The sequence below is a fragment of the Streptomyces sp. NPDC020875 genome (assembly GCF_040641415.1).
Lineage (GTDB): Bacteria > Actinomycetota > Actinomycetes > Streptomycetales > Streptomycetaceae > Streptomyces.
In genome coordinates this window covers 1-56,294 of sequence record NZ_JBFADP010000016.1, presented here as the reverse complement: position 1 = coordinate 56,294, position 56,294 = coordinate 1, and the positions used below count along the sequence as shown (strand labels likewise).

Genomic DNA, 56,294 nt, shown 5'->3' with positions numbered 1-56,294 from the left:
CATCACCCACGGGGAGGTGCACGAACTCGCCGCCAAAGCCGCCCGGGTACTCGCCGAGCACGGCGTGGAGCCCGGCCGCCGGGTCCTGATCGCCCTCCCCGACGGCATCGCCTGGGTCGTCGCCTTCCTGGCCACCGCCCGGCTCGGCGCCGTGGCGGTCCTCGTCAACCCCCGGCTCACCGCCGACCGCCACCGCTACATCGCCGAGGACAGCGCCGTCTCCCTCGTCGTCGCCGACGCCGAGTTCGCCGCTCTGCTGCCGGACCATCCCCGGATCGGCGGCGCCGAACTCCTCCGGAGCGCCGCGACCCGGCTCCCCGCCCCGTCCGCCCCGGTCGACGGCGACCACCCCCTCTATCTCCAGTACACCTCGGGCACCACCGGCCTGCCCAAGGGAGTCGTCCACCGCCACGCCGACCTGGCGCGCTACCACACGGGCGCCGGGGCGCAGATCCTGGAGATCGGCCCGGACGACGTCATCCACTCGGTCTCGAAGCTGTTCTTCGCCTACGGCCTCGGCAACTCCCTGGCGTTCCCCCTGTGGTCCGGCGCCCGCGCGGTACTGGAGCCGGGACCGCCGAAGCCCGCCCGGATCGCGGCCATCGCCGCCGGACACCGGGTCAGCTATCTCTTCGCCGTCCCCTCCGCCTACGCCAATCTCGTCGCCGAGACCGACCCGGCCGCCTTCGCCACCGTCCGCGCCGCCGTCTCCGCAGGTGAGCGGCTGACCGGCGAACTCCGCGAACGCGCGACCGCCTTCCTCGGCGCCCCCGTCTACGACCAGCTCGGCTCCACCGAAGCCGGGCACGCCATCACCACCAACGGCCCCGGGCACCACGTCCCGGGCACCATCGGCCGCCCGGTCCCCGGCTTCGCCGTCGAGCTACGCGACCGGGACGGCCGGCCCGTCCCCGACGGCACCCCCGGCGAACTGTGGATCAAAGGCCCCACGGTCACCACCGGCTACCACAACCTGCCCCGGGAGACCGCCCGGAACCTGGTCGACGGCTGGCTCAACACCCACGACCGGGTCGTCCGGACCGCCGACGGCGACCTCGTCCACGAGGGACGCACCGACGACCTCGAAATGGTCGGCGGCGTCACCTTCTCACCGGTGGAGGTCGAACAAGTACTGGCCCGGCACCCGGCGGTCCACGACGTCGCCGTCGCCTGTCTGCCCGACGAACGGGGCGCGTCGAAGCTCCGCGCCTTCGTCGTCCCGGCGCGTACCGGACCCGTACCCGCGAACCTCGAACCGGAGCTGGTCGCCCTCGCCCGCGCCCATCTGGAGCCGTACAAGGTCCCGCGCGGTGTCGCGGTCGTCGACTCCCTGCCGCGTACCGCCACCGGAAAGCTCCAGCGCTTCGCCGTCCGGCAGGGCACCTGGTGAACCGGCCCGCCCGCCACCGCCGCCCGCCGGATCCCGGCCCGCCCCGCCCCTCCTCCGCCGTTCCCCGCAGAGAAAGCAGCCGCGCCATGTTCACCTTCCCCCGGCTCGCCAAGCGCGCCAACCCCTCGCCGGAACGGGCCTTCTACCTGGGCCTGCTGTGGGAGAGGGCCGCCGCGAAGCACCCCGGCACCCCGGTCACCCTCGACCAGCCGCTGGCCACCCTCCCGGCCCTCGGCACCGACTTCGACTACGCCTCACTCGCCGATGTGGTGGCCGACCTCGCCGCCCGCCTCTGGGAGCTGGGCGTCCGGCCGAGCGAGCGGATCGCCGTCCACAAGACCGACAACTTCGACATCGCCCTGCTGGCCTGCGCGGCGGCCCGGATCGGCGCGGTCCCGGTGATGATCTCCTCCGCGCTCTCCGGGGAGATCGTGGGCCAGTTGCTGACCCGGCTGGACGGACCGTGGCTGATCACCGATGTCGCCAAGCTGACCGGCCCGCTGGACGGACTCCCCGTCCGGGACCTGACCCGGGGCACACTGCTCGCGGGCACCGAGGGCCACGGTGAACTGCCGCTGATCGCCGAGGTCGAAGGGGCGCCCCGACGGCCCGCCGTACGGATGCACTCCTCCGAGCCCGCCCTCATCACCCACACCTCGGGCACCACCGGTGTCTCCAAGCTGATGGTCCACAACGCCCGGGCACTCTTCCACCGGCTGCTGCCCCAGCAGATCATCGCCTGGCCGATCCGCGGGTCGGAGACCGTGGCGCTCTGCATGTCGTTCGTGCACTCCCGCTTCTTCCACTCCCTCGGCGTCTTCCTGAACTACGGCAACCCGCTGGTCGTCCTCAGCGACCCCGACCCCGACAAGATCGCGCCGATCTTCGTCCGGCACCGCCCGGGACTGGTCGAGACCCATCCGAACAACTTCATCCAGTGGGAGGACCTGGTCGACGCGCCCGGCGCGCCGCTCTCCAGCGTCCGCTACTACAGCAGCACCTTCGACGCCATCCACCCCCGCACCATCCAGCGGCTGCTCGCCGCGTCCCGGCGCCCCCGCCCGCTGCTGATCCAGCTCTACGGGCAGAGCGAGACCGGCCCCATCTCCGGCGCCTGGTACACGGAGAAGAGCGCCGGGCGGAACGACGGGCGCGACGTCGGCTACGTCCTGCCGGGCTTCATCAGGCTCCGGGTCGTCGACGACAACGGCCGGGTCCTGCCGCGGAACCAGCCGGGCCATCTCGAACTGCGCGGCCGGGGAACCATCATGACCTACCTGGGCGAGCACGAACGCTACCGGCGGAACATCACCGACGGCTGGTGGCGGCTGGGCGACATGGGCTACCTGGGGAGGTTCGGCAAGCTGCATCTGATCGACCGCGAGGTCGACCGGATCGACCACATCGACAGCAATCTCGAACTGGAGGACACCCTGATGTCCCGGCTGGAGGAGCTGCTGGAGGCGATCATCGTGATCGGCCCCGGCGGCGAGCCCGTACCGGTGATCTGCACCCGCCGCGACGAGCCCCTCGACCCCGGACGGTGGGCCCGCGCCACCGCCGATCTGCCGCCCCTGGCCGCCCCGCTGCACTGGCCGTTCAACGACGTGCCGCGGACCTCGACCTGGAAGGTCCGCCGGGTCGAGATCACCCGGATGCTCCGCGAACAGACGGCACCGGCGCCCGCGCCCGGTGCGGCCGACCGGCCCGGGGCGTGACCTGTGGACCCCGCCGACCGTCCCAGCCCCGCCGAAACCGCCCCGGGAGACGTACCCCATGCCCGATGAGCACCCCAGCCCGCCGTCCCGGCGGATACCGGTCCTGGTCGTCGGAGCCGGACCGGTCGGACTCACCGCCGCACTCGCCCTCCGCGCCCGCGGCCTGCCCGTCGTCCTGCTGGAGGCCGATCCGAGCGACCGCGTACGGCCCGGCAGCCGCGCCCTGTTCGTCCACCGCGAGTCACTGAACCTGCTCGGCCGGATGCGCCCCGGTCTCGACCGGACCCTGGTGGACAACGGCGTCATCTGGCCCACCCGGCGCACCGTCTACCGCGACAAGGAGGTCTTCGCCCGCAGCTACCCGCCGCGCCCGGAACGGCCCGGGCGGACCGAACGGCCCGAACAGGCCGGGGCCAACCCGCCGTTCACCAGCCTGCGGCAGGTCGAGACCGAGCGCCATCTGCTGGCCGCCTGCCTCGACGCGGGCGTCGACATCCGCTGGGGAGCGGCGGTGACCGAGGTGGAGACCTCCCCCGACGGGGTCCTGGTCCGTACCGGCGACGGCACCGTCCACGAGGCCCAGTACGTGATCGGGGCGGACGGCGCCCGCTCCCGGGTCCGCCGCTCCCTGGGTATCGCCATGCGGGGGGAGCGCTCGGAAGCCTTCCATGTGGTGGTCGACGTCGAGGAGGACCCGGCCGATCCGCTGCCGCTGGAGCGGGTGTTCGTCTACGAGCATCCGGCGCTCGGCGGCCGGAGCGTGATGCGGGTGCCGTTCGCGGGCGGCTTCCAGCTCGACCTCCAGTGCAAGGACGACGACACCCCCGAGGAGTGGGCCGACGAGCGGCGGGCCGCCCGCTGGACGGCCGCGGTCGTCGGCGAGAAGTACGCCGACCGGTTGCTGTGGGTCTCCCGCTACCACTTCCTGCATGTGGTCGCCGAGACCTTCACCGACGCCCGGAGCCGGGTCCTCCTGGTCGGCGAGGCGTCCCATCTCTTCCCGCCCTTCGGCGCCCGCGGCATGAACAGCGGGATCGCCGACTCCGCCGCCGCCGCGGACGCCGTCGCCGACGCCCTGGCCCGGCCGGGGGAACGGCTGCGGGCCATCGGCGACTTCGGTACGAAGCGCAAGGAGGCGGCCGAGTTCAACAACGAGGCCGCCCGGACGGCCCTGGCCCATCTGCGCCCGCGGACCCGGCTGGCCCGGCTGCGGCAGGCGGCGGGCGCGGCGCTCTCCCCGCTCGTGCCGTCCTGCGGCGAGTGGCTGGAGCGGGCCCCGTACGGTCCGCGCCACGGCGTGGCGGGTACCACCAAGGGACGATATTGAGATGGGACACACCCCGCACACCCCACCCGCCCCGCAGACCCCGCACGCCCCGCCCGCCGGGCGGCGGCTCGGCTGGACGCCCGGCCGGGGTTTCGCCCCGGCGGACACCGCCCCGCCGGGCGGGCTCGCCGCGGCCGACTCCTGGCTGGTGGCGGAGGGCCGGGTCCGGGGCATCGGCCACCACCGGGACAGATTCCTCGGCGCCTGCCGCCAGGAGGGTCTGGCGGACGAGGACCTGGAGCGCTTCTGGCGGGACCTGGTCGCCGAACTCCCGCGTACCGGCTCCTGGTTCCCCCGCGCGGAGCTGGCCCCGGACGGCGGCCTCGCCCTGTTGCTGCGTACGGCACCGGAGCTGGGTACGGGCATCCGCGTACTGCCGTGGCCCCACCCCGATCCCCGCCTGTCGCCCCGCCGCAAGGGGCCCGACCTGGAACTGCTGGCCGAGGTGCGGGCCCGGGCCGTGGCCGCCGGAGCGGACGACGCCCTGTTCACCACCGCCGACGGCCGGGTCACCGAGTCCACCACGGCGGGCCTGCTCTGGTGGGACGGGCCCGAACTGGTCCGGCCGGACGCCACCGACCACGTACTGCCCAGCGTCACCAGCGCCCTGATCGAGCGGGCGGCCCACCGGCTCGGGATCACCGTACGACCCGGCCGGGCCACCCCAGCCGAGCTGTACGACCGCGAGGTCTGGCTGGTCAACGCCCTGCACGGGATCCGGCCCGTGACCTACTGGGCCGGTGCCGGCCGGCCCGCCGCCCCCGCCCCCCGGGCCGGGCACTGGCGGCGCGTACTCGGGGAGACGGCGGAGCCGCTGCCCGCGCCGCCGCCCCGCGACGACCGATGTACCGACACCCCCGAACCGACTCGAAAGGGCATCCCCACATGATCGACCGCAGGACCTTACTCGCCGCCGGTACCGGCCTCAGCGCCACCGCCGGAGCGCTCGCCACCGGCGGCCCCGCCGGAGCCCTGCCCCGGCGGCGGCACACCCGCACCCGGTGGAGCCTGCTGCGCGACATGCTCACCGGCGACGTGGTCCTGCCGGGCGACGCCGACTACGACCGGGCCCGGCAACTGGCCAGCGCCCAGTTCGACAGCGTCACACCACAGGCGGTGGTCTACGCCGAGAACGAGTGGGACGTCCGGACGGCCCTGCTCTTCGCCCGGCACCACGGAATACATACCGCGATCCGCAGCGGCGGCCACAACGGCGCGGGCTGGTCGACCACCGAGGGCCTGGTGATCAATCTGACCCGGATCGACCATGTCAGGGCCGAGGCCGGACCGGGCCCGGTCGCGCTCGGCTCGGGCGTCCAGGCCGTGGACGTGGTGTCCCGGCTCACCCCGCACGGCATCACCGTCCCCGGCGGGTTCTGCGCGACGGTCAGCCCGGGCGGGTTCGTCACCGGCGGCGGGACGGGCTGGCAGTACCGGAAGTACGGTCCGGCCTCCGACCGGCTGGTATCGGCCCGGGTGGTACTCGCCGACGGCCGGATCGTCACCGCCTCCGAGCACCAGCACGCCGATCTGCTGTGGGCGCTGCGCGGCGGTGGCGGCGGGAACTTCGGTGTGGTGACCGAGTTCCGGCTGGCGCCCACCACGATCCCTAGGGTCGGCCACTATGTGCTGACCTGGGGCTGGGACCAGGCGCAGCGGGCCGTGCCCGGTTTCCTGAACTGGTCGGCCCAGGCGTCCGCCGATCTGGCCTGCGGTGCGGTCGTCTCCCTGCGGGACGCCCGGCCCGGCAACCAGCCGGTGATCATCGTCTCCGGTGTCCACTTCGGGACGGCGGCGGAGCTGGAGACCGAACTGGCCGCCCTGGTCTCACTGGTCGGCGCCCCGCCCGCGACCCGGGCCGTCTCGGAGGTCCCGTACGACCGGGCGATGATGCGGGTCTTCGGCTGCGAGGACCGGACGGTCGACGCGTGTCATACGACGGGCAGCAGCCCGGAGGCCACCCTGCCCCGGCAGAGCTGGGCGAAGAACCGGGGCCGCATGTTCGAGCGGATCCTGCCCCAGAGCGGCGTGGACGGGTTTCTGACCGCCTTCGACGCGGACCGGCGGGCCGGTCAGGGGCGGGTCGTCAGCCTCCTCGGCCTGGGCAAGAACGCCAATCTGCCGTCGGTCGGCTCGACCGCGTGGCCGCACCGGAACACGCTGTACAGCGGGACGATCACGGTCAGCCTCGGCTCGCCGACGCCCGCCGCCGAGGACGCGGCGGCCGCCCAGAGCTGGCTGAACGGCGTCTTCGGCGCGATCGACCCGTACTCCAACGGGCATTCGTACGTGAACTTCCCCGACCCGGTCCTGCCCGACTGGGCGCGGGCCTACTACGGCGCCAATCTGCCGAGGCTGAGCTCGATCAAGCGGCAGTACGACCCGGACGGCTTCTTCACCTTCCCGCAGTCGATACCCGTCCAGTGACCTGACCTGACCTGACCTGGCCTGCCCCGGTCCGGGCGGGACCGGCTCCCGGTCCGGGCGCGGCACGGTCCGGGCGGGCGGTGGTACGGGGTGCGATCACGGGCGCACCCCGGAGCCACCGGCCCGCCGACGGGCCGCGCCGCCGCCCGCTATCCCAGTCCGGCCAGCCACTGGTCGAACGTGGTGGGCGCGATCCGGGCGCCCTCGGCGGGCAGCAGCACGTCACCGGCCATCGCGGGGCCGAACAGCCCGGACCAGGTCGGTACGAGCCGTACCTCGCGGCCCCGGGCCAGGTGGGTACGGCGGGCCATGTCCACCAGGTCCTGGGGCTCGGGTCCGGCGACGTCGACGTAGTGCCCCTTGGGGTCGCCGACGGCGATCTCGGCCAGGACGTCCGCCACGTCGGCGGGCGCGATCGGCTGGACGAGCAGCGGGGCGACGGTGGCCACCCCGTCCTGCTCCGTCCAGCTCGTCACCATCTCGGCGAAGTCGTGGAACTGGGTGGCGGGCACGATCGTCCAGGGCACCTGCCCCTCGGCGACCAGCCGCTCCTGCTCCCGCTTGCCCGCGTAGTGCGCGTTGCCCTCGACCCGGGAGACCCCCGCGATCGACAGCAGCACATGGTGGCGGACGCCCGCCCGCTGTCCGGCGTCGAGCAGCTTCCGGGTGGTGGTGCCGAAGTACCGCACCGTCTCCTCCGGGTCGGAGGCCGTGCAGTTGGTCGCGTCGATGACGGCGTCGACTCCGGCCAGGGCCTCGTCCAGGCCCTCGCCCGTCAGCAGATCCACCTTCAGCGAGCGGCTGATCCGTACGACCTGATGTCCGTCGCGCTCCAGGGCGGCCACGGTCAGGGCACCGATGTTCCCGGTCGCACCGGCAACGGCGATCCGCATGCTGATCTCCTTCTCTCGACGACGGCGCGACGCTATCACGGACATGAGAGGTCCATATTGTCTGCGATAGGATTTGCTTGTGAAGCTGCCCGGAAGTACCGAATGGATGCTGCACTGCGCGACGACGCTGGCGCAGCTCGACGCGGGGGACACGGCCTCGGCCGCGCAACTCGCGCGGTACTACGACCTGCCCGCCCCCTATCTCGCCAAGCAGCTCAAGATGCTGGTCCGGGCGGAGGTGCTGACGGCGACCACCGGCCCGCGCGGCGGATTCCGGCTGGCCCGGGACGCGGCCGAGATCACCCTGCTCCACATCGTCGAGGCCGTCGACGGCACGTCCGCGCCCTACGAGTGCCGGGAGATCCGGCAGCGGGGGCTGGGCGCCCTGCCGCCCGAGGACTGCCGGCGGACCTGTGTGCTCGCCGAGAAGATGGCGGACGCGCACCGGGCCTGGCGGGACAGTCTTTCCGGCGTCACGCTGGCCGATATCGTCGCCGGACTTCCCGCCACCGCGCCGCCCCGCACCCGGCGGCGGATCACCGGCGCGGCATGACTCCGTAACGCCCCGGCGGGGCGCGGCGGCCGGACACCGGGCGGGCGGGCGGAACCGCCACGTCACCCCGCCTGCCGGGGCGAACCCGCCGGAACCGCCGGGCGGGCGCTCCCACCGGACGGACGGCCCCCGAGGCAGTCCGCTTATGCCGCGACACCATGGCGACCCCGGATTCGAGCGGGGCATTCCGGCCTTTCTTTTTTTCGGCAAAATCTATACGTCTGGCTTGAAATGTGCAGTCATCACGAGGGGGATATGGTTCCCTCTGATGTGTCGAAGGCGGGGGCTCGTACGACCTGCCCGAGGGACAGGGTTTATGCCCGGCGGTAGCGGCGCATGCCGTTTCGTCCTGGCGTGAACGGGGGAGCATCGTGCGTCACGCCCGCGATCGCTGAAAAGGGCACGCCGGGATCCGGCTAACGCATGATGCCTGACGCTGGTACCGAGAGGCGATACGTGCAATGGCCGTTGCGATCGAGGTCTGGTTCGATTTCGGGTGCCCTTTCAGTTATCTGCTCCGGCGCGCGCTGCCGGATGAGCTGGCGGGCACCGGTGCCCGGGTCTCCTGGCACGCGTGCACGATCGACCGCGGGGTTCTGAGCGATCCGGTCTGGGCGGCCCGGGTGTGGCGGCACAGCGTGCGGCCGCTGGCCGGGCGGCTGGAGGTGGCAGTGGACCGAAAACCCCCGTGCGCGGTCGCCACCCGGGCCGCCGCGCTGGGCCACCGGTACGCCGTCGACCACGGTCGCGGCGACGAGTACACCGAGCGGGTCTTCACCGCGTTCTTCACCCGGTCCCAGGACATCGGCGATCCGGGGGTGCTGGCCCGGGCCGCCGCGGAAGCGGGGCTCGACCGGGACGACTTCACCGCGGCGGTCGGCTCACGGCTCCACGCCCACCGGCGGCCCGGAGCACCGGCACCGGCACCGGCGCGACGGCCGCCCGTCCGGCTGACGCCCACCATCGACATCGGCGGCTACCGGCTGGAGGGCTTCCCGACGGAGGGGCAGCTCGTCCGCCTGGTCGCGGCAGCCGAACGGGACCGCTCCGCCGCTGCGGGAACCCGGCTACCGGGCGGTTCGGTCCCCCAGGTGCGCCAGGGCGGTGTCGAGAAGTTCGTCGAGCTGGTCGGCGACTCCGGACGGCAGGCGTTCTAGCAGCACGGCGTGGTCCCGCGCCGCCGACTCCAGTACGGCCCCGGCGAGCGCCCGGCCCTCCCGGGTGAGCCGTACCCAGGAGCTGCGGCCGTCCTCCGGGTGCGCCTCCCGGTTGACGTATCCGGCCTGGGCCAGCCGCAGCACGACATTGCTGGTACCGCCCGAGGACAGCCCGCAGGCGGTCGCGATACAGGTCGGCCGCAGCTGCTGCCGGGGAGCCGCGTTCAGGGCCGTCAGCACATCCGCGTCGGCCTTGGTCAGACCGGCTTCGGAAGCGGCGGCACGGGCCCCGGTATTCACCAGCCGGGCCAGCAGGGCGGCCTTCGCGGCCAGCCCCTCCAATGACACCGGAGACCTGCCCGATGCGGGTTTCTTCACGTCTCTCCTCTTTCGCGGCATTTTCCCGCACAGTCGCGCGCTTTCCGCGCCGTGGGGGGTCGAACCCGCGCTCCCCGTATCCTACTCGGGATTGTTTTCTTCATAAATTATCGGCAAGTGGAGAGTATGGGAGGATCGGCCGGGGCTATGATTCATGTTTTTCACAGCCGTTCACAGCGGCGCTGAACACCGGCGGCGGGCATTGCACCGGAGTCGGTTACCCCGGGGGCCCTCGGCGGCCAAAGTCTAGGCGACTCGTCCTGAACCGGACAGACATCGCGCTCTCCCCTGGCGGGATCCGTCGCATCACCGCGGACGACCCGATCCGATCCGGCCCGACCGGTCGGCGCCGGTCCGCTCCGGTCCGACCGGTCCGAGCCGGTCAGCTCCGAACCGGGCCCCCGGCCCGCCCCGAGCCGGCTCACTCCGCCGACTTGGCGAGCGTCGCCGCCAGGACCCGGGACGCCGCGCGGTACGCCCGTGGTCCCGTGCCCGTGAGCCGCGTGAAGTGGTGGCGCAGGTTCGCGCCGGAGCCGAAGCCGGTCCGGCGGGCGATGCCCTCGATCGGTACGGCGGTGTTCTCCAGCAGGAGCTGGGCCTCGTGGAGCCGGGCCCGTAACAAGTACTGGAGCGGGGAGTGCCCGGTCTGGGCCCGGAAGCGGCGGTTGAGGGTACTGACGCTGATCCGCGCGTGGTCGGCGATCTCGGTGAGGGTCACCGGCCGGTGGAACTGGGTCGCCAGCCACTCCAGGGTCGGCCCGAGCGTCGTCGGCTCGGCGCGCGCCCGCTCCAGTCCGGCCGCGTCCGCCACCGTCTGGTCGTGCAGCGGCATCACGATCCGCCGCGCGACGGACGCCGCTATCAGCACCCCGTGGTCCCGTTCGACCAGGTCGACGGCGAGGTCGACCCCGCCGAAGATCCCGGCCGAGGTGTGGAAAGGGCCGTCGACGGTGGCCGGGTCGCCGGACGGGACCGCGGTCACCCGGGGGTGGAGCCGGGCGAGTTCCCGGGTATGCGGCCAGGACGTGGTGGCCCGGCGCCCGTCGAGCAGGCCGAGGGCGGCGAGGGTGAAGGTGCCCGTACCGACCGCCGCCATCCGGCAGCCCCGCTCGGCGCAGTCGCGCAGCGCCGCCGCCGCCGCGGGCGGCGGGGGTTCCCGGTAGCGCTCGTGCCCGGCGAGGAAGACGGTGTCGGCGGGGCCGAGGCCGTCGAGCGCGTCGAGCCGCCAGGGGGTGGAGAGGCCGAGCGGTGGATCCCCGGTGATGACCGTCCCGGTGGCGGAGGCGACCCGTACGTCGTACGCGGCGGTCCGGACGGTGCGCGCGGCCGTGGTGAACACCATGGGGGCGATGCCCAGGTGATGGCCGGGGACTCCGTCCGCGAAGAGGAACGCGATCACTGCCATGGCATCGAACGTACCCAGTGGCGCGTCAGGAGGCCGTATCCCTGACAGTGGGCCGTAAGGACCGGGTACGGCGGGGGTACGGATCAGGCCGCCGGGCGGGCGTTCGGACGTGGGCGCGGCCCGCCGCCGGCCCGGAAAGACGCCGCCGCGTAAAGACGGCGACTCGAAGACCCGCCGAACTGAGCGAATTCCTGCGGTGGTCGGCATCGCCGCCTCCTCTCCGGCGGTACGACGGCCCTGCGGGGCGGAGGCCAGGGGCGAGGCCGGGCCGGGAGCAATTCATGGCGTACCACCGCAAAACACCCCTCCTGCCACCGAAAGGATGGCGCCTCAAGCGGAAGTACTAGATCCGCGGGGGCTACCGATCCCGGTCGCGCCCGCGTTATCCCTGGTTACGGCGGCCCCCGCGTCGCCGCACCCGGGGGGAACCGCCCCCGGCCGCCGCCCCCTTCCGGAAGGAGCCCGCCGTGACCGGCTGGTACGTGGACGACCGCTGTACGAACTGCGATGTGGCCAGGCAACTCGCGCCCGGTCTGATCACCGAGGCGGACGGGGCCTCCCGGATCGTCCGCGCGCCGGACGGCGAGACCGAGGTCCGGCTGCTGCACACGGCCGCCTACGCCTGCCCCACCCGCTCCATCCACCCCGGCCCCGGACTCCGGCTCGATCCGGCGCTCGACCCCTTCCCGATGGGCATCGACGACACCGGCGCCGTGCTGCTCTGCGGCCACAACTCCACACACACCGCGGGCGCCAACTCCTATCTGTTACGGCGCCCTTCCGGCACCGCGATGATGATCGACACACCGCGGTGGAACCGGGAACTCGCCGACCGGTACGCCGCCGTCGCGGGCCCCGTCACCGACGTACTGCTGACCCATCGCGACCACGCCGCGCACGGCCGCCGATACGCCGACCACTACGGCGCCCGGCTCTGGATCCACGAGGGCGATCTCGACGCGGCCCCGGACGCGGACCGGGTCGTCAGCGGGACCGAGCCCCGGGAGATCGCCCCCGGGGTCACCGTCCATCCGCTGCCCGGCCACACCCGGGGCAGCGTGCTCTATCTCGCGGACGACCGTTACTGCTTCAGCGGCGACAGCTTCTACTGGTCCCGTACGACCGGTGACTTCGAGATCGCGGAGAGCGTGACCTGGTACTCCGTAGAGGAGTTGGCAGTATCGCTGGCCCGTACCGCCGGGCTGCTGCGCTGCGAGTGGGTCCTGCCGGGGCACGGCGAGCGACGGCGGCTACCGGCCGCCGAGACCCGGAGCCGTCTCCTGGCCCTGGCGGACCGGGCGGCGCTGATGCGGCCCCGGCCGATCGATTTCACGGCGGTGCGCTGGTGACGGCCCGATGCGCCGTGGAATCCATGGGAGCCATGGGCGGCCAACCGCGCCGCGGCGGGGAATGATTGATTCCCCATCCGGGGCGCGGCTATGCGATCACCTGCCGCGATACCCCCTCCACCCCCTTTGTCCTGCGGTGATTCGGAACCGGTGGTAGCTTCCGGGCGATCGTGCGGGGGAGGTCGACAAGTCGACCGTCGTCGGCCGGGACTTCGCGGGTCCCGGCCCGTTCCCCCGTGCCCGCCCGCAGCAACAGCAGCAGCAGCGACGCCACGGAGGCTTCCTTGAGACAGCAGGTCCAGCCGCAGGCACCCGGCAACGCGACCGCCGCCACCGACATCACCGCCACTACGGGCGCGGTCGCCCGGCGCCGGTGGACCGCGCGTACCGCGCTCGTCGGAGCCCTGCTCGCCCCCGCCCTGCTCGCCGGGGGCCCGGCGAGCGCCGGGGTCACCGGACCGTGGTCCACCCCCACCAGCCTGTCGGCGACCGCCACGGACGGGGTCAGCGTCGTCGACGTACGGACCACCGGGAGCGGGGACGTCGTCGCGGTCTCGTACCGCGAGACCCCCGGGTCCGGGCAGATGGACCTCCAGATCGCGATCCGGCCCGCGAACAGCGCCGCCTGGGGCACTCCGGTCGTCGTGGACACCCTGCCGACCGGTCTGGAGAGCGTCGAGCTGGTACCGGGCCCGGACGGCTCCCTCACCCTCACCTGGATCAAGCGGGCGGCCACGAACACGGTCCGGACGGCCGTCCTCGCCCCCGGCGGTACGGCCTTCTCGGCGCCCGTCGACATCGCCGCCGGTGTCAACTACATCGACGCGTCGACCGCCGTGGGCCCGGGCGGCAAGGCGATCGTCTCCTGGTCCCGGTACGAGAACCGGGCCACCGCGGTCTACGTCGCCGAGCGCGCGAGCACCGGCGCCGCCTGGTCGGCCCCGGTCCAGCTCGACAACACGCCCGCCGAGACCCTGGAGGGCGGCCCGGACACCCTGCTCGGGCCGGACGGCACCGCCACCGTCGTCTGGACCGAGAACCGGGCCGACGGCAGGACCGTGCGAGCGGTGGACCGGACCGCCGGGGCCACGTCCTGGACCGTGCCGCGCGCGCTCTCCGCCGCGACGGTCGACGCGGGCGGCGCCAACGCGACCCTCGCCGCCGACGGCTCGGCCGTCATCTCCTGGCTCAGCAGCCCCACGGGCACCTGGACGAACGAGACCATCGACATCGCCGTCCGCCCGGCGGGCAGCACTCAGTGGGGACCGGTGGAGCAGGCGACCCCGGTCGCGTCCACGGGTGTGGGCGAGATCAGCCCGCTGGTCGCCCCGAACGGCGAGATCACCCTGGTCTGGCACGGGGCGGGCGCCAGCTCCTTCGATCTCCAGGCCGTCACCCGCTCCCCCGCCACGGGCACCTGGTCCGCGCCGCACCGGCTGTCGACCGGCTATCCGCGTGAGGAGTACGACGCGGAGATCGGCCCCGACGGCACGGTCCACGTGCTGTGGTCGCAGCAGGCGCCGTCGGGCTCCCCGCAGACCGTGCACTACGCGGGGCGGACCGCCGCAGGGAGCTGGACCACGGCCCACACCCTGAGCACCGGGCCGTCCGAGGTCGCCCAGGGCCAGGTCGTCGGCGGCCCGGAGAGCCGTACCACCGCCGTCTGGCAGGAGACGACGGCCGTCGGCGGGATCGGCAGGCTGTGGAGCGCCGGTACGGGGCTCACGCCCTGACGCGCGGCGCGCCGTAAGGCCGGGGCCGGATCAGGGGCGGTACGCGGACTGCCCCGGATCCGGCCCCACCCGTCCCCCGGGACCGGCCCTACTCGCCCTCCGGGGCCGGAACCGGGCGGTCCGGTTCCGGTGCGGTGGGCGGTACCGTAGGGGGCGGAAACGGTCATTCGGCCCAGCGTGTGCCCGACCGGGCCCGCCCCCGACCCCGTACCGCCAGAGGACCCGCCGTGACCACCGCTCCCCGCCGCCCGACGGCCCCGGCGGCCACCACACGCGACGGCGACAGCGGCACCGGCCCCTCCGGCGAACCCAACGGATCCGGCACGACCGGCACGGAACTCCGCCGCGCCCTCGGACGGCGCCAGATGGCCCTGCTCGGCCTGGGCTCCGCCCTCGGTACCGGTCTCTTCCTCGGCGCGGGCGCCGCGATCTCGGTCGCCGGTCCCGCCGTACTGATCAGCTACGCCGCCGGAGCCCTGATCGCCCTCGTCGTCGCCTACGCGCTCGGCGAGATGGTCAGCGCCTACCCCGTACGCGGCTCCTTCGGTGCCATCGCCGGACGCTTCCTCGGCCCGTTCGCCGGGTTCTCCGTCCGCTGGATCTACTGGATCGCCCTGATCGTCGGGATCGGCTCGGAGGTCGTGGCCGCCGCGATCTACCTGCGGTTCTGGTGGCCCGAGGTCCCCCTGTGGGCGGCCGTCCTGGTCTTCGCCGCCGCCGTCACGGCCGTCAACACGTCCGGGGTACGGAGCTTCGGCACCACCGAGTCCGTCCTCAGCGCCGTCAAGGCGTTCGCGGTCGTCGCGTTCATCGCCATCGGCACCGTACTGATCGTCTTCGGGCTCCCCGAACGCCCCGCGACGGGGGTCTCGAACTGGACCGCGCACGGCGGCTTCGTCCCGGAGGGCCCGGTGGCGATCTGGCTCGTGATGGCGATCGTGCTGTTCAGCTTCGCGGGCATCGAACTCGTCGCGGTCTCCGCGCCCGAGGCGAAGGAGCCGGGCCCGGCGCTCCGGACGGCCCTGCGCACCCTCGTCCTGCGGCTCTCCCTCTTCTACCTGGGCGCGATCGCCGTAATGCTGGCGGTCCTGCCGTGGACCGAGGTCACCGCCGGGCACGGCACCGAGGCCAGCCCCTTCGTGACCATGTTCGCCGCGGCCGGGATCCCGGCGGCGGCGACCGTCACCAACTTCGTGGTCCTGGTGACGGCGCTCTCCGCCGCCAACGCCAATCTCTACGCCGCCGGACGCATGCTCCACTCCCTCGGCGACGACCGGCTGGCGCCCCGCGCCCTCGGCACCACCACCCGGCATGGCGTCCCGCGCCGGGCGATCCTCTTCTCGGCCTGCGGTTTCCTGGTGGTCGCCGGGGTCACGGCCGTCTTCGACGACCGGGTCTTCGGGGTGCTGCTGGCCCTCGGCACCTTCGGGATCGTCGCGGTCTGGATCGTGATCCTGCTGACCCTGCTCGCCTTCCGCCGCACCCCGGACCCGGACCGCCCGCCGTCCACGCTCCGGCTGCGCGGCGGCCGGATCACCCCGCTGCTGGGCATCGCGGCCCTGCTGTCGGTGTACGCGACCGGGTTCGCGGTCCCCGAGATGCGGCTGGCCTGCGCGGTCGGCGTACCGGCGCTGCTGGTGCTGGCGGGTTCGTACGTACTGCTGGTCCGGCGGCGGGACCTTCGAAACACGCCCTAGCGCTGTGAGCCGGGCCGGGGGCCGAGGCCGCCCGTGATCAGCCCGGTCAGCGCCGTGACCGCCGCGTCGGCGGACGCCCGTCCCCGGTTCAGCTCGGCGGCCAGCACCTCGGCCGCGCCCAGCAGGCCGACGCACCGCAGCCGGAGTGCTTCCGGCGCGAGGCCGGAGTACGGCGCCAGCGCGGCGGCCATCAGGTCCGTATAGCCGTCGAGCATCTCGCGCCCGACCTGCTCCAGCTCCGGGTCCCCCTTCAGCGCGGCGGAAACCGCGCCGAGTTCCGGCATCTCCTCGGCGCAGGCGAAGTACGCGGCGCCGATGACCCGGGCGACCTCGCCGACGGTGGGCGCGGCCTCCCGCACCGCCCGCGTGATCGCGGCCCGGTGCCGTTCGTCGAGGCGCCGGTGGAGCGCCAGCAGCAGGCCGGGGCGGGTGCCGAAGTGGTCGTAGACGATCGGCCGGCTCACTCCGGCCGCCTCCGCGAGGGTGACCAGGGTCAGGCCGTCAGTGCCCCGGCGGCGCACGATCGTCACGGCGGTGTCGAGCAGTTGCTCCCGCCTGGCCTGCTTGGACAGCCGGGTCGATGTGGTGGCCATGGTCCTCCGCGGTCCTCCGTTGTGTCGCCGCCCCAGACTATGTTACAAAACGTAGGCTACAAAATGTAGCTTCACGAAAATGGGGGTCCATAATGTCTGCAATGTTCGCGATATCCGCAATGAAACTGTCGAAACCAGTACTGATCCTGGGTGGCTCGGGGCAGGCGGGCTCGGACACCGCAGCCCTGCTGCGCCGGTGGCACCCGGAACTGCCGCTGACGATCGCGGGCCGCGACCTCGACCGCGCCCGGCGGGTCGCCGACACACTCGGCGCCGCGACGGCCGTCACCGTCGACCTGCGGCGCGACGATCTCGGCCGCCCGGCCGGGGACGGCTACTCGGCGGTGGTCGCCGCGTTGTGGGACGACCGCCTCAACGGGCTGCACTACGCACAGCGGCACGGCCTGCCCTATCTCAGCCTCTCCAGCGGCCTGGTGGACATCGCGCCGGAGGTGATCGCGGGCGCGCAGCGGGGGAACGCCTCGTCGATCCTGGTGGCGAGCCACTTCTGCGCGGGCACCGTCGTCCTCGCGACCCTGGAGACGGCCCGGGCCCGGGAGTTCCACCGGATCGACACCATCCGGATCGGCGCCGTACTGGACGAATCGGACACCGGCGGGCCCGCGGGCACGGCCGACCTGGAACGGTGGGCCACCGCCACCACGGCGGGGACGGTCCGCCGCGACGGCGTCTTCACCTGGATCGACGGCCCCGACGCCGAGGCGGACTTGCCCCGCACCGACGGCGTCGCCCTGCCCGGCCAAAGCATCGCCGTCCTCGACGTACCGAGCCTCGCCCTCGCGACCGGCGCGCCGAACGTCCGCTTCGACCTGGCCGTCGGCGAGTCCGCGGCCCGGCACCGCGGCGGCCCCGCCGCCTGCGAGATCCGGATCGACCTCGAAGGGGTGGGCCCGACGGGCACGCCGCTCGCCGTCAGCCGGTACCTCGTCCACCCGGCGGGCCAGCGGCCCCTGACCGCGGTCGGCATCGCGCTCGGGGTCGAACGGCAGCTCGGCCTGCGCGGCGAAGCCGTCCCGCCGGGCATCCACACCCCGGAGACCGTGCTCGACCCGGCGTACGCGGCCCAGCGACTGGCGGAGAGCGGCGCCGCGTTCGTCGAGCCCGGTGCCGCCGGGGGCGATACGGGGGCAGTACGGCCCGCCGCCGGGCGGGACGGAGGCGCCGACCGCTCAGTGCCGACGGCTCAGGGCTGACCGTCGCCCCGCCACCGGGCGAGCAGTCCGCGTACTTTCACGGTGTCGGGGTGGTCGGGCCCCAGCACGCGTTCGAAGCTGGCCAGCAGTTCGGTGAGCGCCGCCGTCGCGCCGACGGCGTGCCCGGCCAGGCCGTACAGCACGGTGATGTCCTCACGGCCCTCCAGAAAGTCGGAGTGGTCCGGTCCGAGGGTCCGCCGCCAGTCGGCCAGAATCCGGTGGAAGACCGAGGCCGTCTCCCCGTCCGCCGCCCGCTGCCGGACCAGGTGGCTGCGCGCGACCAGGGTGTAGGTGTGCCGTGGCCCCAGGACACGTTCGAAGTCGGCCAGTACGCGTTCGAACATCGCGATATCGCCGCCGGGGCTACCGGCGATCGACCGCCACTGCGCGAGATGGCTGTAAGTGATCAGGCTGAGGACGTGGTCCGGCCCCAGCACCCGGCGGCAGTCGGCCAGCAGCTCGGTCAGTGTGACCGCCGCGCCGACCGCGTCCCCGGCCAGCCCCTGCCACTGGGCGAGGATCTTCCGGGAGTGAAGAGTGTGCAGGTGATCGGGCCCCAGGAGCCGTCGGCAGTCGGCCAGCAATTCGGTGAACGCAAGTAAGGCACCGGTCGTGTCACCCAACTCTCCTTGCCAGTAGGCGAGATGGATTCGCGCCTCCAGAGTGTCGGGGTGGCCGGGCCCCAACACCCACTCGGAGTCGGCCAGTACGCGCCGGAACACCGCGACGGCACCGCGCGGCCCGCCGGAGATCGCCTGCCAGTGGGCGAGGTGGCGGCGGGCGCCGACGGTGCCGGGGTGGTCGGGGCCCAGCCGCCGGACAGTGGTGCCGACCAGCCGGTCGAAGTGGTCGCGGGCGGCGTTGACCTGCCCGCTCGCGCCGAGGCTGTCACCGGCGTGGAGGAGCAGCGGGTGCGGGGCGGGCCGGTACAGACCGTCTTCGGTGGTGCGGGTCAGGGCGGCCGTATTGGCTCTGAGGGCCTGGACGAGATCGGTATCGCGTTCGACCTCGGGCCAGGCCGCCATCAGGGCGTCGGCGGCGGCACGTACCGCTTGGTCGTGCCGGTCGGGGGTGAGGGTGTCGCGGGTGGCGCGCTGGACGAGCTGATGGACCCGGACGGCCTGGTGCGGGGTGCCGGGCTGGTGGTTGATGAGGCTGAGCCGGTCCAGGGCGCGCAGGGCGCCGAACGCCTCCTCGGCGGTGACCGGCGGGACGGAGCGCCGTCGCCCGCCCAGCCGCCCGCCCCGCCAGCGGGTCCACCACCGGGTCCGCCGCTTCGCCCGGCCGGGACGGGCTTCGGAGACGTATGCCCGCGCGTGCTCCCCGGTGAGGACGGACTGGGGGATTCCGTTGGCGTCGAGCAGGGAGGCCAGTTCGAGCATCGGCCGGGCCAGCCCGACGGGCCGTAGCGAGTCGGCGCGCTCGACGGAGAGGGACCAGACGGCGGCGAGGGCGGCGGCCTGTTCGTCGGGCAGGGCGTCGGGGGTGAGATCGGTGAGCCTGGTGGCGCGGTCGGCCAGCAGTCGGCGGTAGGCGGCCGTGGTCGTACCGGAGTCGACGAGATGGGCGGCGGCCTGGGCGAGCGCCAGCGGCAGCCGGCCGAGGTCGGTGGCCAGCGCGGCAAGCTGTTCGGCGGGTTCGGTACGGCCCTGGGCGGCCAGGGCCGAGGCCAGGTAGGCGGTCGACTCGGCGGGCGTGAACAGCCCCACTTCGACCCGGCGCCGCCCCTCGCCGAACAGGGCGGCGTCCCGGCGGCGGGTGGTGACGAGGGTACGGCCGTACGGGCTGGCGGGCGGCCACAGTCCGTACCGGCCGCCGGTGTCTCCGGGGTCGCCGGGGTGGACGATCAGATCGCCGGGGTCGGCGACGTCGTCCAGGACGATCAGCCAACGGCACGGCCGCTGTCCGGGTTTGGGCGCCAGCCAGGCCAGGAACTTCTTCGCGGCCTGCTCGGGGGCGTCGGGGTCGGCCCGGCACAGTTCGGCACCGGCCTGCGCGTACGCCGACACGACCGGGGACCGGGCGCTGGCGGTGACCCAGACCAGGACGTCCAGGCCGCCGTCCGCCCAGGCGGTACGGGCGTAGTCGGCGGCGAGCTGGGTCTTGCCGACGCCGCCCATCCCGGTGAGGACCTGCGAGGGCACGGCCGTACCGCCGTCCTCGACGGCCGCCCGCAGCCGGTCCGCCTCGGCCCGGTGCTGGAAGGACCGCGCGGGTGCCGGGACGACCCCGATCTGATGCGGCCAGGGCACCGGCTCGGCCGGGACGCGGGGGTGGACGTTGAGGGTGTGCACGACCCCGCTGACGGCCGCCGCGCCACCGGAGGCGTACGCGTTGCCGGTGCCGGTCGCGCTCGCCGACACCTCCGGCTTCCCCGTCGTGCGCTTCGTCGCCTTGACCATGAGTACGGGGCTCTACTCGGTGTGGCCGGAGTCGGTGTAATCGATACCGGACACGGAGTTCGGCCCCCGGGCCTCCCCGGTCCGCTCGGCGGTGGCGGCCCCGCGCCCCCGCCCGCCGGGCCGCCTGATGCCGCTGACCCCGCCGTCCGTGGCGGCCCCCGTCCGGTCGGCCCGGTCCGTGGGCCCGGCCGGTGACGGCTGCTGGAGTACGGCCCAGACCAGGGCGACCACGGCGACGGCGGCCTGCACGGACGCCCCGGCCAACTGCCCGGCGCCGGGCCCGTCGAGCAGCCAGATCACCGGGGTGGAGACGATCCCCAGCCCGGCCGCGACGACGACCGCGATCTTCCATCCCCGTGACACCGGCGGCACTCCCTCATCCGGACACACCGTCGCCGGACAGCTGACGGCCCGTTGTCCCGATTGTCCCGTTGCCCGGCGTGAGTTATCGCCCGAACCGGGAAAAGCGTGCGGCTGTGCGGCCGTGGGGTGTATGGGGCGCGAGAGACGGCAGCAACGGCGGATCACCGGGGTACGGGGCCGGGCCCCGGCCCCGTACCCATATCGTTCCCGTCCAGGACTTTCCAACGTACGACCGCGCACTCACGGCGACAACACCCGTCCCGGGCACACCACGCCATTTCGGCCACCCCAGGCGGAACTCGCTCCCCAGTCGCGGGCCGGGGTGATGGCGCGGAGTTCGGCATTCGCCGGTTCACTGCTCTACCGATGGCACCTGGCCATCGAAATCCAGGAGCCGTTCGGTGCCGTTCCGGGCAGGATTGCTCTGTGAACCATGTTCTGTGCGGGCTCGCCGACAACCTAAGCCTGCCGTCCGAGCTGGTCGACCGGCTGATCGCGGTCGCGGACTCCGAGATCGCAGTGAATCTCGCGCATCGCGCCGACCTCAGCCACGAGCAAGCGGTGGCGCTGGTTTCTCGTACCGGGGAAGTCGCTGACTCCCTCGCGTACACAGGTCGGCTGACCGCCGCAGACGTTGATCCCGCGACGCAACCGGATGTCGCGCTCGCATTGCTGGCCGCGTGCGCGGCACCCCCGGAGTGGGCGCGTCTCCTTGTGGAGGATCCAGTCGTCGAGCGCCGGGAGAAACTGGCCGCCTGCTCCAACCTTCCTCTCGATGTGATGGAGATGCTGGCCACCGACCCGGACGTACAGGTCGTCGCGGAGCTGGCTTTGTGGTCGACACCGGAGATCACCACCGGGCTTGCGGCGCATCCGTATGCCGAGGTCCGTCGCGCCGTGGCGGCCAACGAGGCCACGCCACCGCCCGTACTGGCGGCGCTGCTCACCGGCGAGGGCCTGCCACCCGCACAGCGGTGCCTGGTCTGCGACCGTGAAACGGCTCCGTTCGCGCACGATCCGCAATGCTCGCGACTCGACTGCGATCTGCCGCCCGGCGCCTCCTGCGACGGCTCCCACGAGTCCGCCCGGCACGAGATGCGGCAGATGGCGATCCGGAACCCGGCCACGCCCACGGAATCCGTCGTCGGCTTCGTCGACCACCCTTCGCTGTTGCTCCGCTGGGCGCTCGCCGGCCGTTCCGACCTGCCGTCGGAGGTCTGCGCTCGGCTCGCCGTGGATTCGAATCCCGGTGTTCGAGCCGACCTCGCCGGGAATCCGGCGATCGGCGAGGCTCTGATCCGCGTGCTGGCCACCGACCGTGACCCCGAAGTGCGACGCAGGGTCGCCCACAACCCACTCGTACCGCTCGACGTGCTGACGCACCTGGTGGGCGCTACCAGAGTCGGCGACACTCTGCTGCCGCGGATCGCCTCGGCTTCCCCTGACGAGGTCGGGAAACTGGCGGAATCACCGAACCCGGCGGCACGGATGCTCATAGCCCGACGCCGCGATCTGCCACCCGCTGTACGCGACGGTCTGGCCGCCGACGCCGACGCGAAAGTGGTCAAGTCCATCGCCCCGCACCCGGGCCTCTCGGAAGGCCAACTGCGTGGCATGCTCGACCGGCACGGAGTCCGGGTCGTCGCGAAGGTGGCCGTGAACCCGGACGCGACTCCGGCACTTCTGGAAGACCTCGCCCGGCACGAACCATCCGTGCGCACGGCGTTTCGCGAGATCGCCCGCCATCGCAATGCGTCGGCACCGGCGCTGCTCGCCTGCCTGGCAGACGCACGGGCGAGACCTGTAGCCGCCAGTCACGCGGCACTTCCGCCACCGGTCATCGAAGAGCTGCTCACCGACCCCGACTGGCAGGTGGTGGAGGCGGCAGCCGCAAACCCCGCACTGCCCGTGACTGTCATGGCGGATCTGATATCGCGGCAGCGGTGAGATCGCCGACAGTCGAAGACGGTGACTCCGGCGTCAGGGCGGGGGCACCATACGGACGACCGTGATCTTCACGATCTTCTCGGCGACGTAGTACCGGACGAAGACGCCCGCGACGGTCGCCTCCCGTCGGTCGCGTTCCCCGCCGACCGTCGTGGATCCATGCCCGTACGGGTCCCTGCCCAGAGTCGACGCCATCGCGGCCCGGAATCCGGCGGCCCCGGAATACTGCTTGAGCACCGACTCCGCGACCGGCGCGTACGCGATGGCATACCTGCTCACGCCACCCCCCGGTTCTCCGCCTCCAGCCGTGCGAACTCCTCGTCATCCTCCGGATCGGAGGCGAGTTCGAGGATCCAGTGCCGTAGGACATCGGCGACCGTCTCCACCGTTGCCCGGCCCAACTCTTCTTCGAAGAGCCGCTTCCTCGAATCGGGCAGCGCGGCGCGGACGGCATCGACCGTGGTCGGCACCTCCACCCGCTCCTCATTACGGACCGTCCATCGCGACGGGCCTGGTTCGGACATCCTCGATCCTCCTTGATCCTTTGACACAGCACCTGGCGTCAGTCGGGACGCGGTCAGCGTAGGTCGAGAGGACCGCTCCGGTGGCGCATGGAGAAGGGGCGCGCGCGGCAGTTCAGGGGCGCGTAGGCATATGCCCGAGAAGAAGAGTCTCTCCTCCCGGCCGGCCACCGAAGCTAGCCTCTCGGCCATGAGCTGAGGACGAGGAACGGCGACTGGCCTTGGAGATCGTCACGGACTACCCTCCGCCCTGCCCCGGTTCGCGACTCACCTGGAGATGCACCGGGGTCTCGTACTCGCCCGAGCCGGAGACGTAACGGGCGGTGTCTCCCACGCCCGCGCCGCACTCGCCGCGCTCCCACCGGAGAAGCGCTCCCTGACCCTGCGGCTACTGATGACGGAGATCGAACGGACCGAGCGCAGAATCCCCCTCCGGCACCCCTAGCGGAGAGCTGCGGTCAGTGCAGAGCAGTCGTGTCCGTCGCCCGGCAGACCCATGACGTTCAGTACGGGTTCCTCACCTTCGGGGATCTCGAAGGCGAAGGTCGCTCCTGACGCGATCGCCTTGAGCGTGCACTGACTTCCGAAGGTCAGCGGAGCGTACGGCTCCCAGGAACAGCCGGCCCGGTCCAAGGCCGCGACGACGTCCGCGTACTTGAGTCCTGCCGGAAAGGTGCCCGTCCCTCCGACGATCGGCGGAGGGAGTTCGACAGCGTCACGCCAGGTCTGGACACAGATGAGGGACACCTTGCGGCAGCGGCAGACACTCAGCTCAAGGTCTCCGTACGCGAAGAGCCTCGGCCACTTCCTGTTCCGGCTCGCTGTTCCCATGTCCCACGGCTCGCCGCATGCCGCCTTCACATCGCTCCAGTCGGCGCCGCTGAACACCGGACCCAGCCGTCCGGTCTTCGCCATGCTGGTCAGGACATCGAGAATTCCCACAAGGCGGACCCTGACAGTCGCCCTGCCCGGCAGTCCACTGGTTTCACAAGCAGCCCACCTGTGGGGTGTTGGGCTCGCTACCGCGCGCCGAAACCAGTCCTTCGAACCGCCGGTCAGGCCCTAGCCTCTCGGCCATGAACTGGGACGAGGAACGGCTGCTGGCCCTGGAGATCGACGCGAACTACGGGCTCGTCCCGGACCCGGTGCCGGGTAGGGCGACCCTGAGAGACCCGTCCGTGCTCGCGGTGTGCGCCTGGTCCCCCCGTGTACGGATCCTGGCCCTCGCGCCCGGACTCCCGCGCCCCGCCTCACTCGACGGCATCAAGCAGGAGTACGGCCCCGACCGGGTGCCCGACGCCCTTCAGCGGCTGGCCGCGCCGCTCGGCGGCCGGTCCGTGTCCGTCGAAGGCGGGCCGTGTTTCGTCTTCCCGGACCGGCTCACCGTCCCGGAACCGGCCCCGCTGCCCGTCATCACCTCCACCGCCGAAGGCCGGGACGCCGCCCGGGATCTCGTACGGCCGGACAACTGGCAGCCCGACGAGTGGGACGAGCTGATCGGCGGGCGGATGGGGGAGTGGGCGATGGCCGTCCACGACCGCGAGCCGGTGTCGATCTGCTTCACCCCGGCGTCCAACGCGACCGCCGCCGAGGCCGGTGTCTGGACCCGTCCCGACTTCCGTGGCAAGCGCCTCGCACCGGCGGTCGTGGCCGCCTGGTCGGAGCGGGTGCGCCGGACAAAGCCCGTGCTCTTCTACAGCACCGAGGCGGACAACCACGCCTCCCGGTCCGTCGCCCGCGCGCTCGGCCTCACGCCGCTGGGCGCGATCTGGACCGCCCGCCGCTGACATCCTCGTCAGGGGTGGGTCCGGCGGTGTGGGCGAGTACGCAGCGGGGGCAGGCGTGCAGCACGACGGGCGGGCCGCTGGTGCGGTCTATGACCCCGACTTCGACGGGTGCGCAGGTTCGTTGCCCGCATTGGACGCAGATGGCGTCGACGGGCTCGGGCGCCTGGGATAGCAGGGCGTCGCGGGTCATGGCGGGTGTTCTCCATGGTTCCCCCGGCGGAGGGTCGGCGGGTCCGCCGGGGGAGTCCTTCGTGCGGGGTGGTTCAGTCCTCGGCCGTGCGGGGCCGGTGGTGTTCGACGTCCCGGTGCCGTTGCAGGAGTACGCGGCAGTCGACGGCCAGCGACTGATCACCGGCAGCCTTCGCCGCCCGCTCGTCCTCGATGAGTTCCCGGCAATGGGGGCACCCGGTGGGCTGGTCGGTCATCCCAGATCCCCCTTTCCCGACCGCTTGTTGGCCTCGGCCACGGCTTCGGCGAGGAGTTCGGCGGTGGTGACGGGACGCAGATCCGTGACGGGCACGTCCCACTCGATCCCACCCCCGATGGGGCGGAGCCAGTACCGGCCACGCGTACGGTCCATCACCCGCCCCACCTTGTTCCGCGCCGCGTCCCGCGCGTTCCCACCGATCTCCGGCCGCCAGTCGGGAGCATGCTCGTCAGTACGCACAGGTCCGCCTCCTCCGCAGCCGCGCCGTCTCGTTCTGCACCAACCGCCGCAGGGCGGCCAGAGCCCTGATGAGGGTGTCCCGGTCCCGGACGTACCCGGCACGCGGCACCCAGTCCGGCGCGAGCCCCCAGTAACCACCGGCCGCGATCAGAGCGTCCAACTGGGACTCACGGGCCGGACTGTCGACAACAGGCATGACCATTCCTCTCCGTAGCGTTTCCACTACACGGAGCTTCAGAGTTGCCTAGAGTTGAAGCCTCTTCAACGCACTCATCCGAGGAGGACACATTGGTGAACCGTAAAGAGCTGAACCCTCAGGGCAGCCCGCGAGAGGCGTTCGGAGCGCGTTTACGCAGCGCGCGCGAGAAGCGGGGCTGGACACAGGACGAGCTGGCCGAACGAATGGGCTATTCCGGCCGCCATATCTCGGCCGTCGAAACCGGCCGTAAACCGCCAACTCGCCGGTTTGCGCAGGGCGCCGACAGCATGTTCGGCCTCGAAGGATCCGTAGACACGTTCGAACGGCAGTGGCGGGAGATCCGGCACGGAGCCCTCTTGGAAGGCTTTCCGGAGTACGTCGGCTACGAGGGCCGGGCGGCGGAGATCCGACTGTTCGACGTCGGCGTCATTCCTGGGCCGCTTCAGACTCGCGAGTACTCAACAGCCATTGAGGCCGGGCATGTCAAGCGGGGCACTCTTACCGGAGATCAGGCAGCCGAGCGGGTCGACTTCTTGATAGAGCGCCAGACCGCCCTGGCTCGTCGGCCGCTGCCACCCTTGCTGATCGCGGTCCTGGACGAGAGCTGTATTCGGCGAGAGATCGGCGGACCCCAAGCCATGAAGGCACAGTTGGAGCATCTGATCGAGTTCGCCGAGCAGCCGAACACATCGCTCCAGATCGTGCCGTTCAGTATGGGCGAGCGACGGCCGCTGAACCGACTAGTTCACTTGCTGACCCTCACCGACCGCTCCGTACTCGCCTATGTCGAGTCGCAGACGCAGGGCTACTTGGAGCGTGAGATCACCGCCGTCCTGCCGTTGGTGAGGGCCTACCATCAGCTACAGACAGAGGCGCCCTCGCAAGCGGAATCTGTGGCCATGATCAATCAGGTACGAAAGGGCACGTTGTGACGACCGACCCCCTGAACTGGATCAAGTCTTCCTACAGCGGCAGCGGCGGCTCCTGCGTCGAGTGGGCCCCCGACCACATCGCGATAACCGGCCTCGTCCCGGTCCGCGACTCCAAGAACCCGACGGGCCCATCGCTCGCCGTCCGCGAGCAGGCGTTTTCGGCCTTCGTCACAGGCGTCAAGACCGGCGACTTCAAGGCTATTTGAAACCGCCGTACCCTGAGCCGGGTTGACCCCTGCGAAAGGCGTCATCGTGACCGCGCCCGAGTTCTTCACGTCCTCGTACAGCAGCAACGGCGGCGCCTGCGTCCAAGTCGCCGCCAACCTGGCCGACACGTACGGCATCGTGCCCGTCCGGGACTCCAAACTCCCGGACGGGCCCACCCTCACCATCCCCGCACCCGCCTTCACGGTCTTCGTCGCGGGCATCCGGTCCGGCGAGTTGGTCGCGCCGTGACGGCCTCGCCGGACACCCCGATCTGGTGCACGTCCTCCTACAGCAGCAACGGCGGCGACTGCGTCGAGGTCGCCACCAACCTCGCCATACCCCACGGCACGGTCCCGGTCCGCGACTCCAAGAACCCCACAGGACCGGCTCTCGCCGTCACTGCCACCGCCTTCGCCGCGTTCGTCGACGGCGTCAAGACCCACGGTTTTCGCGGCGCCTGAGCAAGGCACCGCGCGTCGGCGGCCCCGTCACTCCGGCAGGCCCGGCGCGGCGGGGCCGTCCCGCGCCCGCCCCGATCAACCGTCGCTGCCGCCGTCGCCGTCGCCGTCTACGAGCCCCCGCAGAAGTTCCAGCCCCTCCGCCCACTCCCCCAGGCCGCTGTCCGAGTTGATGTGACCCCGGCCCTCAAGAAGGAGGGCCCGCGTCTGCCAGCCCTTCGCGAGGGACAGGGATGTCTCCGCGTCGCAGTACGGATCGTCGTCGCTGGCCACCAGCAGGCTCGGGCCCGGCAGGGGAAGCGCGTCCAGGTTCACGAAGGTCGGGGCCGCGTCGCGCGGGAAGCGGGGGTCGTGGGTGTCGGGCGGCGCGACGAGGAAGGTCGTCACCGCGTCGGGGCGGGTCTCCCGCAGCCAGTGCGCGACCGCCCAGCAGCCGAGGCTGTGCGCCACCAGCGCCACCCGGTGGTCGCGCCCGGCGGCGATCTCGTAGGCGGACTGGATCGCGGCGACCCAGTCCGGCAGATCGGGCTCGCTCCACGAGGCCGGGGCGGTCCGGACCGCCGAGGGGCCCCAGCGCCGTTCCCACCGGCTCTGCCAGTGGCGCTCGTCCGAACCGTAGATCCCGGGGATGATGACGTACGCGACCATCGTCTGCCGCCCTTTCCGTCTAGGGCCCCGCCGATACGGGGGCGCCTCGGGGCGATTCTCGACGGAACGGCGACGGAATCGGGCCCCGGCAAGCGATCTCAAAGAAAGTGGGGGCGACGGCGATGGAATCACTCGACCCGATCGACCGGGCCGTCCTGGAACTCCTCCAGAACGACGGGCGCCTCACCGGCGCCGAGGTCGGCCGCCGGGTCGGGCTCTCCCAGCCGGCCGCAGCCGCCCGGATCCAGCGCCTGGAGAAACTCGGGATCATCACCGGCTACCGGGCCGTCGTCGCCCCGGCCGAGGTCGGTCTGAACATCCACGCGGTCATCCGGCTCCGCACCACGCCCGTCCGGCTCGCCCCGGCGCTCGCCCTGGCCACCGAGACCCCCGAGATCGTCTCGACGCTCCGGATCACCGGCGAGGACTGCCTGCTGCTCGACGTCCACTGCTCGCACGCCGAACGCCTGGAACAGATCGTGGACTCCCTGGCCCGCTACGGACAGGTCGCCACATCGCTCGTCCTGCGCAGCTACCCGCCGAAGCCGCTGCCGACGACACCACCGGCCGCCCGGCGACCGGGCCCGTGCCCCTGAACCAACGTACGAGTCACGGTTGTTGAAGGAAACACGCCGGTCGTAGGTTGGGTTCCCATGACGACCGGGCCCGAGGGCTTCCCACCGCGCACCCACCCGATGCCGCCCTACCCCGGCCCGCCGCCGCCCCGGCCGCAGCAGCCGCGTTGGGCGTGGTGGCTGGTCGGCATCGTCATACCGGTCACCGGAATCATCGTGACGCTACTGGTCAGCGGCCGGGGATCGTCCTCGGACAAGGAGCCGTCGGGCGCGGGCGGTACGGGCAAGGGCGCGGCGGCCACCGCGACGGCGGCCCCGGAGAAGGGGACTCCGCCGAAGGTCCGGTTCTCCGGGGAGGTGCGGATCGAACTCACCCACGGCGGCGAGGAGATCGACCTCGACTCCGCGCCCCCGATCGTCGGCCAGAGCTTCAAGGGTGCGGACATCAATATCGGCGCCACCTCGGGCGACCCGACGATCGGTACCGAGGACAGCGCTCTGGTCCTGGCGCCCCTGCCTCCCGGCTCCGGCCCGGTCCCCGGCGAGGCCGAGTGCGCCGAGCGGATCGAGAAGAACGGCGGCTACCACGCCGAGCTGACCCGGGGCGCCCGGTTCTGCGTACAGACCCAGGACGGACGCACCGCCTACGTACGAACCGTGGCCGCCCCGACCAACGGCCCCGTCCGGCTCTCCGTGACCGTCTGGGAGCAGCCGAACTAGCCCGGCACAGGGACCCTGACAGGGGAACTACCCACGCGGCGGACTGCTACGAGGCAAACTTGGTCAGCGCGCGGGTTAGTTCGGCGTCGTACTGATCGGCGTCGAAGTGAAAACCCGGAGGCTGCGCCTCGTCAACGGGTACCTGCCAGTCGGACCACTCCACGATCCCACCGTGACGCTGCACGAACACAGACAAATAGCCACAGCATCCGCCCGTGCACTCGGGCTCACCCAGTACTACACGACGCCCCTCGCCGATCGCCCAGAGTGGCCCCTGACCCTGGGCCGGCAACGCCTCCTCGACAAACGGGCCGCGGCCTCCCTCTCCGATCACCGCAGCTACCACTTCCTCGCCATCGATCCGGAAAGACAACTGGGCAGCCCATCGGGGTCCCGGTGGCAACACGCTGACCTCAAGCCGATTGAACATCCGGGCACCCTACGTGAGTACTAGCCGACGCAGTTACGTTCCGACGACTGGATGCGGACGTCTGGCCGACTGTCAATCGACGCCCGAAGAGGTGAACGTTGCCTGATGCGGCACTAGAGCCCGAGATGCAAACGGAGCGCCGCATCCAGTTGAACGAGTTGTTCGCCCGTGACCGCGCCGATCCGGTGAGACAATCGCTCGACCGCGACAGCGCGTACCTGCTCGGCCTGAGCCTTCGAGTCTCGGTCCAGCCCACCGGAACCGGCCGTCAGAAGTCGTTCAGGTAGACGTCACCGCGTCGCATCGGAGAGACCGTCTCCTGTCACGAGATCCCAGTCCGCCACGGTTTCGTCCTGTTCCCAGTCCTGCCACGCCTGTGCGTAGTCACGCTCCAGCTCGGAGGCGCGCAGCAGCTCGATCGCGGTGTGGATCACCGCCGACCGGGAGTCGGCGGCCGTGGCGGCCGCGTATTCGTCGAGGAAGGCGACATCCCCCTCGGGAAGACTCACGCTGATCTTCATACCGGCACTACTACCCGAGGTGATACCTCGCGTGGCACCGCAATGCCGACCGGGTGACACCTACATCGAGGGCGGTACGCCGACCGCCGACGCCCCCTCCTTCCCGCCCCCCGTCCGGCTCGCCGTGACCGTCTGGGAGCAGCCGAACTAGCGCGTCCCGGGGGACTGTCAGTGGGCCGTGTCAGGATCGGGGCACGGTGGTCGTGGGGACGGCCGCCGACCGGTGCGGCCAGGGGGCCGGGGGCAGCCGGGGCGTGAGGGGCGGGGCGTATGACGGTCGACGGCGTCGGTGAACGGGTGGCCGCGGCCTGGCGGCCGGGGACGCCGCCGGAGCGGTTGCGGGAGCTGGCGGAGCCGGATCCCCGGATCGCCCGGATCGTCGCCTCCAGGATCGGGCTGCCGCCGGAGCTGGCCGAGGAGTTGGCCGGATGGGCGGCGGACCGGGGCGAGGCGTGGTGGGGGGTGACCCGCGCGCTGGCGGCCGAACCCGCCGCCCCCGCCGCCCGGCTGGCCGGGTACGCGACACACCCCGACGCCTCGGTGCGCCGGGTGGCGGCGGTGCACCGGAACACTCCGCGCCGGGCGCTGAAGAAGCTGGCCGGGGACGGGGCGACGGCGGTCCGCCGCGCCCTGGCGGGCCGGGAGGAACTGCCCGAGGGCCTCGTCAGGCGGCTGGCGGGCGACGCGGCGGGGGACGTCCGGCTGACCGTGGCCCGCAGGGCGGACACGGACCCGGCGGTGCTGCGGTCGCTGGCCGCCGACGAGGACCCGAGGGTCAGACGGGTGGTGGCCGCCCTCGGGCACGGGGGCGGCGCGGAGTTCACCGACGAGGACCCCGTGGTACGGCGGAACGCGGTGCGGCGGGCCGGGCCCGAGGTGATCGCGCCCCTGGTGGCCGCCCTCGCCCGCGACCTGGACCCGGAGGTACGCGCGCTGGCGGCCGAGGAGTGCCGCAACCGGGACCCGCTCGCCCTCTCGGTCTTCGCCGGCGACCTGAACGCCGGGGTCAGACGGCGCGCGGCGGCCAACCGGTTCACCCCGGTGATATCGCTGATCTCACTCGCGGACGACGACGACCCCGAGGTACGGAACGCCCTCGCCGAGAACGCCGACGCGCCGCCCGAGGCGCTGGCCCGGCTGGCGGACGGCCTGCTGGAGAGATGGCACCCCGACGACCCCGACACCGGTTCCTTCGGCCTCGGCAAGCGCCCGCTCGTGTTCGCCCTGCTGGACCACCCCGCGACACCGCCCGGGACGCTGCGCCGTCTGTACGAACGCGGGCCGTCCGGCTTCCACCCGGGCAACGCCGTCAGCGGACCCAACTGGCCGCCGGAGCTGATGGCCCGCTTCGCGCTCGACTACTGCGCGGGCCTGCTCGACGGCGAGGAGGAACGCGCCAGTCATACGGCGATCGGCCGCGCCCTGGGCACGGCACCGGTCGAGGAGGTGCTGACCGCGATGGTCCACAGCCCCGTCTACTGGCTGCGGGGCGCGGTCGCCAACCGTCATGTGCCGCCCCGGGTGCTCGCCGACTGCGCCGGGGAGGTCGACCGGGGCGAGCGCACCGACCACGTCGAAGCCCTGGCGGCCAACCCCGCCCTGCCGCCCGAGGTCCAGGTCCGCTGGGCCCGCGCGGGCATTCGGGTCTACAACCTGCTGCGCAACCCCGAGCTGTGCGAGGCCGCGCTCCTGGCCCTGGCGGACGGGCCCGACCGGTACTGGGCCGAGGAGGCCCGGCTGGCACTGGAGGTCCGGGAGCACCGGACCGGAACGGATGAGACGTGCTGACCCTGTCCACCTGGCGGGCCCGGTTCGATCCGCTGTCCGACGCCCCGGCGCTCGCCCGGCGGACCGGCGGACAGATCGCCGGTCACCTCGCCCAGAACTACGGCTGGTACCGCCACGAAGGCGACCTGGTCCTTCCGGAGGACACCGATCTGGACGTCTCGTTGGTCGTGGACGGCGACCTGGTGGTGCACGGCTTCCTCGACGACCGGATCTCCGGCACGGGCATGCTGGTCGTGCTCGGCGATCTGGTGCTGCGGGACCTGGTGTCCTGGGGCTCCGTCCACGTCACCGGTGACCTGCGGGCCCACGGCATCGTCCACTCCGTCTACAACGACCACGTCTTCGAGGTCGGCGGCGCCGTGCACGCGCGGGCGCTGGTACTGAGCGACAAGAGCGCCGACTACCGCACCGGGGAGGTGGAGGCCGAGATCGACCCGTACTACCCGACGCGGGCGCAGTTGCGGGCGGCGCGCGGCATCCTGGTGCCCCAGGTGTACGACGGCTGGCGCCGCCGCGCCGCCGAGGGCAGACCGCCGAAGCTCCGCCGCCCCTCCTACGACCGCGTACGATCCCGGCTGCACCGCGACAAGCCACTGTTCCGGGAGCAACCGCCGACGACCACCGGAAGCCGCCCCCCGCACTGACGGCCGCCGCCCGCGCGGGCCCGGACGCGTCCCGCCCGCCCGGTGTACGACACCACCGCACGCACCGAGCCGGGCCGGGGTCCGCGCCCTGGTCAGTCGTCCCCGACGGTGATACCGAGTTCGTTCACGAGGGCCCGGGCCAGATCCGGCTCCTGGCCTGGGGCGATACGTACCCCCGCCAGGTTGGCGACACCCCGGATCCGCGCGAGGTCGTTGCCCCGCAGATCGGTGCCCCGGTACCGCCCGCCACCGAACTCGGTCAGACCGAGTCCGCACTCCGAGAACACGGCGCCGGACATGTCGCAGCCGGTGAACACGGCCTCGGTGAAGGCGCAGCCGACGAAGGCGACCGGACCGGCGGCCCGGACCTTCTCGAAGACGGAGTAGTCGAAGCGGCACTTCTCGAAGAGCACGTCGTCCAGCACGATGCCGTCCAGCACGGCGCCCAGGATCTTGCAGTCGCGGACGTGGACCCGGGTGAGCCTGCTTTGGCGCCAGCGGACGGCACCGAGGTCGCTGCCGGTGATCTCGACCCCGTGGAGGTCGACGGAGTCGAACTCGACGCGTTCCGCGCGGACGTCGCTGATCCTGCCGGTGACGAGCCGCACGCCGTCGAGGGCGAGCGCGCGCAGGCCGATGTCCCCGTACGCGAAGTCCCGTACGTCGCCGCGGGGGCTGTCCAGCGAATCGACCCTGGCCAGATACAGGCCGGGCTCGTCCAGGACGGGGGTCGTCACGGTGATGCCGCCAAAGGTACGGCCGGCCATGGTGCTCCGTTCCCGGTCGTCGGATCGGGGGCCGTGCCCAACCTATCCATCGGGCGGGAATACCCGCGTGACGCGCCGAGTTGTTACCGGGGAGCTTCTTGTGGCGCGGCGCGACTGGGTGAGTGGGCGGACGGGGGGAGTGCTGTGATCGAGCTGGGGGCCATCGCGGGGATCGGTCTGGTGGCGTTGGGCATGGTGCTGACGCCGGGGCCGAACATGATCTATCTGGTGTCCCGTTCCGTCCTCCAGGGGCGTACCGCCGGGATGATCTCGCTGGCCGGGGTCGCGGTCGGGTTCGTGGTCTATCTCGTCGCCGTGGCCGCCGGGATCGCCGCCGTGTTCGCGTTGGTGCCGGAGATCTATCTGGCGATCAAGCTGGCGGGGGCCGGGTATCTGCTCTGGCTGGCCTGGAAGATGATCCGCTCGGGCGGGCGGTCGGCGGTCGCGAACCAGGAGCTGACCCCGGACCGGCCGCTGAAGCTGTTTCTGATGGGGCTGCTGACCTGTCTGCTCAACCCCAAGATCGCCATCCTCTACATATCCCTGCTGCCGCAGTTCGTCGATCCGGAACGGGGGCATGTCGCTCTTCAGGGTCTGGTGTTGGGGCTGACGCAGATCGCGGTCGGTGTCGCGGGGAACGCGTTCTTCATCGTGACCGCCGGTTCCGTCGCCGGGTTCTTCGCCCGGAACCCCGTCTGGCAGCGGGTGTACGGCTATGCGATGGGGACCGCGTTGGCCGGGTTCGCGGTACGGATCGTCACCGACCGGTCGAGTGCCGCGGTCGCCCTGCGCTGACGGCGGGTCAGCCCTCGCCGGCCGCCCGCCGACGAGGGGGAGCGGGCCTCCCGGCCGGGAGGAGGACGTGGCGTACCCTCGCCGTCCTGGCTTCCCGGGGTACTCCGGCCTTGCCGTCGGGCCTACGATCGTGATGTGAAAGCCCTGCCGGGCCGCAGTCCGGCAGCGTAGCTTTTACTGTCGAACCTCCCCCGCCCGTGCCCGACAACGCCCGCCCCGTCCCGTTCACAGCAGCAATCACCGCCAGCCAGCCACCGCAGAACCGTCGAGGGGTCCCGTGACCGTCCATCCCAGCCTCCAGACCTACGCCGATGCCTGGACCCACGCCGTCGAGTCGATAGCGGAGCTGGTGACGCCGCTCGTCGAGGGCGAGTGGAACCGGCCCACGCCGTGCCCCGCCTGGTCGGTCCGGGACGTGGTCTCGCATGTCATAGGGCTGGAGACCGAGTTCCTCGGCGACCCCCGGCCGATTCACACCCTGCCGCGCGATCTGTACCACGTGAAGAGCGACTTCGCGCGGTACATGGAGATGCAGGTCGACGTCCGGCGGCACCACACGTCCCCGGAGATGGTCGCCGAGCTGGAGTACGTCCTGATCCGCCGCGCCCGTCAGCTGCGGAACGAGAACCGGGCGCCCGACGCGTTGGTTCGGGCGCCGCTGGGGGCCGAGCAGACGCTGGAGCTGGCGATGCGGATGCGCGCCTTCGACAGCTGGGTGCACGAGCAGGATCTGCGGACGGCCCTGGGGCAGCCGGGGAATCTGGACTCGCCGGGCGCGCTGATCACCCGTGACGTGCTGCTGGAGGCGCTGCCGAAGGTGGTCGCCAAGGACGCGGGCGCCCCGCCGCTCTCGGCCGTGGTGATCGATGTCCACGGTCCGGTGGAGTTCCTGCGGACGGTCCGGGTCAATGCCGACGGGCGCGGCTCGATCGACGGTTCGCCGTCGCTGGGTCCCGTGGTGAGCCTGGCCACCGACTGGGAGACGTACTACCGCCTGGCGTGCGGCCGGGTGCGGTACGGCGCGGTCGCGGACCGGGTGAAGATCGACGGGGACCAGGAGCTGGGCGCGGCGATCCTGGGCGCCTTCGCCGTCACCCCGTGAGGCGTCGGCCGCACCGGGACGGCCGGTGAGCCGACGAGTCCGGTGAGCCGGCACTTCGGCGATCCGGTGCCGCCGGTCGTCCGGCCGGTGCCGCCGGGGGCCACCAGCCCTTCGCCGCTCGCGCGCGCCCGCGTCCTCCTCGCGGGGCACCCTCCCGCGCGAGCCCGTGAGCCCCGATGCCCGTACGGGGAGCGGCGCCTTCGATCCCGTACCAGGAGAAGCGTTACGCCTTCGCCGGTACGTGGACCGCCTCCACCCTGCTCGCCACCAGCCGTTCCCGTTCGCGACGGGCCGTCCGGACCCGGAGCCGCAGGATCTGCGCGACGCCCAGCGCCTGGAGGACGAAGACACTGGCGAACGCGGTCCGGTAGTCGCCGCCGCTCGCGTCCAGCAGCAGTCCGACCGCCAGCAGTGTCGTCATCGACGCGGTGAAGCCGCCGACGTTGACGATGCCCGACGCCGTGCCCTGCCGCTCCGGCGGGTTCGCCGGGCGGGCGAAGTCGAAGCCGATCATCGAGGCCGGTCCGCAGGCACCGAGGACTGTACCGAGAGTGATCAGCAGCCAGAGCGGGGCGCGTTCCCCGGGCCAGCCGAGGACCGCGGCCCAGACTGCGGCCGTACCGATCACGGTGCCCAGCGCCAGCGGCAGCCGGGCCTTGTGGTGCCGGGCGATGATCTGGCCGAAGACCAGTCCGATCACCATGCTCACCAGCACGATCAGGGTCAGCAGCGCCCCCGCCGTGTCCCGGGTCAGGCCCTCGGACTCCACCAGGAACGGCAGGCCCCAGAGCAGCATGAAGACCATCGCCGGGAACTGGGTCGTGAAGTGGACCCACATCCCGAGCCGGGTACCGGGCTCGCGCCAGGAGTCGGCGATCTGGCGGCGGACGAACGCCGCGCCCCGGTGGCGCGCGGGCGCCGGTTCGTACCCCTCGGGGTGGTCCTTGAGGAAGCAGAGCACCAGGACCAGGACGACCGCCCCGGCGACCGAGCTGCCGCCGAAGGTCGCACCCCAGCCGAAGTCGGTCAGGAACCGGGAGAGCAGCACCGTGGAAACCAGGTTCCCGGTCATGCCGAAGAGCGCCGCGACCTGCCCGATCAGCGGTGCGCGCCGGGCCGGGAACCAGCGGGTCCCGAGCCGCAGCACACTGATGAAGGTCATCGCGTCGCCGCAGCCCAGCAGGGCGCGGGCGGCGAGCGCCGTGCCGTAGGAGGGGGAGAGGGCGAAGGCGAGCTGTCCGGCGGTGAACAGGGCCGCGCCCATCGCCAGCACCTTCTTCGTGCCGAGCCGGTCGACCAGCAGGCCCACCGGGATCTGCATCCCCGCGTAGACCAGCAGCTGGAGGATGGAGAAGGCGGAGAGCGCGGAGGCGTTGACGTCGAAGCGTTCGGCGGCGTCGAGTCCGGCGACCCCGAGGGACGTACGGAAGATCACCGCGACGAAGTAGACGGCGACCCCGATGCCCCACATCACGGCGGCGCGGCGGCCACCGGGCGGGTCACCGGGGAGAGATATCGGCCCCGAAGCACCGGAAGCACCGGAGACGCCGGACGAGCCGGACGAGCCCGAGGGGCCCGAGGATCCGGACGGGCGGGGGGAGCCGGGGGAACCCGAGGGGCCCGATGGTCCGGAGGGGTCGGAGGCGCCGCCCGGTGGGCCGGGGGTCGGCCGGCTCATCGGAGATCGCCCCTGGCCAGACTGTTGAACCAGCCGACATGGCGGTGGATCATCGCCGCCGCCGCGTCCGGGTCCCCGGCCCGCAGCGCCGCCAGGATCTCGCCGTGCTCGGCGACGTTCTTGGCGATCCGGTCGGGGTGGGCGTGCATCACGGCCACGCCCATCCGGAGCTGGCGGTCGCGCAGCTGCTCGTAGAGCCGGGAGAGGATCGCGTTGCCGCCGCTGCGGACGATCTCCAGATGGAAGTTGCGGTCGGTGACGGCGACGGCGGCCAGATCCCCGGCCTCTCCCTGCCGCTTCTGCTGCTCCAGCAGCTCTTCGAGCCGGGCGATCAGCCGGGGCGACGCGGGTACGGCCTTACGGGCCGCGTGCTCCTCGACCAGCAGCCGGGTCTCCACCACATCGGCGATCTCCTGCGCCGACACGGGGAGGACCAGGGCGCCCTTCTTCGGGTAGAGCTTGATCAGCCCCTCGACCTCCAGCTTGAGCAGCGCCTCGCGGACGGGGGTCCGGGAGACGCCCACCGCGTCGGCCAGCTCCCCTTCGGTGAGCAGGGTGCCGCCCGCGTAACGCCGGTCGAGCACGCCCTGCTTGACATGGACGTAGACCCGCTCGGCCGCGGGCGGAACGGGCGTCGGCGGGGTGGGCGGGACGGGCGCGGGGGGCGTCGGGGCAGCGGCGGGTACGGAAGCGGGGGCGGCCATGCGCACAGCTTAGATACAACACAGACGCATGCCCAGGGGGTGTCCGAGTGGCGGAAAAAACATTGTTGATCCGTGCATCCATTCGAACCGGTGGGGCGTCTAACACGTCGACCCCTGGCGGCTCTTCGGCCACTCGGGTCCCCCAAATTCTCGTAAGACCTCAGCTTTTCCCGATAGCAGACATTCGACGCATTCGTAGCAATCGCCCTTTTTCGGAGCGTTTCTTTTGATACTCAGCAGCGTGCGCGCGCGCAGAGCCGCCACCGTGGTCCTCACCAGCGGACTCCTGCTCGGTGCCTCCCCGCTCGCCGCGTCCTCCGCGACGGCGGCCCCGGCCGTGCCGACGATCAGCGCCAAGGGCGCCATCCTGATCGACAACGCCAACGGCAAGGCGCTGTACTGGAAGGACCGGGACACCCGCCGCCAGATGGCCAGCACGACGAAGATCGTGACCGCGGCCACCGTTCTGACGACGCCCAAGGTCGACCTCAATCGCAAGATCACCATCAAGAAGACCTATGTCGACTATGTGATCCGCGAGGGCGGCAGCTCCGCCCAGCTCAAGGTCGGCGACACCCTGACGGTCCGGCAGCTGCTCTCCGGGCTGATGCTGCCGTCCGGCTGCGACGCGGCCTACGCCCTCGCCGACACCTTCGGCACCGGCAGCACCACCGCCGCCCGGACCAAGTCGTTCATCGGCAATATGAACAAGAAGGCCGCCCAGCTCGGCCTGAAGAACACCAAGTTCGACTCCTTCGACGGCATCTCGCCCGGCGGGCAGAACTACACCACGCCCCTCGAACTGGCGAAGCTCTCCCAGCACGCCTTCTCCAACGCCACCTTCCGCGACATCGTGAAGGCCCCGACCTACACGGCCGTGGCGACCGCGTCGAACGGCAAGAAGCGCACGTACACCTGGAAGAACACCAACCTGCTGCTCGGCTCCTACAAGGGCGCGGTCGGCCTGAAGACGGGTACGGGCACGGCCGCCGGGCCCTGCCTGGTCTTCGCCGCCACCCGTAACGGCAAGACGTACATCGGCGTCGCCCTCAACGGCAAGGACCGCTTCAACGACGCGGCCAAGCTGCTGGACTACGGCTTCAAGTCGTCGTCCGCCAAGTCGATGAAGCTGCGGTCGCTCCCGGCGGACGCCCAGCGCGACTGATCCGGCCACCGGCCGACCGGCTGATCCGGCCGACCGGCCTCAGAACGGCCGAAGCCCCGTGACAATGTGCCTTGTCACGGGGCTTCGCCGTACCCGGGTCAGCTGTACCCGGGGTCGCTCCAAAGATCAGACCCAGGTGATCAGCCGCTTGGGCCGCTCCAGCACCGCCGCCACGTCCGCAAGGAAGCGGGAGCCGAGTTCGCCGTCGACCAGCCGGTGGTCGAAGGAGAGCCCCAGCGTCGTGACCTGACGCGGCCTCACCTTCCCCTTGTGCACCCAGGGCCGGAGCTTGATCGCGCCGACCGCGAGGATCGCGGACTCGCCCGGGTTGAGGATCGGGGTCCCGGTGTCGACACCGAAGACACCGACATTGGTGATGGTGAGCGTGCCGCCCTGCATCGCGGCCGGGGTGGTCTTGCCGTCCCGGGCCACCGAGACCAGCTCGCCCAGCGCCGCCGCCAGTTCGGGCAGCGTCTTGGCCTGCGCGTCCTTGATGTTCGGCACGATCAGACCGCGCGGGGTGGCCGCCGCGATGCCCAGATTGACGTAGTGCTTCTGGACGATCTCCTGGGCCGCCTCGTCCCAGGACGCGTTGATCCCCGGGTTCCGCTTCACCGCGACCAGGACCGCGCGGGCGATCATCAGCAGCGGATTGACCCGGACCCCGGCCAGTTCCGGATCGGCCTTCAGCTCGTCGACGAGCTTCATCGTCCGGGTGATGTCGAAGGTGATGAACTCGGTGACGTGCGGTGCCGTGAAGGCGCTGCCGACCATGGCCGCCGCCGTCGCCTTCCGTACCCCCTTGACCGGGATACGGGTCTCCCGCGCACCGGCCGCCGCGACGGCCGGGCCGCCCGCGGACACCGGCTCGGGACCGGGTTCCGCAGCCGCGGCGGCGGGTGCCGGGGCCTCGGCCGGGGCGACGGCGGCGCGGATGTCGTCCCGGGTGATGATCCCGTCCGGGCCGGTCGGGGTGACCTCGGTCAGATCGACCCCGAGGTCCTTGGCCAGCTTCCGGACCGGCGGCTTCGCCAGCGGGCGGGCGACCGGAGCGGCCGGGAACTCGCCCGGGGGCGGCGTGCCGTGGCCGTTCAGCTCGCCCTGGACCGCCGCCGCGGCGGCCTGCTCCGGCACCTGCGCGACGGGCGGCGCCGACGCGGGAGCCGTACCGCCGGCCGCCGGGGCCTTGCGCGGCCTGCGCCGGGTCGAGGTCTCCGCGACCCCGTAGCCGACGAGTACCGGCTGCCGCCCCTTGGGCGCGGCCTCCTCCTCCGGCTCCGGCGCGGCGGGGGCCTCGGTACGCGGCGCGGCGGCCGGGGTCGCGGCGGGGGCCTCCCCCGAGGCGGCCCCGCCCGGTACCACGTCCACCGAGATGATCACCTGGCCGACGTCGACCGTCGTGCCCTCCGGGAAGCGGAGTTCGTGCACCGTACCGTCGTACGGGATCGGCAGCTCGACCGCCGCCTTCGCGGTCTCGACCTCGCAGACCACCTGGCCGTCGGTGACCGTGTCACCGACCTGGACGTACCACTTGAGGATCTCCGCCTCGGTGAGTCCCTCGCCCACATCGGGCATCTTGAACTCACGGAAGCGGTGAGCGGTGTTCTCCGTCATGTTCTCGGCACTCCCTCTTCCCTCAGTACGCCAGCGCGCGGTCGACGGCGTCGAGCACCCGGTCGAGACCCGGGAGGTACTCCTCCTCCAGCCGCGCCGGCGGGTAGGGGGCGTGGAAACCGCCGACCCTCAGCACCGGTGCCTCCAGGTGGTAGAAGCACCGCTCGGTGATCCGGGCGGCGATCTCCGCGCCCGAGCCGTAGAACACGGGCGCCTCGTGCACCACCACCAGCCTGCCGGTCTTCTCCACCGACCGCTGGATCGCGTCGAAGTCGATCGGCGACATGGACCGCAGATCCAGTACCTCGGCCGAGACGCCCTCCTCGGCCGCCGCCGCCGCTGCCTCCGTACAGACCTTCACCATCGGCCCGTACGCCGCGAGGGTGATCCGGTCGCCCTCCCGGACGACCCGGGCCTGGTGCAGCGGTCCGGGGATCGCCTCGGTGTCGACCTCGCCCTTGTCCCAGTAGCGCCGCTTCGGCTCGAAGAAGATCACCGGGTCGTCGGACTGGATGGCCTGCTGGAGCATCCAGTAGGCGTCGGACGAGTTCGAGGGCGAGACGATCTTCAACCCGGCGACATGGGCGAAGAGTGCCTCCGGCGACTCGCTGTGGTGCTCGACCGCGCCGATCCCGCCGCCGTACGGAATCCGGATCACGACCGGCAGCTTGACCAGGCCGAGCGCGCGGGCGTGCATCTTCGCGAGCTGGGTGACGATCTGGTCGTACGCGGGGAAGACGAAGCCGTCGAACTGGATCTCGGCCACCGGGCGGTAGCCGCGCAGGGCCAGGCCGATCGCGGTCCCGATGATCCCGGACTCGGCGAGCGGGGTGTCGATCACCCGGTCCTCGCCGAAGTCTTTCTGGAGCCCGTCGGTGATCCGGAAGACCCCGCCGAGCTTTCCGACGTCCTCACCCATCACGAGGACCTTGGGGTCGTTCTCCAGCGCCGTACGGAGGGATTCGTTCAGCGCCTTGGCGAGGGGTAGTTTCTGGACGGCCACGATCAGTGCCCCTCTCCGTGCGAACCCTGCGAACCCTGCGAACCGGTCTCGGGGGCGTCCGCGAAGGACGCCTGGTACGCGGCGAACTGCGCCCGCTCCTCGTCGACGAGCGCGTGCCCGTCCGCGTACACATGGTCGAACATGGCCATCGGGTCCGGGTCGGGCATCGAGCGGACCGACTCGCGGACCCGCCGGGCCAGTACGTCGCTCTCCTCGTCCAGGGCCGTGAAGAACGCCTCGTCGGCGTGGCCCTCCCGCTCCAGATGCCGCCGCAGCCGCAGGATCGGGTCCTTCGCCTCCCAGGCGGCCCGCTCGTCGTCGTGGCGGTACTTGGTGGGATCGTCGGAGGTGGTGTGCGCGCCCATCCGGTAGGTGAACGCCTCCACCAGGGTCGGGCCCTCGCCGTTCCTGGCCCGCTCCAGCGCCCAGCGGGTGACCGCGAGACAGGCCAGCACGTCATTGCCGTCGACCCGGACGCCGGGGAAGCCGTAGCCCTGGGCGCGCTGGTACAGCGGGACCCGGGTCTGCCGCTCGGTCGGCTCCGAGATCGCCCACTGGTTGTTCTGACAGAAGAAGACCACCGGCGCGTTGTAGACCGCGGAGAAGGTGAACGATTCGGCCACATCGCCCTGGCTGGACGCGCCGTCGCCGAAGTAGGCGATCACGGCCGAGTCGGCGCCGTCCTTGGCCACGCCCATGGCGTAGCCGGTGGCGTGCAGGGTCTGCGAGCCGATGACGATGGTGTAGAGGTGGAAGTTGTTGCTCGTGGGGTCCCAGCCGCCGTGGTTGACCCCGCGGAACATCCCCAGCAGCTTCGTCGGGTCGACCCCGCGGCACCAGGCGACACCGTGTTCGCGGTAGGTCGGGAAGACGTAGTCGTCGTCGCGCAGGGCCCGGCCGGAGCCGATCTGCGCCGCCTCCTGACCCAGCAGGGACGCCCACAGACCCAGCTCGCCCTGACGCTGGAGGGCGGTGGCCTCGGCGTCGAAACGGCGGGTCAGAACCATGTCCCGGTAGAGTCCGCGCAGCTCGTCGGGGGTGGGGTCGTACGCGAAATCGGGGTGCGCGACCCGATTGCCCTCGGGGTCGAGCAGTTGTACGAGCTGGGGCTCGGAACTCTGTGGCTTCTTCGCGGCGCTGACGCGCTTGCCGCCGCCGCGGCGCGGTTTACGGGCGGCAGTGCTCTCCACGGTCACGTGCGTGCTCCTCCGTCTGTCCGGTCCCCCGGGGTTGCCGGGAGCCTGGGGTCGCCCCTGTCTCGTGGAGACAAGGGGAGGCTCGCCTGCTCCCGCTCCCCGCACGGGGTGGGTGCGGCGCCGGGAACAGACGTGACAGGTGCCCCGGCGAGCGCCCTGTCCTCAGCACGTTACCCAGTGGGCCGCATTCCTGCGAAACCCCATTTGACCTGCGTTTTTGCTTGGATTTCCAAGTAAATCGCGAAATGGGGCCGCGCGGCGGACGACAATCACTGGTCAGGGCCTCGGACGCGGCCTTGGTGGCGGCCTGGTGAACCGCCGGGAACAGTCGCACGGTATCCCGGCCACCCGGGGCACGGGAAGAGTCGATGTGTGAGACTGCAACCGTGCGAGAAGAAGGAAAAATCACCGTATTCCTGCTCGATGATCATGAAGTCGTCCGGCGGGGCGTTCATGAACTGCTCTCCGTCGAAGACGACATCGTGGTCGTCGGGGAGGCCGGGACGGCGGAGGACGCCCTCGCCCGGATCCCGGCCACCCGGCCCGATGTCGCGGTCCTCGACGTACGGCTGCCGGACGGCAGCGGAGTGGAGGTCTGCCGGGAGATCCGCTCCCGGGACGAGTCCATCAAGTGCCTGATGCTGACGTCGTTCGCGGACGACGAGGCCCTCTTCGACGCGATCATGGCCGGGGCCTCCGGCTATGTCCTCAAGGCGATCCGGGGGAACGAACTCCTCTCGGCGGTCCGCGACGTGGCGGCGGGCCGGTCCCTGCTCGACCCGGTCGCCACCGCCCGGGTCCTGGCCCGGCTGCGGGACGGCAACGGCCCCAAGCCGGACGACAAGCTGGCGGCCCTGACCGAGCAGGAGCGCCGGATCCTCGATCTGATCGGCGAGGGCATGACCAACCGGGCGATCGGCGAACGGCTCCATCTCGCCGAGAAGACGATCAAGAACTATGTCTCCAGCCTGCTGAGCAAGCTGGGGATGGAGCGGCGGTCGCAGGCGGCGGCGTACGTGGCGCGGCTCCAGGCCGAGGGCCGGACCTCCTCGTCCTCGCGGACGACGCACTGACCGACACCTGACGTAACAGGCGCCTCACGCACGGCACGGGCGCCGATCCTGGGGGGATCACTTTCCGTGACGTACTCACCCGAGCCCGGCGGCCCGCCCGGCCCTGCGACGACGGGACCAACGTCCCCGCCGAGCAGGGGCGGCGGCCCCTTCCGCGGACCGCTCCCGGCGCCGAGAGTGGAGGGCATGTCCGCCGAGTCCACCGCGTCCGCCGCGCCGACCGCGCCCGCCGGCCTCCCGGGCGACCCCGGCGGCGGGACGAACGCCGACGACGGCGCCGCGGCCGGGAACACCGCCGAGACCCGCGCCACGCCCTGCGCCGAGCCGGAGACGGGGTCCTTCGACGGGGCCTTCACCGAGACGGGCATCGGTACGGGGGACGGAACGGGGGCCTTCGCCGAGACGGCCATCGGTACGAGGGGCGGGGCCGGGACCTCCGTCACGACCGGGACCTCCGCCGCCACCGGAGCCGGGGCCGACCCGGGCGCCGGGGACATCGCCCACGCCATCGACCTGCTCGGCCGGGTCTGGTTCGGCCGGCTCGCCACCAGCATGCGCGCCATGCCGTTCGTCGCGCCCGCCCGGCACATCGTGCACCACGGCTCCGTGGTCCTCCGGATCCACCGCGGCTTCGGCTACCACCGCGCCTGCAACGGCAGCGTCGTCGCGTACGGCGCCGACTCCTTCGACCGGGGCGGCCGGAACGTCTGGTCCGTCCAGTTCATCGGGACCGCCCGGATCGTCTGCCCCACCGACGAGGAACGGCGGCTCTTCGGGCCCGAGCCCGAGCGCGCGGACGGCGAGCCCTTCGACCCCGTCTTCATGCGCGTCGAACCTCAATTCGTGACCCTGCATACGTTGGATTATCGCGAAGAGCAGCCCAGCGGACACGCTGCGTGATCTACCATCTGGCGAGTGCCGCGCTCATATGACAACGCCGTCCCACCCGTCGGCGCGCTGCTGCGCCGCTACGACGGCCCCGGCGAGCCGCTGACGTGCGAGCCGGTCACCCAGGGCCTGCTCAACCGGGGTTACCGGCTCGCCACCACCCGCGGCGCCTACTTCCTCAAGCACCATCTCGACGGCGATCCGGAGGCCATCGCCCGCCAGCACCGGGCGACCCGGCTGCTCGAAGCCCTCGGGGTGCCGGTCGCCCCGGCCGTGGCCGACGCCGGGGGCGACACGGTCGCCGTGATCGGCGGCCACTGCTACGCCCTGCACCCCTGGGTGGACGGCCGCCACCGCGACGGCGCCCATCTCTCCACCCTGGAATCGCACCGTCTCGGCGCGCTCCTCGGCCTGGTCCACAACGGTCTCGAACAGGTGATGAGCCACCAGGACCAGCGGCCGGGCGGCCGCACCGGCACCTGGGCCCCGCCACCGGAATACCAGCGGGGGCCGCTGGCAGGGCTACCCGGGCACCAGCGGGGAGCCCGTGAGCGGCCACCCGGCCACCACCAGGAGCCCAGGAACGGCGGACCCGGCGGACGCGGTGGACCGGGTGGACGGCCGGAGCCCTGCGGACCGTGCGCCCTGCGGACGGAGACCGGCGGACCGTACGCCCTGCGGACGGAGAGCCGTGGGCGGCCGGACGGCCGGGCCGAGTCCGGCGGGGCGTACGAGAGCGCCGACCCCCGGGAGACCTTCTCCCTGATCGACGAACTCCTCGCCCTGATCAGGGCGGCGGGCCCGCGCGACTCCTTCGACTTACTCGCCGAGCACCGGCTGCTGGAGCGCCGGACCATGCTGGAGCTGCACGCCGATCTGCGACCGCCCGCAGCGTCCGCCGGGGGCTGGGTGCACGGCGACTTCCACCCCCTCAACCTGCTCTACCGGGGCGCCGAACCCGCCGCGATCGTCGACTGGGACCGGCTGGGCGTCCAGCCCAGGGCGGAGGAGGCGGTCCGGGCCGCCGCGATCTTCTTCGTCCGGCCGGAAGGGGCGCTGGAGCTGCCGAAGGTACGGGCCTACGCCCGCGCCTACCGCCATGCCGTCGGCGCCGACACCTCCGAACTCGACGCCGCCGTCCACCGGGTGTGGTGGGAACGGCTCAACGACTTCTGGATACTCCGCTGGCGCTATCAGCGCCACGACCGAAGGGCCGACCCGCAGTTCGCCGCGGTGTCGGCCCTGGCGGTGTGGTGGACCCGGGAGTACGAGGCCGTACGGGAGGCATTCGCCAACTGACACCGGACGCGCCCGGCCGCCTCAGGGGGGCGCCTCCGGAGTGCGGGGGCGCGCGACCACCGGCGCGCGCCGGGCAGTTCTCCCGCGCATCCGTTTGTTTCGGGGCGCCCGTCCGGTGCCGTACGACCGTACGGAACCGGCGCCGGGTCGGGTATCAGGTCGGCGCCGGTCACACGGTCAGGTGCCGTTGGCTCCGCCCGCCGCCGCTTCGCCGCCGCCGGCACCGCCGTTCGCCGCCTCACCGCCGGAGCCACCCGCGGGGTTGCCCCCCGCGCCGCCGCCCGCCGGATTGCCGCCACCGGGGTTGCCGCCCGCCGGATTGCCGCCGCCCGGACCGCCGATGAGCCCGCCCGAACCGCCGCCCGCCGGGTTGCCGCCCGAGTCCGCGCCGCCGTCGTCGCCGTTGCCCGGCGGCTTGGAGCCCGGGTTCTCCGACTGCTTCGGCGGCTCCTTGCTGGGGTCGTCCGTCGGGCCCTCGGAGGCCGACTGCGACGCCGACGGGGAGTTCCGCGGATAGCGGGGCTTCTCCGTGTACCGGGGCTTCTCCTCCTCGTACTCCGGCGGGGAGGACTTGGTCTCCGGGCTCGGCGAATCGGATTCCTTCACCGACGGCGAGTCCGAGATCTTGGTGTCGTCCCGGGGCTTCTTGCCGGGGTCCTCGGTGGCCTTCAGGGCGAACGCGACACCCATCACGACCGCGATCACCGCGAGCGCCGCGAACAGCCAGACCTTCCCGCGGCGCCGCCCGCCGGACCCGTTGTCATAGCCGTTGAAACCGCCGTCGTCGGGGTTGAGCGGCGGCAGGATCGGGCCCTGGGACGTCTCGCCGCCGGGTACGGCGGGGTGCACGGCGGTCGCCGCGGTCGCGCCCAGCGCCCGGGCGGGCGCCCCGTAGGTGTCGACCGGGCCGGTGTTCCAGGCGCCGGTGTGGCCGCCCTGCTGCTGGAGCATCTGGAGGGCGTACTGCACCAGCCCCCGCATCTCCTCCGAACTCTGGAACCGGTCGTCGGGGTCCTTCGCCAGCGACCGCATCACCAGGCCGTCCAGCTCCGGCGGGACCGCGTCCAGCACCTCGGACGGCGGCACGGGCACGTCCTGGACGTGCTGGTAGACCACCGACAGCGGGGTCTCGCCGGTGAACGGGGGGCGGAGCGCGAGGAGTTCGTAGAGCAGACAGCCCGTCGCGTACAGATCGGAGCGGTGGTCCACCGCCTTGCCGAGGGCCTGCTCGGGCGAGAGGTACTGCGGGGTGCCCATGACCATGCCGGTCTGGGTCATCGTCGTCGAAGCGCCGTGCAGGGCGCGGGCGATGCCGAAGTCCATCACCTTGACCGCGCCCGCGTTGGTGATGATGACGTTGGCGGGCTTGATGTCCCGGTGGACGATGCCGTGCTGATGCGAGTAGGCCAGCGCCTCCAGCACCCCGGAGACGATGATCAGCGCCTGCTCGGCCGGGGGCGCCTCCGCGTTGATCAGCAGATCGCGGATCGTCCGCCCTTCGACCTTCTCCATCACGATGTACGGGACGACCTGGCCGCCGACGACGTCCTCACCGGAGTCGTAGACCGCGACGATCGCATGGTGGTTCAGACCCGCGACGGACTGTGCCTCCCGGGTGAACCGGGCCTTGGCCACCGGGTCCTCGGCGAGGTCTGCGCGGAGCAGCTTCACCGCCACCTCACGGCCCAGCCGGACGTCCTCGGCGGCGTAGACCTCGGCCATGCCGCCGCGTCCCAGGCGGTACGTCAGACGGTAACGACCGCCGCCGACCAGGCCGCCCGACCCCCAGGAGTCCCCGGATTCCGGCGTGCCGCCGACGCCTGCTTCGGGTTCGGGTGCCATCAGTCCTCGCCGTCGTCTATTCAGTGGAGCCGTCGGGTCCGCTGGATCTGCTGTGTCGCTGCGTGTCTGTGGAGCTGTACCGCTCGTCCGGGTCCCGGCCGGGTCCGGTCGGGCCCGAGTACGGATCGGGATCAGGATCGGGGTCGGTGATCGGTACGGGTGGTCGGTCGGTGTCGTTCAAAAAGCGGGCGGTCGAATCGGTCGGGATATGTTCGGAATATGTCGGAACGCGGGGGTCACGGCCGGGATCGCGGAGATCGCCGACCGGATACCGGACGCGGAACCAGCCGGAGCGCCGGGCCCGTATTCCTCGGAACGTCCGGGGCGGGCGTTCCGTTGCCTCACGCTACAGCCTTCCACCGACACGACCGCGCGGGATGGACCGGTCATCAAACCCGTTGTGAGCACGGCCACGCAAATCACCCCTCATTCCCCACGATTCCCGTCACACTCTCCTCACTCACCCGAATCGCCTGCCGTGTGGAGGGTCACGGAACGGGCACCCGGCTTGACGTGCCGGTGCACTGGGGCAGACTTGCCCCCGTAGCACGGAGCATCGCGTGGGCAAAGAGGCCGCCGGAGCGCACCGCGGGGAGAGCCACCCGCCCCGCGCGCCGCGTACCGCCGCGATCCGCGCAGCGGCACCCGGCCGCGGCGGACGCCCACGCCGAGGGGGAAGCAGAACATGAGCCAGGACGGCGCGCAGGGCCACCATGTCGGCGGCTCGGTCGCCCGGGGCCGGTACCAGCTCCGCGATCTGCTCGGGCAGGGCGGCATGGCATCGGTCCATCTGGCGCACGACTCGGTGCTGGACCGGCCGGTGGCGATCAAGACCCTCCATACGGAGCTGGGGCGCGAGCAGTCGTTCCGCGAGCGGTTCCGCCGCGAGGCGCAGGCGGTCGCCAAGCTCACGCACAACAACATCGTCTCCGTCTACGACACGGGCGAGGACGAGCTGAACGGCACGCTGGTCCCCTACATCGTCATGGAGTACGTCGAGGGGGAGCCGCTCGGTTCCGTACTGGCGGCCGATATCCGGCGCCACGGGGCGATGCCCGCCGACCGGGCCCTGAAGGTGGCGGCCGACGTGCTGGCCGCCCTGGAGACCAGCCACGAGTTCGGTCTCGTCCACCGGGACATCAAGCCCGGCAATGTGATGGTGAACCGGCGCGGGATCGTCAAGGTGATGGACTTCGGCATCGCGCGCGCCATGCAGTCGGGGGTCACGTCGATGACCCAGACGGGCATGGTCGTCGGGACGCCGCAGTACCTCTCGCCCGAGCAGGCCCTCGGCCGGGCGGTGGACGCCCGTTCCGACCTCTACTCGGTCGGCGTGATGCTCTTCCAGCTCTTCACCGGGCGGCTGCCGTTCGACGCGGACTCGCCGCTGGCGATCGCGTACGCCCATGTCCAGGAGGAGCCCGCCGCGCCCTCCACCATCAACCGGTCGCTCACCCCGGCCATGGACGCGCTGGTCCTGCGCGCGCTGAAGAAAAACCCGAACGAGCGGTTCCCGAGCGCCGAGACGATGCGGGCCGAGTGTCTGCGGGTGGCCGCGGGCGGCCGGGCCCCGGACCCCTCGATCGTCAGCGGGGCCCCGGCGCCGTCCAGCGGGTCGGGCGTGGGATCGGCGGTCTTCCCGTCGCCGCAGGCCCCGCACGCGCCCCAGGGACCCCAGCCGCAGCCGCACACCGGGCCGGGACATCCGCAGTCGCCGCCGCACGGGATCCCGAACAGCCCCTACCCGCAGCATCCCCAGCAGCACGCGATGGGACCGGTCGCGACGCCGTACGGGCCCGGCACGCCGCCGCCGTATCCGCAGCAGGGCCACCCGCAGCACGGCATGCCCCAGGGGCACCTCCAGCAAGGCCACCCCCAGCAGGGGATCGGGCCGCAGACACCCCGGCCGTACGGCTATCCGCACTCCGGCGGCCCCGGGACTCCGGCGCCGTACACGGGGGCGCCGACACCCGCGCCCATGACGCCGCAGACCGGCCGGAAGGGGCCCGGCAGGGGACGGCGGCTGACCTTCATCCTGCTCGGCTGCCTCGGCGCGCTGCTCCTGCTGAACTTCGGCTTCCGGGCGCTGGACAGCTTTATGCGCGAGGACCCGGTCGAGGTCACGGGCGTGGACGAACCGGACGGGCGGGCGGCGGGCGGCTCGGGCTCCGGCTCCGGCTCCGGCTCCGGCTCCAGTGGCACGGATGGCAAGACGGACACGGGGACGGACACGGGGACGGACTCCGATTCGGACACCGGGAGCACGGACGCCATCCCGCCGGACCGGACCCGCACCATCAAGCCCGAGAAGTGCTCGGACGCGATGGAGTACAGCAACGACCCCGGGAAGGTCTACGCCCCCGACCTCCTCTACAAGGACGTCCTCTCCGTCAAGGAGTGCCTGCGGTCCGCCGGGTGGACGTGGAAGGTCACCGAGACCGACAACCCGCAGTACCCCAAGGACGCGGTGGTCAACCAGTTCCCGAGCGGCAACAGCCCCGTCGGCGAGCGCCAGCAGTTCGAGCTGACCATCTCCACGGGCAAGGGCGGCCCGGTCGGCGGCTGACCGTCTCCACAGGCGCGCGGCTGCGCGGTCGAACCGGTACGGCGCGGATCGCGGAATGCGGTCATACAAACGGATCGCGGTACGCGGGGTGTCGGCGCGGCACCGAGACGGGACGCGGGCGCGGGCCCGGTGACGGGCGCCGCGTACCCCTCCCGTGTGGCAGCCGGGCGCCCGAGATGCCGGACGGGCCGTGCCGTGTGACGCTGAGTCCGTGATCACGGCCGTCCGCCGCCGCCTCGCGGCCCGCACGGGAGGGGGCTCTCCCCGGTGCATCCCAGACTCGGCCCGCGGTGGGCGACCGCCGTCGCCGCCCTGGCCGTCCTCGCCCTCCCCCTCGCCGGTACGGAGGGGCCCGCGCCCCTCACCCGGACCGCCCTCACCGCCGCCCCTGGGGCCGTAACAGCCGCGGTCGCGGTCGCGGCTCCGGCGGCATTCACCCCTCCCGCCCCACCGGACCCACCCGGCACCGGCGACAGCACCGGCAGCGGTGGCACCGGAGGCGGCCCGTTCGGCGGTACGGCCGCCGGATCCGGTACGGCCGCCGGAACCGCGCCCCGCCCCGGCCCGGAGGCGGTACCGCCCGCCCCCGACCCCGTCAGGCCGTCGCTGGCCGGGCACCCCGCGGGGGAGGGGCGGATCCGGCCCGGCCGACCGCCGCACCGGCTCCCCCCGCCGCCGCTCGCCGACGACGGCGCCACGCCCCCGGCGGATCTGTCACAGTCCGGTACTGGTTCGCCGTCGGAGCGGCCCGCCGCGACCGGCTCCGGAGACCCCTCCTCCGCCGCCGTGCGACCGGACACCGAACCCGGCGACGAGCCGGCCGGGGACGGCGGCGTACGTCCCCCGGGGGACGGCCGGCCCGAGGACGACTCCGGCGGGACGGCACCGGAGTCCGCCTCCGCCTCCACCGCCGACGCCCACTCAGCCGCAGGTCAGCACCGCGCCCGAGCGACGGGGCAGTCGGCAGGGCAAGAGATGTCGCCGCTGTCCCTGGGGTTCGGACTGGCCCTGATGGGTCTCGGGATCGGCTTCCTCGGCATCCGGCTCAGGCACCGCTGAGCCCACCCGGACTCCACCCCCCGTACCAACCGGGGTCCCCCCTGAGTCGTATTCGGGACATCCATCCGGGGACGGTTGGACCGGGGCGGCATACCCGGTATACATACTCAGTATGTCCATCCGTCACGGGCTGCTCGCCCTTCTGGAGCACGGCCCCCGATACGGTTCTCAACTCCGTACGGAGTTCGAGGCGCGCACGGGGTCGACCTGGCCGCTCAATGTCGGCCAGGTCTACACGACGCTGAACCGCCTCGAACGCGACGGCATGGTCGCGCAGCACGGCGCCGACGAGGCGGGGCACGCGCTCTACGTCATCACCGAACCGGGCCGCCGCGAACTGAAGGTGTGGTTCGAGGCGCCGGTGGACCGGACCAACCCGCCCAGGGACGAGCTGTCGATCAAGCTGGCGATGGCGATCGGCGCGCCCGGGGTGGACATCCGCCAGGTGATCCAGGCCCAGCGGCACCACACCGTCAAGGCCATGCAGGACTACACCCGGCTCAAGGCGCAGGCCCTGGCCGCGATCGAGAACGGGGACGGTTCGAGCGAGCGGGACGACATCGCCTGGCTGCTCGTGCTGGAACAGCTGATCTTCCAGACCGAGGCCGAGGCGCGCTGGCTCGACCATTCCGAGGCCAGGCTGGTCAGGCTCTCCGCCACGGCCGATCGGAGAGCGAAGCAGAACCGCGAGGCCGCACCCCGGGCGGACGGTGCCGGGAGAACCAGCTCGACCGCCCCGTACTCCGGGACCACGACCAGCGCCAAGTGACGCGGCTCCGGACCCCGTAGGCACTACCCGAGGACCACGCACGAACCGAAACACCTGAAACACCCGCGGCACCACACACCCGCGGTACGTCACACCTGAAATACCGCACACCCGCAGCACCGCACATCCGCAATACCCAACGGATACGCGTACGCGTACCGGCTGACGCCCCGTCCGACCGAACGATCCGCCCGGCCCCGCTTCCCGAACCGGCCGCCGGGCTGATTCCGGCTGCCCGCAACGGCGGCCCGGGGCATTCCGCTCACCATTTGTCCGCCCCAGGGGGGAACCCACTCATGTCCACAGCCAGTCCCCAGAAGTCACAGCAGCACCACGGGCACCAGCAGAACCAGGCGATCCTGCGCCTGGTCGAGCTCGGCCGGGTCCACGGCAGCGGAGAGACCGAGGTACACGCCCTGCGCGGGGTCAACCTCGATGTCTTCCCCGGCGAACTGGTCGCCGTGATGGGCCCGTCGGGCTCCGGGAAGTCCACCCTGCTGACCCTCGCGGGCGGGCTCGACATGCCCACCACGGGCCAGGTCATCGTCGAGGGCACGGACATCACCACCGCCGACCGGAAGAAGCTCGCGGCCCTGCGCCGCCGCAGCATCGGCTATGTCTTCCAGGACTACAACCTGATCCCGGCCCTCACCGCGGCCGAGAACATCTCCCTCCCCCGTGAACTCGACGGCGTCAGCGCCCGCAAGGGCCGGGTCGAGGCCCTGGCCGCCCTGGAGGAGATGGAGCTGGGCCATCTCGCCGACCGCTTCCCCGACGAGATGTCCGGCGGCCAGCAGCAGCGGGTGGCGATCGCCCGCGCCCTGGTCGGCGACCGGCGGCTGGTCCTCGCCGACGAGCCGACCGGAGCGCTGGACTCGGAGACCGGGGAGTCCGTACTCGCCCTGCTCCGGGCCCGCTGCGACGCGGGCGCCGCCGCCGTACTCGTCACCCACGAGCCCCGGTTCGCGGCCTGGGCGGACCGGGTCGTCTTCGTCCGCGACGGCTCCGTGGTCGACCAGACGGTCCGCAGCGACGCCGACTCGCTGCTGACCACCCAGGGCGCCGACCTGTGAGAAACGCACCGCATTACGGACGTACGGCACCCCGGCCGGGGACGAAGACCAATGGCCGCCCCCAGCGGGCGGGCGGAGAAGCGAACGGGACGGCACAGTGAACTGGCTCCATTCCTGGCGGGCGGCGCTCCGGATCGCCCGCCGCGACGCCTGGCGCTCCAAAGGACGCAGCTTCCTCGTCCTGGCGATGATCGCCCTGCCGATCGCCGGTGTCAGCGCCGCCGATCTGACCCTGCGCAGCGCCGAACTCTCCACCACGGAGAAGTTCTCCCGCGACCTCGGCGCCGCGGACGCCCGGATGAGCGACCCGGGCATGGGCGGCGTCCCGATCTTCCAGGTCCCGGCCGGCGACAACTACGACACGGCCAAGGTCCTCAAGGAGAACGAGCCCTACCCCCAGGGCGACGGCGATCTGGACCTCCGCAAGGTCGCGCCGACCGGCGCCCGGCTGCTGCCGGACACCACCGGCTCCGCGAAGCTGGAGACCGCCCACGGTCTGCTCAATACCGATATCCGTGAGCTGAAGTCCACCGACCCGATGGTCAAGGGCATGATGACCCTCACCGAGGGCCGTCTCCCGGGCCAGGACTCCGAGGTCGCCGCGACCACCCACTTCCTGAAGGAGAGCGGGCTGAAGGTCGGCGACAAGCTGACCGCCCGCCATCTGGACCGCGAGTACCGGATCGTCGGCGCCTACGAACTGCCCAGCTCGTTGGAGTCCACCCAGGTCAACGCGTTGCCCGGGGCCCTCATCAAGCCGCTGAACCAGGCCCTGGTCAAGGCCGGTCTGGAGTCCGGCGGTTCCAGCACCACCTATCTGGTGGCGCTGAAGGGCGGTTTCACGTGGAACCTCGTCAAGGCCGCCAACGCCAAGGGCGCGGTGGTCGAGTCCCGTCAGGTCGCGCTCGACCCGCCCGCCGACGCCGAGGTGCCGCTCTACCAGAAGCCCGGCTACCAGAACTGGAAGTTCGACGACTCCATGGGAGCCGAGGAGCTGACCGGTGTCGCGACGGTCATCGGTCTCGCCCTGCTGGAGATCTGTCTGCTGGCCGGCCCGGCCTTCGCCGTGGGCGCCCGGCGCTCCCGCCGCCAGCTCGGCCTGGTGGGCGCCAACGGCGGTGACCGCCGCCATGTCCGGGCCATCGTCCTCGCGGGCGGTCTGGTGATCGGCGCCGCCGCCGCGGTGATCGGTACGGCCGTCGGTGTGGTGCTCAGCATCGCCCTGCGCGGCACGTTCGAGGGAATGATGGGGGCGCGGTTCGGCGCCTTCGACGCCCGTCCGCTGGAGCTGCTCGCCATCGCCCTGCTGGCGGTCCTCACCGGTACGCTCGCCGCCCTGGCGCCCGCCGTCACGGCCTCCCGCCAGTCGGTACTGGCCTCGCTCACCGGCCGCCGGGGCGTCCGCCGCAGCAGCCGGGTCCTGCCGGTGATCGGTCTGGTCGCCGTGGCGCTCGGTACCGCCATCGCCCTCGGCGGCTCCCTCCTCTTCAAGAGCTTTGTGATCGTCGCCGGTGGCGCGGCCATCGCCGAGCTGGGCGTGGTCGCCCTGACCCCCGTCCTGGTCGGCCTCTTCGGCCGGCTGGGCCGGTTCCTGCCGCTGTCGCCGCGGCTGGCGCTGCGGGACGCGGTCCGCAACCGGGGTCGTACGGCCCCGGCGGTGGCGGCGGTCCTGGCCGCCGTCGCGGGTACCGTCGCGGTGGCCACGTACGCGGCCAGCGACGAGGCCCAGCGGAAGGCGCAGTACATCCCGTCCGCGCCGTACGGCTCGGTATCGGTCCAGGCCGAGGAGAACAGCCAGGACATGCCCGCGATCCGGGCCGCGGTCCAGCGGAACTTCCCGATCGACGTCCGGGCCGACATCGACCGGATCGTCGTCGGCAAGAACACCTGTAGCTCGTACTCCGACTCCCCGGGCTGCGGCCGGTACGTGGTCATGGTCCCGAAGGAGAAGCGCTGCCCGCTGCACCACTACGGCAACGGCACGGACGACCCGGCGGCCAAGTACAGCGTCGCGGAGCGCCGCAAGCTGGCCAAGGACTGGCGCTGCGACAGCGCCAACGGCGCGTGGGTGGCCGAGGCCGTCGTGGCCGACGAGAAGCTGCTGAAGGTGCTCGGCATCAAGGACGCGGCGGCCGAGCGGGCGCTGAAGTCGGGCGGCGCGGTGACCTTCGCCCGGCAGCACTCCCACGGCGACGGCACGGTCCGGATCAAGGTGATCACCGACATCAAGGCCGCCGACAAGGCCCTGGAACAGGGCAAGGAGGAGCCGGGGGCCGTCAGCAGCGTCAAGGTCCACCAGGTCACCGGTGATCCCGAGGCGTACGGCTTCCAGACCGTGCTGTCGCCCGCCGCGGCCAAGGCCGCCGGGCTGAAGACGGTCCCCTACGGCGCGTACTTCTCCACGGACCGGCTGCCCGACAGCAAGGAGAAGCAGAAGCTGGATGACGAGCTGTCCCGGATCAGTACCTCCACCGGGCTGTCGATCGAGCGGGGCTACCAGTCCGAGATGAACTTCGTGCTGGTGGCGCTGGCGGCCTTCGCCGGACTGATCACCATCGGCGCCGCCGGTATCGCCACCGGTCTCTCCCAGGCCGACGCCGAGGCCGATCTGAAGACCCTGAGCGCCGTCGGCGCCCCGCCGAGGGTCCGCAGGACGCTCAGCGGTTTCCAGTGCGGGGTGGTCGCCACCATGGGTGTGGTGCTCGGCTCGGCGGCCGGAATGGTGCCCGCGATCGGGCTCGTCCTCACCGACCGCCGGGAACGGGAGGAGTGGTACCAGGTCGCCCTCGACCAGGGCTACGCGGGCGTCGAACCGTACGTCCCGATCATCATGCCGTGGACCACGCTCGGCGCGCTGCTGATCGCGGTCCCGCTGGGCGCCACCCTGCTGGCGGCGCTGCTGACCCGCTCGCGGGGCGCGCTGGCCCGCCGCGAGACGACCTGATCCGGGGATACCCCCAGGTGGTGGGCCCGGGTGGAGACCGGCCCCGTCGTCGCCGCCAACACCGCCGGAGCGGGCTCGCCGCTGCTCGTCCTGCGGACCGACGGCGCCCTGTAC

General features: G+C 72.2%; 55 protein-coding genes and 1 pseudogene (1 of these 56 running past the window's edge). 33 read left to right on the top strand and 23 right to left on the bottom strand.

The window, feature by feature from the left end:
• From AB0G74_RS11630 to AB0G74_RS11610, 5 genes are all read left to right on the top strand, one after another.
• Positions 1-1,390, top strand: partial view of an AMP-binding protein gene (locus AB0G74_RS11630; protein ID WP_361143655.1) — the 3' portion only. The gene continues 83 nt to the left of window position 1, outside the view; 1,390 of the gene's 1,473 nt are visible here — the last part of the coding sequence; its start codon lies off the left edge, out of view; the stop codon is at positions 1,388-1,390.
• A gap of 86 nt (positions 1,391-1,476) precedes the next feature.
• On the top strand, positions 1,477-3,108 hold the full coding sequence (locus AB0G74_RS11625; protein ID WP_361143652.1) for an AMP-binding protein: 1,632 nt from the start codon (positions 1,477-1,479) through the stop codon (positions 3,106-3,108).
• A 58-nt stretch (positions 3,109-3,166) separates the two neighbouring features.
• Positions 3,167-4,435, top strand: a complete 1,269-nt coding sequence (locus AB0G74_RS11620) for an FAD-dependent monooxygenase (RefSeq protein WP_361143649.1) — start codon at positions 3,167-3,169, stop codon at positions 4,433-4,435.
• Between the two features lies 1 nt (position 4,436).
• Entirely contained in the window at positions 4,437-5,324 is an 888-nt protein-coding gene (locus AB0G74_RS11615; RefSeq protein ID WP_361143646.1) for an aminotransferase class IV, read from the top strand.
• Positions 5,321-6,862: an FAD-dependent oxidoreductase gene (locus AB0G74_RS11610; protein WP_361143643.1), complete on the top strand. Its 1,542-nt coding sequence runs from the start codon at positions 5,321-5,323 to the stop codon at positions 6,860-6,862. Before AB0G74_RS11615 ends, AB0G74_RS11610 begins: the two co-directional genes overlap by 4 nt.
• 149 nt (positions 6,863-7,011) lie before the next feature.
• Here AB0G74_RS11610 and AB0G74_RS11605 read toward each other — a convergent pair whose 3' ends face one another.
• A complete protein-coding gene (locus tag AB0G74_RS11605) occupies positions 7,012-7,755 on the bottom strand; it encodes an NAD(P)H-binding protein (RefSeq protein ID WP_361143641.1) in 744 nt (247 codons plus the stop codon).
• A 79-nt stretch (positions 7,756-7,834) separates the two neighbouring features.
• On the opposite strand from AB0G74_RS11605, the gene AB0G74_RS11600 reads away from it, so the two are divergent.
• On the top strand, positions 7,835-8,308 hold the full coding sequence (locus AB0G74_RS11600) for an Rrf2 family transcriptional regulator (protein WP_361143638.1): 474 nt from the start codon (positions 7,835-7,837) through the stop codon (positions 8,306-8,308).
• Positions 8,309-8,769: 461 nt separating this feature from the next.
• Entirely contained in the window at positions 8,770-9,465 is a 696-nt protein-coding gene (locus AB0G74_RS11595; RefSeq protein ID WP_361143635.1) for a DsbA family protein, read from the top strand.
• Here the strand turns inward: AB0G74_RS11595 and AB0G74_RS11590 are convergent.
• Both AB0G74_RS11590 and AB0G74_RS11585 read right to left on the bottom strand, forming a co-directional pair.
• Positions 9,376-9,843, bottom strand: a complete 468-nt coding sequence (locus tag AB0G74_RS11590; RefSeq protein ID WP_361143632.1) for a MarR family transcriptional regulator — start codon at positions 9,841-9,843, stop codon at positions 9,376-9,378. The genes AB0G74_RS11595 and AB0G74_RS11590 overlap by 90 nt on opposite strands.
• Before the next feature lie 421 nt (positions 9,844-10,264).
• A complete protein-coding gene (locus AB0G74_RS11585) occupies positions 10,265-11,248 on the bottom strand; it encodes a helix-turn-helix domain-containing protein (RefSeq protein ID WP_361143630.1) in 984 nt (327 codons plus the stop codon).
• Between the two features lie 467 nt (positions 11,249-11,715).
• Here AB0G74_RS11585 and AB0G74_RS11580 point away from each other — a divergent pair, with 467 nt between their 5' ends.
• The 3 genes from AB0G74_RS11580 to AB0G74_RS11570 all read left to right on the top strand — a co-directional run bounded on the left by AB0G74_RS11580 (position 11,716) and on the right by AB0G74_RS11570 (position 16,027).
• On the top strand, positions 11,716-12,597 hold the full coding sequence (locus AB0G74_RS11580; RefSeq protein ID WP_361143627.1) for a ferredoxin: 882 nt from the start codon (positions 11,716-11,718) through the stop codon (positions 12,595-12,597).
• A gap of 284 nt (positions 12,598-12,881) precedes the next feature.
• Complete coding sequence (locus AB0G74_RS11575; protein WP_361143624.1) at positions 12,882-14,330, top strand: hypothetical protein; 1,449 nt, start codon at positions 12,882-12,884, stop codon at positions 14,328-14,330.
• Between the two features lie 227 nt (positions 14,331-14,557).
• Entirely contained in the window at positions 14,558-16,027 is a 1,470-nt protein-coding gene (locus tag AB0G74_RS11570; RefSeq protein WP_361143621.1) for an amino acid permease, read from the top strand.
• Here AB0G74_RS11570 and AB0G74_RS11565 read toward each other — a convergent pair.
• Positions 16,024-16,620 carry a TetR/AcrR family transcriptional regulator gene (locus AB0G74_RS11565; protein WP_361143618.1) on the bottom strand — a complete coding sequence of 199 codons (597 nt, stop codon included), beginning with the start codon at positions 16,618-16,620 and terminating at the stop codon, positions 16,024-16,026. The genes AB0G74_RS11570 and AB0G74_RS11565 overlap by 4 nt on opposite strands.
• Positions 16,621-16,721: 101 nt before the next feature.
• On the opposite strand from AB0G74_RS11565, the gene AB0G74_RS11560 reads away from it, so the two are divergent.
• The gene (locus tag AB0G74_RS11560; RefSeq protein ID WP_361143615.1) at positions 16,722-17,834 is read left to right on the top strand and encodes a saccharopine dehydrogenase; all 1,113 of its coding nucleotides are present in this window, start codon (positions 16,722-16,724) and stop codon (positions 17,832-17,834) included.
• On the opposite strand, the gene AB0G74_RS11555 is transcribed toward AB0G74_RS11560, so the two are convergent.
• Positions 17,825-20,236, bottom strand: a complete 2,412-nt coding sequence (locus tag AB0G74_RS11555; protein ID WP_361143612.1) for a tetratricopeptide repeat protein — start codon at positions 20,234-20,236, stop codon at positions 17,825-17,827. The genes AB0G74_RS11560 and AB0G74_RS11555 overlap by 10 nt on opposite strands.
• Positions 20,237-20,248: 12 nt before the next feature.
• Positions 20,249-20,599 (bottom strand): hypothetical protein, encoded by a 351-nt coding sequence (locus AB0G74_RS11550; protein WP_361143609.1) that lies wholly within the window; start codon positions 20,597-20,599, stop codon positions 20,249-20,251.
• Between the two features lie 426 nt (positions 20,600-21,025).
• Between AB0G74_RS11550 and AB0G74_RS11545 the strand changes: the two genes are divergently transcribed.
• Entirely contained in the window at positions 21,026-22,546 is a 1,521-nt protein-coding gene (locus AB0G74_RS11545; RefSeq protein ID WP_361143607.1) for a hypothetical protein, read from the top strand.
• Between the two features lie 33 nt (positions 22,547-22,579).
• Here AB0G74_RS11545 and AB0G74_RS11540 read toward each other — a convergent pair whose 3' ends face one another.
• Both AB0G74_RS11540 and AB0G74_RS11535 read right to left on the bottom strand, forming a co-directional pair.
• Positions 22,580-22,825 carry a hypothetical protein gene (locus AB0G74_RS11540; protein WP_361143604.1) on the bottom strand — a complete coding sequence of 82 codons (246 nt, stop codon included), beginning with the start codon at positions 22,823-22,825 and terminating at the stop codon, positions 22,580-22,582.
• Positions 22,822-23,070, bottom strand: a complete 249-nt coding sequence (locus tag AB0G74_RS11535; RefSeq protein ID WP_361143601.1) for a hypothetical protein — start codon at positions 23,068-23,070, stop codon at positions 22,822-22,824. Before AB0G74_RS11535 ends, AB0G74_RS11540 begins: the two co-directional genes overlap by 4 nt.
• A gap of 235 nt (positions 23,071-23,305) precedes the next feature.
• Here AB0G74_RS11535 and AB0G74_RS11530 point away from each other — a divergent pair.
• Positions 23,306-23,512: pseudogene (locus tag AB0G74_RS11530) on the top strand (hypothetical protein); the annotation flags it as partial.
• On the opposite strand, the gene AB0G74_RS11525 reads toward AB0G74_RS11530, so the two are convergent.
• The gene (locus AB0G74_RS11525; RefSeq protein WP_361143598.1) at positions 23,509-24,009 is read right to left on the bottom strand and encodes a hypothetical protein; all 501 of its coding nucleotides are present in this window, start codon (positions 24,007-24,009) and stop codon (positions 23,509-23,511) included. The pseudogene AB0G74_RS11530 and the gene AB0G74_RS11525 overlap by 4 nt on opposite strands.
• A gap of 134 nt (positions 24,010-24,143) precedes the next feature.
• Here AB0G74_RS11525 and AB0G74_RS11520 point away from each other — a divergent pair, with 134 nt between their 5' ends.
• Entirely contained in the window at positions 24,144-24,854 is a 711-nt protein-coding gene (locus AB0G74_RS11520) for a GNAT family N-acetyltransferase (RefSeq protein ID WP_361143595.1), read from the top strand.
• Between the two features lie 263 nt (positions 24,855-25,117).
• Here the strand turns inward: AB0G74_RS11520 and AB0G74_RS11515 are convergent, their stop codons facing one another.
• The 3 genes from AB0G74_RS11515 to AB0G74_RS11505 are packed head-to-tail and all read right to left on the bottom strand — an operon-like array spanning position 25,118 to position 25,717.
• The gene (locus tag AB0G74_RS11515) at positions 25,118-25,279 is read right to left on the bottom strand and encodes a hypothetical protein (RefSeq protein WP_361143592.1); all 162 of its coding nucleotides are present in this window, start codon (positions 25,277-25,279) and stop codon (positions 25,118-25,120) included.
• A complete protein-coding gene (locus AB0G74_RS11510) occupies positions 25,276-25,521 on the bottom strand; it encodes a hypothetical protein (protein WP_361143589.1) in 246 nt (81 codons plus the stop codon). Before AB0G74_RS11510 ends, AB0G74_RS11515 begins: the two co-directional genes overlap by 4 nt.
• Positions 25,511-25,717: a hypothetical protein gene (locus tag AB0G74_RS11505; RefSeq protein ID WP_361143587.1), complete on the bottom strand. Its 207-nt coding sequence runs from the start codon at positions 25,715-25,717 to the stop codon at positions 25,511-25,513. Before AB0G74_RS11505 ends, AB0G74_RS11510 begins: the two co-directional genes overlap by 11 nt.
• A 95-nt stretch (positions 25,718-25,812) precedes the next feature.
• Between AB0G74_RS11505 and AB0G74_RS11500 the strand changes: the two genes are divergently transcribed.
• Genes AB0G74_RS11500 through AB0G74_RS11485 form a run of 4 tightly spaced genes read left to right on the top strand, consistent with a single transcriptional unit; the run spans position 25,813 to position 27,320 of the window.
• Positions 25,813-26,652, top strand: coding sequence for a helix-turn-helix transcriptional regulator (locus AB0G74_RS11500; RefSeq protein WP_361143584.1), 840 nt, complete (start codon positions 25,813-25,815; stop codon positions 26,650-26,652).
• Positions 26,649-26,858 (top strand): DUF397 domain-containing protein, encoded by a 210-nt coding sequence (locus AB0G74_RS11495; protein ID WP_361143582.1) that lies wholly within the window; start codon positions 26,649-26,651, stop codon positions 26,856-26,858. The genes AB0G74_RS11500 and AB0G74_RS11495 overlap by 4 nt, the downstream gene beginning before the upstream one ends.
• A gap of 22 nt (positions 26,859-26,880) precedes the next feature.
• Positions 26,881-27,108 (top strand): DUF397 domain-containing protein, encoded by a 228-nt coding sequence (locus tag AB0G74_RS11490; protein ID WP_361143580.1) that lies wholly within the window; start codon positions 26,881-26,883, stop codon positions 27,106-27,108.
• A complete protein-coding gene (locus tag AB0G74_RS11485) occupies positions 27,105-27,320 on the top strand; it encodes a DUF397 domain-containing protein (RefSeq protein WP_361143577.1) in 216 nt (71 codons plus the stop codon). Before AB0G74_RS11490 ends, AB0G74_RS11485 begins: the two co-directional genes overlap by 4 nt.
• A 75-nt stretch (positions 27,321-27,395) precedes the next feature.
• Here AB0G74_RS11485 and AB0G74_RS11480 read toward each other — a convergent pair whose 3' ends face one another.
• Entirely contained in the window at positions 27,396-27,965 is a 570-nt protein-coding gene (locus tag AB0G74_RS11480; RefSeq protein WP_361143575.1) for an alpha/beta hydrolase, read from the bottom strand.
• A gap of 122 nt (positions 27,966-28,087) precedes the next feature.
• On the opposite strand from AB0G74_RS11480, the gene AB0G74_RS11475 reads away from it, so the two are divergent.
• Both AB0G74_RS11475 and AB0G74_RS11470 read left to right on the top strand, forming a co-directional pair.
• Positions 28,088-28,561 (top strand): Lrp/AsnC family transcriptional regulator, encoded by a 474-nt coding sequence (locus AB0G74_RS11475; RefSeq protein ID WP_361143572.1) that lies wholly within the window; start codon positions 28,088-28,090, stop codon positions 28,559-28,561.
• 57 nt (positions 28,562-28,618) lie between these two features.
• The gene (locus tag AB0G74_RS11470) at positions 28,619-29,260 is read left to right on the top strand and encodes a hypothetical protein (protein ID WP_361143569.1); all 642 of its coding nucleotides are present in this window, start codon (positions 28,619-28,621) and stop codon (positions 29,258-29,260) included.
• Between the two features lie 46 nt (positions 29,261-29,306).
• On the opposite strand, the gene AB0G74_RS11465 is transcribed toward AB0G74_RS11470, so the two are convergent.
• The 3 genes from AB0G74_RS11465 to AB0G74_RS11455 form a co-directional block, all read right to left on the bottom strand.
• A complete protein-coding gene (locus AB0G74_RS11465; RefSeq protein WP_361143566.1) occupies positions 29,307-29,690 on the bottom strand; it encodes a hypothetical protein in 384 nt (127 codons plus the stop codon).
• 113 nt (positions 29,691-29,803) lie between these two features.
• Positions 29,804-29,941 carry a type II toxin-antitoxin system PemK/MazF family toxin gene (locus tag AB0G74_RS11460; protein WP_361143863.1) on the bottom strand — a complete coding sequence of 46 codons (138 nt, stop codon included), beginning with the start codon at positions 29,939-29,941 and terminating at the stop codon, positions 29,804-29,806.
• 39 nt (positions 29,942-29,980) lie between these two features.
• The gene (locus AB0G74_RS11455) at positions 29,981-30,211 is read right to left on the bottom strand and encodes a ribbon-helix-helix domain-containing protein (RefSeq protein ID WP_361143563.1); all 231 of its coding nucleotides are present in this window, start codon (positions 30,209-30,211) and stop codon (positions 29,981-29,983) included.
• Positions 30,212-30,481: 270 nt separating this feature from the next.
• Between AB0G74_RS11455 and AB0G74_RS11450 the strand changes: the two genes are divergently transcribed.
• Together AB0G74_RS11450 and AB0G74_RS11445 are read left to right on the top strand one after the other, a co-directional pair.
• Positions 30,482-31,999 (top strand): hypothetical protein, encoded by a 1,518-nt coding sequence (locus AB0G74_RS11450; RefSeq protein ID WP_361143561.1) that lies wholly within the window; start codon positions 30,482-30,484, stop codon positions 31,997-31,999.
• Positions 31,993-32,643 carry a hypothetical protein gene (locus tag AB0G74_RS11445; RefSeq protein WP_361143558.1) on the top strand — a complete coding sequence of 217 codons (651 nt, stop codon included), beginning with the start codon at positions 31,993-31,995 and terminating at the stop codon, positions 32,641-32,643. The genes AB0G74_RS11450 and AB0G74_RS11445 overlap by 7 nt, the downstream gene beginning before the upstream one ends.
• Before the next feature lie 92 nt (positions 32,644-32,735).
• Here the strand turns inward: AB0G74_RS11445 and AB0G74_RS11440 are convergent, their stop codons facing one another.
• Positions 32,736-33,410 carry a pentapeptide repeat-containing protein gene (locus tag AB0G74_RS11440; RefSeq protein WP_361143555.1) on the bottom strand — a complete coding sequence of 225 codons (675 nt, stop codon included), beginning with the start codon at positions 33,408-33,410 and terminating at the stop codon, positions 32,736-32,738.
• A 144-nt stretch (positions 33,411-33,554) separates the two neighbouring features.
• Here AB0G74_RS11440 and AB0G74_RS11435 point away from each other — a divergent pair, with 144 nt between their 5' ends.
• A complete protein-coding gene (locus tag AB0G74_RS11435; RefSeq protein WP_361143553.1) occupies positions 33,555-34,205 on the top strand; it encodes a LysE family translocator in 651 nt (216 codons plus the stop codon).
• 277 nt (positions 34,206-34,482) lie between these two features.
• Positions 34,483-35,307 carry a maleylpyruvate isomerase family mycothiol-dependent enzyme gene (locus AB0G74_RS11430; protein ID WP_361143550.1) on the top strand — a complete coding sequence of 275 codons (825 nt, stop codon included), beginning with the start codon at positions 34,483-34,485 and terminating at the stop codon, positions 35,305-35,307.
• Between the two features lie 223 nt (positions 35,308-35,530).
• On the opposite strand, the gene AB0G74_RS11425 is transcribed toward AB0G74_RS11430, so the two are convergent.
• Positions 35,531-36,778: an MFS transporter gene (locus tag AB0G74_RS11425; RefSeq protein ID WP_361143860.1), complete on the bottom strand. Its 1,248-nt coding sequence runs from the start codon at positions 36,776-36,778 to the stop codon at positions 35,531-35,533.
• Positions 36,779-36,981: 203 nt separating this feature from the next.
• Positions 36,982-37,689: a GntR family transcriptional regulator gene (locus tag AB0G74_RS11420; protein WP_361143547.1), complete on the bottom strand. Its 708-nt coding sequence runs from the start codon at positions 37,687-37,689 to the stop codon at positions 36,982-36,984.
• A gap of 241 nt (positions 37,690-37,930) precedes the next feature.
• Between AB0G74_RS11420 and AB0G74_RS11415 the strand changes: the two genes are divergently transcribed.
• Positions 37,931-38,854 (top strand): D-alanyl-D-alanine carboxypeptidase, encoded by a 924-nt coding sequence (locus AB0G74_RS11415; RefSeq protein ID WP_361143544.1) that lies wholly within the window; start codon positions 37,931-37,933, stop codon positions 38,852-38,854.
• A gap of 126 nt (positions 38,855-38,980) precedes the next feature.
• On the opposite strand, the gene AB0G74_RS11410 is transcribed toward AB0G74_RS11415, so the two are convergent.
• From AB0G74_RS11410 to pdhA, 3 genes are read right to left on the bottom strand one after another with little or no spacing between them, the layout of a single operon-like run.
• Positions 38,981-40,468 (bottom strand): dihydrolipoamide acetyltransferase family protein, encoded by a 1,488-nt coding sequence (locus AB0G74_RS11410; protein ID WP_361143541.1) that lies wholly within the window; start codon positions 40,466-40,468, stop codon positions 38,981-38,983.
• Between the two features lie 22 nt (positions 40,469-40,490).
• A complete protein-coding gene (locus tag AB0G74_RS11405; RefSeq protein ID WP_361143538.1) occupies positions 40,491-41,471 on the bottom strand; it encodes an alpha-ketoacid dehydrogenase subunit beta in 981 nt (326 codons plus the stop codon).
• 2 nt (positions 41,472-41,473) lie between these two features.
• Positions 41,474-42,667, bottom strand: coding sequence for a pyruvate dehydrogenase (acetyl-transferring) E1 component subunit alpha (gene pdhA / locus AB0G74_RS11400; protein WP_361143535.1), 1,194 nt, complete (start codon positions 42,665-42,667; stop codon positions 41,474-41,476).
• A 386-nt stretch (positions 42,668-43,053) separates the two neighbouring features.
• Between pdhA and AB0G74_RS11395 the strand changes: the two genes are divergently transcribed.
• From AB0G74_RS11395 to AB0G74_RS11385, 3 genes are all read left to right on the top strand, one after another.
• Positions 43,054-43,740: a response regulator transcription factor gene (locus AB0G74_RS11395; RefSeq protein ID WP_361143533.1), complete on the top strand. Its 687-nt coding sequence runs from the start codon at positions 43,054-43,056 to the stop codon at positions 43,738-43,740.
• A 495-nt stretch (positions 43,741-44,235) separates the two neighbouring features.
• The gene (locus AB0G74_RS11390) at positions 44,236-44,640 is read left to right on the top strand and encodes a pyridoxamine 5'-phosphate oxidase family protein (RefSeq protein ID WP_361143857.1); all 405 of its coding nucleotides are present in this window, start codon (positions 44,236-44,238) and stop codon (positions 44,638-44,640) included.
• A gap of 15 nt (positions 44,641-44,655) precedes the next feature.
• Positions 44,656-45,927: a phosphotransferase gene (locus tag AB0G74_RS11385; RefSeq protein ID WP_361143530.1), complete on the top strand. Its 1,272-nt coding sequence runs from the start codon at positions 44,656-44,658 to the stop codon at positions 45,925-45,927.
• A gap of 177 nt (positions 45,928-46,104) precedes the next feature.
• Here AB0G74_RS11385 and AB0G74_RS11380 read toward each other — a convergent pair whose 3' ends face one another.
• Positions 46,105-47,769 carry a protein kinase gene (locus AB0G74_RS11380; RefSeq protein ID WP_361143527.1) on the bottom strand — a complete coding sequence of 555 codons (1,665 nt, stop codon included), beginning with the start codon at positions 47,767-47,769 and terminating at the stop codon, positions 46,105-46,107.
• A gap of 685 nt (positions 47,770-48,454) precedes the next feature.
• On the opposite strand from AB0G74_RS11380, the gene AB0G74_RS11375 reads away from it, so the two are divergent.
• The 5 genes from AB0G74_RS11375 (at position 48,455) to AB0G74_RS11355 (ending at position 56,180) form a co-directional block, all read left to right on the top strand.
• Positions 48,455-50,335: a protein kinase gene (locus AB0G74_RS11375; protein WP_361143524.1), complete on the top strand. Its 1,881-nt coding sequence runs from the start codon at positions 48,455-48,457 to the stop codon at positions 50,333-50,335.
• Positions 50,336-51,121: 786 nt separating this feature from the next.
• Positions 51,122-51,394, top strand: coding sequence for a hypothetical protein (locus AB0G74_RS11370; protein ID WP_361143521.1), 273 nt, complete (start codon positions 51,122-51,124; stop codon positions 51,392-51,394).
• Positions 51,395-51,506: 112 nt separating this feature from the next.
• On the top strand, positions 51,507-52,163 hold the full coding sequence (locus AB0G74_RS11365) for a PadR family transcriptional regulator (RefSeq protein ID WP_361143518.1): 657 nt from the start codon (positions 51,507-51,509) through the stop codon (positions 52,161-52,163).
• A gap of 296 nt (positions 52,164-52,459) precedes the next feature.
• Positions 52,460-53,236, top strand: coding sequence for an ABC transporter ATP-binding protein (locus AB0G74_RS11360; protein WP_361143515.1), 777 nt, complete (start codon positions 52,460-52,462; stop codon positions 53,234-53,236).
• A 187-nt stretch (positions 53,237-53,423) separates the two neighbouring features.
• Complete coding sequence (locus tag AB0G74_RS11355; protein ID WP_361143854.1) at positions 53,424-56,180, top strand: FtsX-like permease family protein; 2,757 nt, start codon at positions 53,424-53,426, stop codon at positions 56,178-56,180.
• The last annotated feature ends 114 nt before the right edge of the window (positions 56,181-56,294 follow it).

Excerpts from the sequence above, each read along its gene's own strand:
- AB0G74_RS11625 (WP_361143652.1), top strand. The coding sequence starts at position 1,477 with ATGTTCACCTTCCCCCGGCTCGCCAAGCGCGCCAACCCCTCGCCGGAA.
- AB0G74_RS11620 (WP_361143649.1), top strand. The coding sequence starts at position 3,167 with ATGCCCGATGAGCACCCCAGCCCGCCGTCCCGGCGGATACCGGTCCTG.
- AB0G74_RS11615 (WP_361143646.1), top strand. The coding sequence starts at position 4,437 with ATGGGACACACCCCGCACACCCCACCCGCCCCGCAGACCCCGCACGCC.
- AB0G74_RS11610 (WP_361143643.1), top strand. The coding sequence starts at position 5,321 with ATGATCGACCGCAGGACCTTACTCGCCGCCGGTACCGGCCTCAGCGCC.
- AB0G74_RS11605 (WP_361143641.1), bottom strand. The coding sequence starts at position 7,755 with ATGCGGATCGCCGTTGCCGGTGCGACCGGGAACATCGGTGCCCTGACC.
- AB0G74_RS11595 (WP_361143635.1), top strand. The coding sequence starts at position 8,770 with ATGGCCGTTGCGATCGAGGTCTGGTTCGATTTCGGGTGCCCTTTCAGT.
- AB0G74_RS11585 (WP_361143630.1), bottom strand. The coding sequence starts at position 11,248 with ATGGCAGTGATCGCGTTCCTCTTCGCGGACGGAGTCCCCGGCCATCAC.
- AB0G74_RS11565 (WP_361143618.1), bottom strand. The coding sequence starts at position 16,620 with ATGGCCACCACATCGACCCGGCTGTCCAAGCAGGCCAGGCGGGAGCAA.
- AB0G74_RS11560 (WP_361143615.1), top strand. The coding sequence starts at position 16,722 with ATGTTCGCGATATCCGCAATGAAACTGTCGAAACCAGTACTGATCCTG.
- AB0G74_RS11555 (WP_361143612.1), bottom strand. The coding sequence starts at position 20,236 with ATGGTCAAGGCGACGAAGCGCACGACGGGGAAGCCGGAGGTGTCGGCG.
- AB0G74_RS11535 (WP_361143601.1), bottom strand. The coding sequence starts at position 23,070 with ATGTCCGAACCAGGCCCGTCGCGATGGACGGTCCGTAATGAGGAGCGG.
- AB0G74_RS11520 (WP_361143595.1), top strand. The coding sequence starts at position 24,144 with ATGAACTGGGACGAGGAACGGCTGCTGGCCCTGGAGATCGACGCGAAC.
- AB0G74_RS11515 (WP_361143592.1), bottom strand. The coding sequence starts at position 25,279 with ATGACCGACCAGCCCACCGGGTGCCCCCATTGCCGGGAACTCATCGAG.
- AB0G74_RS11505 (WP_361143587.1), bottom strand. The coding sequence starts at position 25,717 with ATGCCTGTTGTCGACAGTCCGGCCCGTGAGTCCCAGTTGGACGCTCTG.
- AB0G74_RS11480 (WP_361143575.1), bottom strand. The coding sequence starts at position 27,965 with ATGGTCGCGTACGTCATCATCCCCGGGATCTACGGTTCGGACGAGCGC.
- AB0G74_RS11475 (WP_361143572.1), top strand. The coding sequence starts at position 28,088 with ATGGAATCACTCGACCCGATCGACCGGGCCGTCCTGGAACTCCTCCAG.
- AB0G74_RS11470 (WP_361143569.1), top strand. The coding sequence starts at position 28,619 with ATGACGACCGGGCCCGAGGGCTTCCCACCGCGCACCCACCCGATGCCG.
- AB0G74_RS11465 (WP_361143566.1), bottom strand. The coding sequence starts at position 29,690 with ATGTTCAATCGGCTTGAGGTCAGCGTGTTGCCACCGGGACCCCGATGG.
- AB0G74_RS11455 (WP_361143563.1), bottom strand. The coding sequence starts at position 30,211 with ATGAAGATCAGCGTGAGTCTTCCCGAGGGGGATGTCGCCTTCCTCGAC.
- AB0G74_RS11450 (WP_361143561.1), top strand. The coding sequence starts at position 30,482 with ATGACGGTCGACGGCGTCGGTGAACGGGTGGCCGCGGCCTGGCGGCCG.
- AB0G74_RS11440 (WP_361143555.1), bottom strand. The coding sequence starts at position 33,410 with ATGGCCGGCCGTACCTTTGGCGGCATCACCGTGACGACCCCCGTCCTG.
- AB0G74_RS11425 (WP_361143860.1), bottom strand. The coding sequence starts at position 36,778 with ATGTGGGGCATCGGGGTCGCCGTCTACTTCGTCGCGGTGATCTTCCGT.
- AB0G74_RS11420 (WP_361143547.1), bottom strand. The coding sequence starts at position 37,689 with ATGGCCGCCCCCGCTTCCGTACCCGCCGCTGCCCCGACGCCCCCCGCG.
- AB0G74_RS11410 (WP_361143541.1), bottom strand. The coding sequence starts at position 40,468 with ATGACGGAGAACACCGCTCACCGCTTCCGTGAGTTCAAGATGCCCGAT.
- AB0G74_RS11380 (WP_361143527.1), bottom strand. The coding sequence starts at position 47,769 with ATGGCACCCGAACCCGAAGCAGGCGTCGGCGGCACGCCGGAATCCGGG.
- AB0G74_RS11375 (WP_361143524.1), top strand. The coding sequence starts at position 48,455 with ATGAGCCAGGACGGCGCGCAGGGCCACCATGTCGGCGGCTCGGTCGCC.
- AB0G74_RS11365 (WP_361143518.1), top strand. The coding sequence starts at position 51,507 with ATGTCCATCCGTCACGGGCTGCTCGCCCTTCTGGAGCACGGCCCCCGA.
- AB0G74_RS11360 (WP_361143515.1), top strand. The coding sequence starts at position 52,460 with ATGTCCACAGCCAGTCCCCAGAAGTCACAGCAGCACCACGGGCACCAG.
- AB0G74_RS11355 (WP_361143854.1), top strand. The coding sequence starts at position 53,424 with ATGATCGCCCTGCCGATCGCCGGTGTCAGCGCCGCCGATCTGACCCTG.